This is a genomic window from Streptomyces roseicoloratus (assembly GCF_004117935.1).
Lineage (GTDB): Bacteria > Actinomycetota > Actinomycetes > Streptomycetales > Streptomycetaceae > Streptomyces > Streptomyces roseicoloratus.
In genome coordinates this window covers 1-56,067 of sequence record NZ_SDOY01000154.1, presented here as the reverse complement: position 1 = coordinate 56,067, position 56,067 = coordinate 1, and the positions used below count along the sequence as shown (strand labels likewise).

Here is a 56,067-nt window from a genome sequence, read left to right as displayed (position 1 = left end):
GGCGAGATGTGCCTCTCGCCGGTCGGCCTGTCGCTGTCGACGAAGCTGGCCCCGAAGCAGTTCGTCGGCCAGATCATGGGTCTGTGGTTCCTCGCCACCGCGACGGGCAACGCCCTCAACGGCTGGACCACCAAGCTCAACGAGCCGCTGGGCGACGCCCTCTACTACTCGCTCTGGGCGGTCGTGGCCATCGTCGCGGGCCTGGCCTTCATGACCGCGGGCAAGAAGATCCGCGCGCTCATGGGCGACACGCGCTGACGCGTCGTACGACCTGACGACAGGGCCTGGCCCGGCACCCCGCACGGGTGCCGGGCCAGGCCCTTTCCGTTCCCCGGCGCGTCCGGGCGCCGTCAGCGCGGCTGGGCGCCGTCAGCGCGTACGGACGCCGTCAGCGCGGCTGGGCGCTGAAGCCGCGGAGGCGCTTCTTCGTGCCGCACCGGACGCCGGACTTCCGGCGGCGCTCACCTGGCTACCTGCGCAGCCGCGCCCACGGGGTGAACGTGAAGACCGCGCCGCCGAGCAGGATCACCGTGCCCGCCACCAGGGCGAGGGCGCGCAGGGCGCCGCCGTCCTCGGCACCGGTGTCGGCGAGGCCGCCGCCCGGGCCGCCGCCGGACGTGGACGTCGACGAGCCGCCGGCGGCGCCGCCCGCCTGCTTCTCGGTGTCGAGCGTGAGCGAGGCCTGTACGGAGCCCTTCACCTCGCACGGGATGACGATCGGCGAGCCGCCGAGCGACACGCTGATGGTCAGCTTGCCCGGGCTCAACGTGGCCTTGCCGGACGCGCCCGGCTTGTACGTGCCGGTCATGTCGGTCAGGTCGACCGGCTTGCCCGCCTCCAGCGGCTCGGGATTCGCCGCGCCGGTGACGGTGACGGTGCCGCTGTCCGCCCCGCCGATCCTCACCGCCATGGACGGCTTGAGCGCGCCCTTGGGGAGGGCGGCCGGGCTGTTCATGACGCCCTTGGCGGTCCTGACCGTGAGGGCGTAGGAGCCGCCGTTCTTCCGGGCGTTGACGGTCACCTTGGAGGAGATGGACGCGGGACCGGGGGCCTGGCAGGCGAAGCTCACGGCGACTTCCTTGCCGGGGAAGTCGGTCTGGCCACCGCCGCCGCCGGATGTGGTGCCGCCGCCCGTGGCGGTACCGCCGGAGGTGCTCGTGGTGCCGCCGCTGGTGGTACCACCGGAGGCGGTGGTCGTGCCCCCGGATGTGGTGGTACCGCCGGTCGTCGTACCCCCGGCCGTCGTGGTGCCGCCGCTCGTCGTCGTACCGCCGCCGGAGGAGCCGCCGCCGTCCGTCACCTTGATGGTGGCGCCGACCGCCGGCGTCTCCTTCGGCGAGCACTTCGTGTCCGTCGACATCGGCTTGGACACGTTGATCGTGTACGTGTCCGGCGTCAGCGTGATCTCGCCCGCCTTCTCCAGCTTCAGTCTGCCCTTCATGTCCGGCAGGACCATCGGGCTGTTCTTCGGGATCGGCGGGTTCTGGCGCGGGCCCTCCATCGTGAGCGTGCCGCTCGCCCCGCCGCCCAGCTTCACGACGCCCGTCGGCTTCACGGTGTCCTTCTGCAGGTCGAGGATGTCCGGGTTCCTGGACGCGGCCTGGACCGTCTTCCACACCACCTCGACCTCGTCGCCGACCTTGGCCTCGGCGGGCGCCGAGATCAGCACCCGGGTGGTGCCCTGCACCGGCGGGAGGCCGGAGATGGGGGGCGGGATGCACTCGGTGGCGTACGAGACCTCCGCGGCCGTCGCGGGGCCGGCGGCCAGCAGGATTCCCGCGCCGCCGAGCATCAGCGCGACGCCGGCCGCGCTGATCCTCCGTGTCGTGCGTGTCGTCCTCACGACTGTCCCTTCGTCGTCGGGCTGTTCTCTGACGGTGCGGAATCGGGGGTGAACCACGGCAGGACCGCGGTCGGTTCGCCGGCGGGCGCCGCCGGTACGGACGCGGACCCGGATGCGGCTCCGCCCGTCCGGGCGGGCGTCCGGCCGGGCGCACGGCGGGGGATGCGGCGCACCGGCCCGCGCGAGGTGCGGCCGGGGCGGCTCGGGCCGGGGGCCCCGCCCCGCGGGCGGACCCGGTCCACGACCGCCATGCCGATGCGGAACACCGCGGCCGGGACGACCAGCGCGAGCAGCACCCAGAAGAGCGTGACGCCGTACGGGCGCCCGACGCCCCAGGGCTGCTCGACGACGACCTTCCCGCCGTGGCGCACGGACACCTGGTAGTCGCCGTGGGCGCCCGCCGGCAGCTCGACCTCCAGCCGCACCAGCGCCTTGCGGCCGGGCTCGATCGTGCCGCGCCACTGGCGCTCCTCGTACTGCGGCGCGAACACCCCGTGGCTGGTGCCGACGTCGAAGACCGGGTCCTTGACCGCGGTCTGCCCGAGGTTGCCGAGGGTGAAGACGATCTCGCGGCGGGCGGGCGCGCCGAACCACACGAGGACGCCGCTCGAACCCTCCAGCCGTGCGGAGGTGAGCACGACGAGCCGGCCGCTGCCGGAGTCCTCGGGCAGTGGCGCGGTGGGATGCCCGGCGACGGTGAACTCGACGTCCACCGTGTCCTGTTGGCCGGTCACCCCGGCCACGTGGACGACGCAGGGGCAGGGCTCGGGCGGTTCAGCGACCGGCAGTTTCCGGCTGAACGCGCCCTTGGCGTCGACGGTGGCGGCGCGGCCGTCGGCGTTGGCGCAGGAGTTGGTGCCGCCGATGACGCCCTTGCCGGGCGCGGCCTTTCCGCAGATCAGCAGCATGAGCAGCGCGCCGGGCTTCCACCCGGAGCCGCTGACGGTGATCTCGCCGCCCTTGCCGCCCTCCGCCTGCGAGAGCGCCACGGTGGGGCCCGCGGCCCGGGCCGCGGCGGGGGCGGCGGGCAGCAGGGCGAGGAGCAGCGCGGCGAGCAGCACGCCGAGGGCTGTGGTGGCGGTGCCCGTGGCGGCAGTGAACGCCGGGCGCCTGTCCGCACGTGGCGCGAGGCGTCGTGCCGTACGCGGTGCTGCCGTACGCGGGTACGTCATCGTCTCCTCCGTATCGCGTACGTGGCCGTTCCCGCCGCCACGAGCAGTGCGGCCGCCAGGGCGCCGAGGCCCTCCGGGGAGGCGAAGGCGGCGTCCGCGCGGGCGCTCGCGGGGGTGGCGCCGGCGGCCGCGGCCGTCAGGTGCACGGTGACCGAGTCGAGCGCGGGCGGGTCGGGCCAGGATTCGGTGCGGGTGACGCGTTCGCCGGGGCGCAGGACGAGCGGAAGGGCGCGCTCGGGGCGGTCGAGCACGGTGCCGAACAGGCCCTCGGCGCGTACGGCGAGGCGCGGGGCGAGCTCGGTGCTGCCGCGGTTGACCAGCGTGTAGCGCAGGGTGCCCGAGCGGTCGACGGCGACGTCCTCGACGGTGAGCGCGGCGAGCCGCGGCCCGCTGACCCGCAGGTGGAGCGGGATGGTGGTCTCGTGTCCGCCGGCGCTCGCCCGTACTTCGCCGCGGTGGTCCCCGGGCGGGGTGTCGGCGGTGACGGTCACCGCGAACGGCACGTCGGCCCGCGTCCTGGCGGGCACGACCACCGTCCGCACGGCGAAGGCGACGGCCGCGCCCTGCCCGGTGAGCCGCACGGCGAGCGGTTCGGCGCCGGGATTGGTGACGGACAGGGTGTCCTGGAGCACGCTGCCGACCGCCCCCTCCAGATAGACGTACGGCCGCCCGGCGGCGGGCGCGGCGGTCCAGGGAGGCGGGGCGGCCGGGCCGGCGATCCGCTGGGTGCGGGGTGGGGGCGCGGCGGGTGGTGCGGCGGGAGTGGCTGGGGCGGCCGGGGCGGCTGGGGCGGCTGGGGCGGCTGGGGCGGCTGGGGTTGCCGGGGCGGCTGGAGTGGCCGGAGTGGCGATCTCCTGGGTCCGGGGCAGGGGCTGAGCCGGAGGGGCGGCCGGGGCCGGCGGAGCCGCGGCGAGCAGCGCGGCCGGAAGCAGGACGAGGAGCGCGGCGCCGGCCGGGCCGCCGCGCGGGCGCCCAGGTTCAGGCCCGTGGCGGCGTCCCCGGCCACGCCCGCGCCCGGCCCGGTCGCGGGCCCGGTCCCCGGACCGGACCCTGGCCTCCCGCCCGTACCCGGTCTCGCTCTCCCGCCCGGGCTCGCTCTCCCGCCCGGTTTCCTTCCCGCGCCCGGTTTCCTTCCCGCGCCCGGCCTCCCTTCCGTACCCGGTCCGCGAGGCCACCCGCGCCCGCATCAGCGGGCCGGGTGTCGGGGGGTGCGCCGGGTGAGCCAGAGGACGCCGGCCGTTCCGGTGAGCAGCACGGTGCCGCCGAGGGTGCCGAGGGCGGCGGCCGAGTCCAGCGGGCCCGTCTTGGGCAGTTCGCCGGCGCCCGACTGCGTCGTACCGCCCGGGGAGTCGTCGGAACCGCCGGAACCGCCGCCCGCGGGGGCGGTCACGTCGAGTTCGAGGGAGGGCTTGGGGTTGTTGGACGGCTTGCAGACGGCCGCGTCCATCCCCAGCGCGTGGACGGTGAGCGTGCCTGCCGTGAAGGTGACCCTGCCGCTCTTCTTCGGCGTGTACGTACCCGTCAACTTGCCGATCTTGATGGGGGTGTTGGGTGGGATGGCCGCCGTGTTGGGCACGCCCTTGACCTGGACCCTGCCGCTGTCGGCGCCACCGACGACGAGTTCGGCGCGGGGCGTCATGACGCCCTTGGGGAGCTCGACGGGGCTGTCGGAGACGCCCTTGTCGAAGGACATCGTGATCGTGTACGAGCCGCCGTTCTTCTCCGCCGTGATGTCGACGGGCGAGACGGCGCCCTTGGGGCCGATCTTGGTCTCGCAGGCGTAGTTCACGTCGACGACCGCGGCGTGGGCGGCGGGCGCGGAGAGCAGGACGGCCGAGCCCGCCACCGCCATCGCCGCCGTCAGCACACGGGCCGTTCTCCTCGGATCCGGCACCTCGAACACCCCTCACCGCAAGCTTGCTGACGGTCTATCAGATTGGCGGTCAAGGTACGCCGGGGGCCCTGAGGAGGGAAGAGAGAAGGATGTGAAAGTCCTCCGCGAACGCTTCGGGCGCCCTACGCCGGCGCGGCGAGTTCCGCCCAGACCGTCTTGCCGGGGGCGCCGGGCACGCGGTCGATGCCCCAGTCGCGGCAGAGCCGCTGGACGATGAACATGCCGTGGCCGCCCGGGCGTCCGGCGCGGTGCGGGGTGCGCGGGGCGGGCTGGCCGGCGCCGCGGTCGGCGACTTCCAGGCGCAACACCCCGGCGAGGCGCAGCACGCGCAGGCTCTCGGGGCCCTCGGCGTGCAGGCAGGCGTTCGTGACGAGTTCGGAGACGACGAGCAGGACGTCCTCGGCGGCGGCCCGGCGGTCGGCGGTCGCGGCGGGCAGCCAGCCCCAGTCGTACAGCGCCTGCCGGGTGAAGTCGCGCGCGAGCGGAACGGTGCCACTGGCCGCCCCGAGGGCGAGGGTGCGGACCTCGGGGTCGCCGGAGGCGGTCTCCTTCAACGCTTCACCTCACCGATTCAGCCGGATCAACCGTTAGACGAGTTTGACGAGTTCAGGACAGATGGTGGCGGGGGCCGGAGCGGGGCCGGATCCCGGGTCGGACCGGGAGTCCGCCGTCGGGACGGGTCCCGCCGGCCGGGGCGCCGGACGGAGGGGCCGGCACCGGGGGCCTCGCTCAGCCGCTCAGCCGCTCAACCCGGAAGGGCGGAGTCGAGCGAGTCATGGAGGGTGAAGACGGAGTCGGCCCCGGTGATCTCGAAGACCCTGGCCACCGGGGGCCGCATCGCCGCCAGATGGATCCCGCCGCCGGCGGCGTCCGCTCTCAGCCGGGCGCCGAGCAAAACGTTGAGCCCGGTCGAATCGCAGAACTCGAGCCGTGAGCAGTCGAGTACGACGCGTGTCCGGCCCTCGTCGAGGGCGCGGTCGAGTGGCGCACGCAACAGTTCGGCGGTGTGGTGATCGAGCTCACCCACGGGGGCGAGCAGCTCACTCGCCCCCACGGTCCGGACCTCGACCCGGAACCGCCCGGGCGCGCTGCCGATGTGTTGGCGGTACATGCGTCGAACCATACAAGCGCATCCGCGTGCACCGCACACAAGCTCCACCCCAAACCATGACGAAGCGGACAATTGCCACTTGCAACCATCGGGGTCGAACCGGTAGGGCTAGAAGGACACCTTCCCCTTGGCCGGCTTTGGAGGCGCCGCAAACCGCAGCGAGACAACGATGGAGGAGACCATGTCCCCCCGGCTCGACGTACCGGCCCCTGCGGTCCCGGACCACGCGGCCCTGGACCACCCGGTCCGGGACCACGCGGCCTTGGACCACACGACCCCGGACCACACAGCCCCTGCCCACATGGCCCCGGACCACACAGTCCAGGCCCACACAGCGGCAGACCACACAGCAGCAGACCACACAGCGGCGGACCACACGGTCCCAGACCACACGGTCGCGGACCACACGGTCGCGGAACTCCCGCGGATCCCGCCCGTCGACGAGATCGCGCCGCACGACGCGCGCGCCCTGTCGAAGACCCTCTTCGCCCGCCTCGGCGACCTGGAGGAGGGCACCCACGAGTACGCGTACGTCCGCAACACCCTGATCGAACTCAACCTGGCCCTGGTCAAGTTCGCCGCCTCGCGGTTCCGCACCCGCAGCGAACCGATGGAGGACATCGTCCAGGTCGGCACGATCGGCCTCATCAAGGCGATCGACCGCTTCGAACTGGCCCGCGGCGTCGAGTTCCCCACCTTCGCGATGCCGACGATCATCGGCGAGATCAAGCGCTTCTTCCGCGACACCTCGTGGTCGGTGCACGTCCCGCGCAGGCTCCAGGAGCTCCGCCTCGACCTGGCCAAGGCCGGCGACGAACTCGCCCAGCGCCTCGACCGGGCGCCCACCGTCGAGGAACTCGCCCGCGAGCTGGGCATCCGTACGGACGAGGTCGTCGAGGGCATGGCGGCCGCGAACGCGTACACCGCGAGCTCGCTCGACGCCCCGCCCGACGAGACCGACGCCGACGGCGCGACCCTCGCCGACCGGCTCGGCTACGAGGACCACGGCATCGAGGGCATCGAGTACGTCGAGTCGCTCAAGCCGATGATCGCCTCGCTCCCGGCCCGCGAACGCCGCATCCTGTCGCTGCGCTTCACGGCCGGCCTCACGCAGTCGGAGATCGGCGAGGAACTGGGCATCTCCCAGATGCACGTCTCCCGCCTCCTCTCCCGCACGCTGGCCCGCCTGCGCAGGGGTCTGACGGCCGAGGAGTGACGCCGGCGGAGGTGCCGCGGCCCCGGCCGAGACCCGGAGGACACGGCCTACAGGCCGAGCCGCGGCCCCTCCAGCACCTCGCACCCGCCCAGGGCCGCGAGCTCCCGTACCCGCTCGACCGGGCAGCGGCTGTGGACGTGCAGGAAGACGGTGTGTGCCGGGGCGGCCCGCTCCAGCTCGACGTCGTCGCTGTGGAACGTCACCTGCACGCCGTCCCGGTGCCCGGCCCCGTCGGGCCCCGGCCAGGTCCCGCGCCACACCACGGACGCCGGATCCTCCCCCACCGCGCGCAGGAACGGCAGCTCCGCCTCGCGGGGCGCCTCCTCGGCGCAGACCCACACCGGGAAGGACACCTCACCGGGCTCGCCCCAGGGGTCGTACGTCCGCTGCCGGGCGTCCTCGAACCACGCCCCCGGTACGGCCGCCGCCACCCGTCGCAGCCGCTCCGGGTCCGAGACCAGCGCCTCCACCAGGAGCGTGTCCTCCGGCTCCGTGAGCAGCTCGCGGAACCGCCGGGCACACGCGTGCGCCTCGGCTGCGTCGGCGGTCCGGTGGACGACATAGGCCCGTGCGTGTCCCATGGCGCGATCCGACCAGCTCGCCGCCGTCGGCACCAGCCCTTTTCCGACCGCCCGTTCGGGGTCGGAATCGACCCCATGGACACGAGGAAGCGCCGGTCCACCGGGCCCACGGGCTTCCGGTAGCCCGCCAGGAGGGACCTGGCGGGCTACCGGAGGAGTTTCCCGTGTCGCGCACCGCTCATCACCGCCCGCCCGCGCACTGCCACGCCGCCGACGGCAGTCGGCCCGGCGCGCCTTGGCATGCGCACGTGCTGTACGACGTCCGCCACGACGCCCACGGCGGCGTCCGCAAGATCCGGCGCGTGGTGGCGGTCTACACGTTCGCCCGTCACCACCGGGACCGCTCGGTCGGTCGGGGCGCGCGCGTGGAGTGGCGTCGCGCGCGCTGCCGTACCCGGGTCGCCCTCGCCACGGCCGTACGGCTGGCGAACACCGCGCCCGGAGCGGTGGACACGATCGACATCCTGCCGACCCGCCACCGCCGTTCGGAGATCTGGCTCGCCTGAGCGGCGGCGTCAGATCGTGCGGAGGCCCTTGCGCCAGACCTCCGTCACCAGGGGGACGCCCGGGCGGTAGGCCAGGTGGACGTGGGACGGGGCGTCGAGGAGGGTGAGGTCGGCGCGGGCGCCGGGGGTGAGGCGGCCCACGTCGGTGCGGCGGAGGGCCGCCGCGCCGCCCGCGGTGGCGGACCAGAGGGCCTCGTCGGGGGTCATGCGCATGTCGCGGACGGCCAGCGCGATGCAGAAGGGCATCGACGAGGTGAACGACGAACCCGGGTTGCAGTCCGTGGAGAGGGCGACGGTGACGCCGGCGTCCAGAAGGCGGCGGGCGTCCGGCCACGGGGCGCGGGTGGAGAACTCCGCGCCCGGGAGGAGGGTGGCCACCGTGGACGAGTGGGCCAGGGCGTCGACGTCCGCGTCCGTCAGGTGCGTGCAGTGGTCCGCGCTCGCCGCGTCCAGCTCGACCGCCAGTTGCACACCGGGGCCGTACGAGAGCTGGTTGGCGTGGACGCGGGCCTGGAGGCCCTTCGCCTGGCCGGCGGTGAGGACCGCGCGGGCCTGGTCGCCGTCGAACGCGCCCTTCTCGCAGAAGACGTCGACCCAACGGGCGTACGGGGCGCAGGCGTCCAGCATCGGACCGGTGACCAGGTCCACGTAGCCGGCCGGGTCGTCGGCGTAGTCCGGGGACACGATGTGCGCGCCGAGGTAGGTGACCTCGTCCGTGTGCTCGCCGGCGATGCGGAGCGCGCGGGCCTCGTCCTCGACCGTCAGGCCGTAGCCGGACTTGGTCTCGAAGGTGGTCGTGCCCTGGCGCAGGGCCTCGTACATGTGGCGGGCGACGTTGGCGGAGAGTTCGGCGTCGGTCGCGGCGCGCGTGGCGGCGACCGTGGTGCGGATGCCGCCCGCCTCGTACGGCCGGCCGGACATCCGGGCGTTGAACTCGGCGGTCCGGTCTCCCGCGAAGACCAGGTGCGAGTGGGAGTCGACGAAGCCGGGGATCACGGCCCGGCCGCCGGCGTCGACCCGGTTGTCAGTGCCGGGTGCTTTGCTTGATTCACCGACCCAGACGACGCGGTCGCCCTCGATGACGACGGCCGCGTCCTGGATCAGTCCGAGAGGGGTTCCGTCACCGAGGGAGGGGTCGTTCGTGACGAGGCTGGCGATGTTGACGATGGCGGTGGCGGTCGCCGCCACCGCGCTGTTCGCGCTGGTGGGGGCGGAGGTCGCCGCGGGGTTGTTCCTCGCCGCCGGGCTCGTGTTCATGGTGAGAGATCTCCTCCTCAGCCGCGCAGGGCGGCGATCGAGTCCGCGAGGGCCTGGGCCGCGTCCGGTACGGCGGAGTGGACCCCGTCCCGTACGACGTGACGCCCGCCCACGACCGTGTGCCGCACGTCCGCGGCCGACGCTGCGAATACCGCCGTCTCGGCTGCCAGACGCGGTGCCGGCCCCGCTGTCCTGACGGAGTCCAGGGCGATCGTCGTGAAGTCGGCGAGCGCGCCGGGCTCCAGGACGCCCGCGTCCTGCCAGCCGAGGGCCGCGTGGCCGTCGGCGGTCGCCGCGCGCAGCAGCGCCGCCGCGGTCCAGTGGCCGCGGGTGCGGGTGCGTAGGCGCTCGTCGAGTTCCATCGCGCGGGCCTCCTCCAGGAGGTCGATGACCGCGTGGCTGTCGCTGCCGAGGGAGAGGGGGGAGCCGGCGCGCTGGAGGGCCACGGCCGGGCCGATGCCGTCCGCCAGGTCCCGCTCGGTCGTCGGGCACATGCAGGTGCCGGTGGTCGTCGAGCCGATCAGCGCGATGTCGGCGTCCGTCATGTGGGTGTTGTGGACGCCCGTGGTCCGCGCGCCCAGGACGCCGTGGTCGGCGAGGAGCTGGGTCGGCGTGCGGCCGTGGGCGGCGAGGCAGGCCTCGTTCTCGGCGGTCTGCTCGGAGAGGTGGACGTGCAGCGGGGCCTGACGGCCCTGCGCCCAGCCGGCCACCGTCGACAGCTGGTCGGCCGGGACGGCCCGGACGGAGTGGACGGCCGCGCCGATCCGGACGCCGTCGCGCTCCTTGAGGAGCGACACCCGCTCGGCCCAGGCGTCGGCGGTGCCGTCGCTGAAGCGCAGTTGGTGCGGTTCGGGGGCCGCGCCGAAGCCGGAGGAGAGGTACGCGGTGTCGAGGAGGGTGATGCGGATGCCCGCCTCCCCCGCCGCCGCGATCAGGGCCTCGCCCATGGCGTTGGGGTCGGCGTAGGGGGTGCCGCCGGGCGCGTGGTGGAGGTAGTGGAACTCGCCGACGGAGGTGATGCCGGCCAGGGCCATCTCGGCGTACACGGCGCGGGCGAGCGCGAAGTAGCTGTCCGGGGTGAGGCGCTGGGCGACGGTGTACATGACCTCGCGCCAGGTCCAGAAGGTGCCGGACCCGACCTGGACCGTGCCGCGCAGGGCTCGGTGGAAGGCGTGCGAGTGCGCGTTCGCCAGGCCGGGGAGGGTGAAGCCGCGCAGCACCCGGGCGCCGGGCGGCGGGGTGTCCACGCCGGTGCGGACGGCGGTGATGCGGCCGTCGGCCACGTCCAGGGCGACGCCCGGCTCGGCGTTGGTGCCGAGCCAGGCGTGCTCCAGCCAGTACGTCGTCGACGGCGGCGTCGGCGGCGTTGTCGGCGTCGGCGTTGTCGGCGTTGTCGGCGTCATCGGCACGCCAGGCCCTCCAGTACGTCGGCGAGTGCGCGGACGCCCGCCACGCAGTCGTCCTCGGCCGCGAACTCGGCCGGGGAGTGCGAGACGCCCGTGGGGTTGCGTACGAACAGCATGGCGGTCGGGATGGACGCGGACAGGATGCCCGCGTCGTGTCCCGCGCCGGTGCCGAGGACCGGGATCTTGTCGCCGGTCGTCTCGCCCAGGATCCGCGCCATCTCCTCGCGCAGGGCGTGTCCGAACTCCACGACGGGCGTGAAGGACTCGCGGACGACGGCGAGGTCGACGCCCTGGCGTACGGCGTGGTCGCGGGCCGCGGTCTCTATGCCGGCGACGACGGCGTCCAGGGACTCCTGGTCGGCGGCGCGGGCGTCGAGCCAGCCGCGGACGAGCGAGGGGATGGCGTTGACGCCGTTGGGCTCGACGGCGATCTTGCCGAAGGTGGCGACGGCGCCCGCGAGTTCGGCCTCGCGGCGGGCGGCGAGCACGGTCTCGGCGTACGGCAGCATCGGGTCGCGCCGGTCGACGAGCCGGGTGGTGCCGGCGTGGTTGGCCTCGCCGTGGAAGTCGTACCGCCAGCGGCCGTGCGGCCAGATGGCGGAGGCGATGCCGACCGGGTCGCCGGACAGGTCCAGGGCACGGCCCTGCTCGACGTGGAGTTCGACGAAGGCGCCGATGCGGGCGAGCCGCTCCGGGTCGGGGCCGATGGCCTCGGGGTCGTGTCCGGCGGCCTCCATGGCCTGCGGGAGGCTGATGCCGTCGGCGTCGCGCAGTGCGAAGGCCTTCTCCTTGGTCAGCTGTCCGGAGGTGAGCCGGGAGCCGACGCAGGCGAGGCCGAAGCGGGCGCCTTCCTCGTCGCCGAAGTTGACGATGGCGAGGGGTCGCCTGAAGGAGACGCCGCGGGCCCGGAGTTCGTCGAGGGCGGCGAAGGCGGAGACGACGCCGAGCGGGCCGTCGAAGGCGCCGCCGTCGGGGACGGAGTCCAGGTGGGAGCCGGTGACGACGGCGTCGCCGGCCGTCGGGTCGCCGAGCCAGGCCCACTGGTTGCCGTTGCGGTCGGTCTCGACGTCGAGCCGGCGGGCCTCGGCCTGCATGCGGAACCAGAGCCGGCAGTCGGCGTCGGCGGCGGTCCAGGCGTAGCGGCGGTAGCCGCCCGAGGCGTCGCTGCGGCCGATGGGCCGCAGCGACGTCCACATGGCGTGGAAACTCTGGCTCACGCGGAGGCTCCGGTGCCGGGGGCGGTCGTGTCGTCGCCTTCGCGCATGGGGATGCGGACGCCCTTCTCGTCGGCGACCCGCTCGGCGATGTCGTAGCCGGCGTCGACGTGGCGGATGACGCCCATGCCCGGGTCGTTGGTGAGGACGCGGCGGATCTTCTCGCCGGCGAGCTTGGTGCCGTCGGCGACGGAGACCTGGCCGGCGTGGATGGAGCGGCCCATGCCGACGCCGCCGCCATGGTGGAGGGAGACCCAGGAGGCGCCGGAGGCGACGTTGACCATGGCGTTGAGCAGCGGCCAGTCGGCGATGGCGTCGGAGCCGTCGAGCATGGCCTCGGTCTCGCGGTACGGGGAGGCGACGGAGCCGCAGTCGAGGTGGTCGCGGCCGATGGCGAGCGGGGCGGCGAGGGTGCCGTCGGCGACCATGTCGTTGAACATTGCGCCGGCCTTGTCGCGCTCGCCCTGGCCGAGCCAGCAGATGCGGGCGGGCAGGCCCTGGAAGTGGACGCGTTCGCCGGCCATCGTGATCCAGCGGGCGAGGGACTCGTTCTCCGGGAAGAGGTCGAGGATCGCCTTGTCGGTCTTGTGGATGTCGCTCGCCTCGCCGGACAGGGCGGCCCAGCGGAACGGGCCCTTGCCCTCGCAGAACAGCGGGCGGATGTAGGCGGGGACGAAGCCGGGGAAGGCGAAGGCGCGGTCGTAGCCGGCCAGCTGGGCCTCGCCGCGGATGGAGTTGCCGTAGTCGAAGACCTCGGCGCCGGCGTCCATGAAGCCGACCATGGCCTCGACGTGCCGGGCCATGGACTCGCGGGCGCGGGTGGTGAAGCCGGCCGGGTCCTTGGCGGCGGCGTCGGCCATGTCCTCGAAGGCGATGCCGACGGGCAGGTAGGACAGCGGGTCGTGGGCGGAGGTCTGGTCCGTCACGATGTCGATGGGAGCGCCCTCGGCGAGCATCTGCGGGAGCAGTTCGGCCGCGTTGCCGAGGAGGCCGATGGAGAGGGGGCGGCGGGCGTCGCGGGCCTCGGTGGCCAGCCGGAGGGCGTGGGCGAGGTCGTCGGCCTTGACGTCGAGGTAGCGGTGCTCGATGCGGCGCTCGATGGCGCGCGGGTCGACGTCGATGCAGATGGCGACGCCGTCGTTCATGGTGACGGCGAGCGGCTGGGCGCCGCCCATGCCGCCGAGGCCGGCGGTGAGGGTGATGGTGCCGGCCAGGGTGCCGCCGAACTTCTTCGCGGCGACGGCGGCGAAGGTCTCGTAGGTGCCCTGGAGGATGCCCTGGGTGCCGATGTAGATCCAGGATCCCGCGGTCATCTGGCCGTACATGGTGAGGCCGAGGGCCTCAAGACGCCGGAACTCCTCCCAGTTGGCCCAGTCGCCGACGAGGTTGGAGTTGGCGATGAGGACGCGCGGGGCCCACTCGTGGGTCTGCATGACGCCGACCGGGCGGCCGGACTGGACCAGCATGGTCTCGTCCTGCTTGAGGGTGCGCAGGGTGCGGACCATGGCGTCGAAGGAGCGCCAGTCGCGGGCGGCCTTGCCGGTGCCGCCGTAGACGACGAGCTTGTCGGGGTGCTCGGCGACCTCGGGGTCGAGGTTGTTCTGCAGCATGCGGAGGGCGGCTTCCTGCTGCCATCCCAGGGCGCTCAGTTCCGTACCGCGCGGGGCCCGTACGGGGCGGGGTCCTGACATGGCGATGCCTCCTCGGCTGCTCGGCTATTCATTCAGGTATTCACATCCTGAGTGACTGAATAGTCTTAGTCAACAGCTGCGGGGTGTCCCCCTCCGGTGGTGGGATGGAACGCATGACGTCGATCCGCCGGGAGCACGCTCGCGACCAGGCCGTCCGCGCCGCCGTCGAGCAAGGCCTCCTGTCCGCCGCCGAACCCGTCACCGCCCTCCTCGACACCACCGGCATCCGCGCCTCCGCCGCCGCCCTGACCAGTGCTTTCGCCGCCGTCACCGACGCGCCCGTGCTGCACGCCTTCGCCGTGAAGGCCTGCCCGCTCGTGCCCGTGCTCCGACTGCTGCACGAGGCGGGCCTCGGCGTCGAGGTCGCCAGCCCCGGCGAGCTGGCGCTGGCCCGCGCGGCCGGCGTGCCGCCCTGCCGCACCGTCCTCGACTCCCCCGCCAAGACGCCCGCCGAGCTGCGCCGGGCCCTCGCCCTCGGCATCGCGGTCAACGCCGACAACCTCCAGGAACTGGCCAGGCTCGACGCCCTCGTCGCCGCCGCGCCCACCGCCTCGCCGCTCGGCCTCCGGGTGAACCCGCAGGTCGGCGCCGGAACCATCGGCGCGCTGTCGACCGCGACCGCCACCTCCAAGTTCGGCGTGGCGCTGCGCGACGCGGGCGCCCGCGAGGCGGTCGTCCAGGCCTACCTGGACCGCCCCTGGCTCACCCGCCTGCACACCCACACCGGCTCGCAGGGCGTCCCGCTCGCCCTGATGGCCCAGGGCGTGGGAGAGGCGTACGAGCTCGCCGAGGAGATCAACGCCAAGGCCGGCCGGCAGCAGATCGACACCCTCGACATCGGCGGCGGACTGCCGGTCGACTTCGCCTCCGACGAGGAGACCCCGACCCACGCCGAGTACGCGGCGCTGCTCGCCGGGACCGTCCCCGGCCTGCTCGACGGGCGGTACGCGCTGGTCACCGAGTTCGGCCGCTCGCTGCTCGCCAAGCACGGCACCGTCCTGGCCCGGGTCGAGTACACCAAGACCTCCGGCGGCCGCCCCATCGCCGTCACCCACGCGGGCGTCCAGGTCGCCACCCGCACCGTCTACGCCCCCGAGTCCTGGCCGCTGCGGATCCTCGCGTACGACGCCGAGGGCCGGCCCCGCACCGGCGAGCCCGTCGTCCAGGACGTGGCGGGCCCCGCCTGCTTCGCCGGCGACCTGCTCTGCACCGGCCGGGCCCTGCCGCTGCTCCGCCCGGGTGACGTCGTGGCCGTCCCGGACACCGGCGCGTACTACTTCGCCCACCACTACGCGTACAACAGCCTGCCCCGTCCCGCCGTGCACGGATTCACCCCGACGGACGCGGGCGGCATCGCCTTCGCGACCGTCCGGCGGGCCCAGACGCTCGACGAGATCGTGGCCGAATCGGGCGGAGCGCACCCCGACGCCCTCGTACGGCAGCCGCTGCGGGAGTCCGCCCGGGGTGTTCCCATGGAGCCATGACGGGAACCACCGTGGTCGTCGAGCGCCGGGTCGCCGCCTCCCCCGGCCGGGTCTGGGAGTCGATCACCGACCTGCGGAACATGCCGCGGGTGCTCTCCGGCGTCGAGAAGGTCGAGGTGCTCACCGAGGGCGGCTTCGCGGTGGGCACCCGCTGGCGCGAGACCCGCCGGATGATGGGCAAGGCGGCCACGGAGGAGATGACCGTGACCGTCTGCGAGCCCACCGAGCGGTACGTCACCGTCGCCGACTCCCACGGGATGCACTACGTCTCCGAGCTCACCCTGGTCCCGGAAGGCCCCGCCGCCTCCGCCACCGCGACCGTCCTCCGCATGACCTTCTCCGCCCGCCCGGCACACGACCGCCGACCGGGCCTGCTCATGCGGCTGTTCAGCCGGCTGGGCGGCCGGGCGGTGGCGAAGGCCCTGAGCAAGGACCTGGACGAGATCACCCGGGCGATCGAGAGCAGCGGCTGAGCGGGACCGGGCACGGGTCGATCACGGCCGGAGGGCGAAACCGAGCCGTCCTGACAAATTCCTTTGGAAAATGCCAGAACCCCCGCCGAGGCCCACGACGTTGAGTAGCGTCACCGTTACTGCCGTACGTCCGCACGCCGCATCGGGAGGGGATCACGCGTGCCCGGAATCGACGAGTGCCTGCTGGAGGCCATGAGCCTGCCCGGGGCACGCGGGGCCTGGCTGGTCGACTGGACCAGCGGTCTGGCCCTCGGGTCGGCGGGCGAGTCCCCGGTCGGCGACCACGAGACGACCGCCGCCGAGAGCGCCGAACTGGCGCGTGCCGCAGCCGAGTTCGAGTCCCCTACGGCCGATTCCCCGGCTTCCGGAGCCTCCGCCGCCGACGCGGTCCTGCCGGAACCCGCCGCCGCGCCCGTGGAGGACCTGATCGTCACGACCCGCGCCGGCTACCACGTGTTCCGTTTCGTCGAGACCGCCTTCGACAGCAGCGTCTGCCTCCACCTCTGGCTCGACCGGAGCACCGGCAACCTCGCCCTCGCCCGCATCCGGCTCGGCGACCTCGCCCGGCGGCTGGTGCTCGGATGACCGCCACCGCGACGGCCACGCCCGTCTCCCCCATGCTCACCCGCCTCGCCGCCGAGCGCGCCACCGGCGCCCTGCTCCGCGACCACGGCACGCTCTACCTCGTCGACGGCCGCGTCGTGCACGCCGAGAGCCCCGAGTCCCCCGGTGTCGACGTCCTCCTCACGGCCGCCGGGCGGCTGCCGCGCGAGGGCTGGGACGAGGCCGTGGACCGGGCCGGAGCCCTCGGCGCCGTCGGCCGGTTCCTCGTCGACAGCGGCCGGCTGCACGACGGCGAGCTGGAGATATGCCACCTCGGCGCCGTGTTCGACGCGGCCTTCTTCGCCCTCGCGCCGGCCGGCGGACCCACCCGCTTCCGGTACGGGGTGGGGCACTGGTTCGGGACCGTACGGCCGGTCGACACCGGGGCCGTCGAACGCGAGACGCTGCGCCGCCGCGAGCTCCTCGACAGCGTGTGGCCCTACCCCGCCGTCGACCGCGCGCCCGTCGTGCCGCGGCCCGCCGCCCCCGGGCAGCCGGTCGGCGCCCGGCAGCGGACGCTGCTCGCGGCGGCCGACGGGTTCCGTACGCCGGCGGACCTGGCCCGGCTGCTCGGCAGACCCGCGTTCCACACCTTTCTCGACGTCCGGCGGCTCGCCGCGGCCGGCCTGGTCGAGACCCCGTACGAGGCGCCGCCTCCCCCGCCGCCGCCCGTCCCCGCGTGGATCGGCGAGGCGGTCGCCACCACCCCCGACCCCGACATCGCCCTGCTTCGCCGGCTCCGCGACGCCCTGGAGGCAGCTCTGTGATGAGGCGTGCCCTGCGCCTGCGCGCCGAGAGGAGACAGATGATGACCGCAGAAGCCGAGGTGCTCGTCGAGCTGAGACGGTTGCGCGCCCGGCTGCCCCAGCTCACCGGAGCCCTGACCGCCAGCGCCGACGGCCTGGTCCTGGCCCAGGACGCGGTGGACGGGGAGGCGGAGAGCGTGGCCGCGCTGACGGCCGCCGCGCTCGGCGTCGGGCAGCGGCTCGCCGACACGACCGGGCAGGGCGGCTTCCGCGAGCTCCTGGTCCGCGGCGAGCACGGCTACGTGGCGACGTACGCGGCGGGCGGCTCGGCCGTCCTGACCCTGCTCGCCGAACCCCGCATCAACGTCGGCCGGCTCCACCTGGAGGCCCGCCGGTCCAGCGCACGGATAGGCGAACTCGTCGACGGCGCCCTGGAACGCAGAGACCCGAACTGACCGGAATCCCACTCCCAGCGAAGGAAGCAGCATGGCGAACACCGAGACCGCCCTGAAGGAAGCCGCACAGATCGAAGGCGCGATCGGCGCCGCCCTCGTCGACTACACGAGCGGCATGGCGCTCGGCACGATCGGCGGCGGCAAGGAGCTCGACCTGAACGTGGCCGCGGCCGGCAACACGGACGTCGTCCGGGCCAAGGTCCGCACGATGGAGATGCTGGGCCTCAACGACGAGATCGAGGACATCCTCATCACCCTGGGCGGCCAGTACCACCTGCTCCGCCTGCTCAAGGCCCGCGGCTCGGCGGGCCTCTTCCTCTACGTGGCCCTGGACAAGAACCGGGCCAACCTGGCGATGGCCCGCCACCAGCTGAAGAAGATCGAGGCGGACCTCGAGATCTAGGCGGGTGCCGAAAGTCCCGCCTGCCCTTCGGGCGGACCACGCTCCTTTCGACACACGCCCCAGCCGCGCGGGCGCGGCCCCGGACCTCCGGGCCCGGGCCCGGGCCCGGAGGTCCGGGGTCCGTTCAGTCCACGAACAGGCCCCGTGCGGCCGCCTTCACGTCGAACTCCTCCAGGCGGGCCTGCGCGTCCGGCAGTTCGTCCGCCATCGCCTCCAGGAGCACCCGGCCGAGCAGCATCGGCGCGCAGGCCGTGTCGAAGGCGAGGCCGGTGCCGACGGCGGCCGGGATGAGCAGGTCGCTGTGGGCGGCGACGGGCGCGAACGCGGACTCGGCGACGGTCACCACCGTGAGGCCGGCCGCGCTCGCGTACGCCAGGGCGTCGACGACCTCGCGCGGGTGCCGGGGCAGCGCGAAGCACAGCAGCGCGGAGGCCCCGGCCCGTACGGCCGCGTCGATGCGGTCGTCGAGCATCGAGCCGCCCTCGTCGAGCAGCCGTACGTCGGGGTGGACCTTGCCCGCGAAGTACGCGAAGCCCCTGGCCTGCGACGAGGCGGCCCGCAGCCCGAGCACGGGCAGCGGGCGCGAGGCGGCGAGCAGCCGCCCGGCGCGCTCGACGGGCGCGGGGTCGGCGAGCAGTTCGGCGAGGTGCTTCAGGTTCTCGATCTCGCCGAGCACGGCCTGCTGGTACTCGTTGTGCGCGGCGTGCTCCTCGGCGACCGCGGGCACGCTGTCCCGCAGGTGCTTGCGGAGGGCCGGGTAGCCGTCGAAACCGAGGGCCACGGCGAAGCGGGTGACGGACGGCTGGCTCACTCCGGCGAGCTCGGCGAGCTCGACGCTGGAGAGGAACGGCACGTCGGCGGCCCGGCGCACCATGCAGTGCGCGATCCGCCGCTGGGTCGGGGTGAGCCGGTGCCCTTCGAAGAGCGCCTGCAGCCGTCCGGCCGGGCTGTCGCTCATGCCTGCCGTCCCCCTTTCACCCGTCCGCCTATTCAGTCACCTGGAACTCTGCATGAGGATATGCAGACAGGCAAGCGAGGGAAACGGGCGGGCGGAAGGGGAGCCGAACCGTCCTCCCCTTCCGGCCTCACCACGTCAGGTCGGTCACCTCAGGGTTGCGGTACCGACGACGATGCGGTGGTCCGAGCAGCGTCCGTCCGGCGACGCCGTCGTACGGTCGCAGGCAGTGGAGATCGCCAGCGAGTCCCCGCTGTAGCTGCCGGGCGCGGCCAGCGAGGCCTCCGAGACGAAGATCATGTCGATCTTCCGCGGCGTGCCGCACGGCGAGGGGCCGACGTTCGGGTCGTCGGCCGTCCACTCGCCGTAGCCGAGGCAGTTGCCGGAGTCGTTGTCGTCGACCTCCCGGAAGAGGCCCGAGTTGTTCCGGTTGACCGTCGTGTTCAGCGTGGCGGAGTAGAACGTGTCGAGCGAGGGGTAGTGCGGCTGGACGTTCAGGTCACCCGCGAGGACGACCGTCTGGCCGGCCTTGACCCACCCGTCCAGCTTTCCCTGGACGGCGGCGAGCTGCCGGAGCTTGTCGGCGTCGGACGCCACGGTGATGTGCGTCGTGCAGAAGCGGGTACCGGAATCGGCCTGGAGCGGCGCGCAGAGCATGTTCCGCTTCTCCGCGGTGCCGTCGTCCGGGAGCTGGATCCGGTCGGCCGTGCCGAGCGGGCGCTTGCTGAAGATCGCGTTGCCGAACTCCTCGCCCCCGCAGACACCGCTGTTCGCCTGCCGACTGGGCTCGAAACGACCGAAGTTGGCCGAGTCGGCCGGCCAGCCGGCGGCCCGCAGCTGGGTGACGAGCGCACGCCACTGGTTCCCGCACAGCTCGTTGAACGCGGCGAAGTCCACGTTCCGCCCCACGATCGAGGCGACGGCGCCCTCCACCATGCCGGTGGTGGCGGACCCTCTGTTGACCTTGTGACCGGCCACGTTCCACTGCCACACGGTGTAGGTGGTGGTGGCCGCAGCCGTCCCGGCCTGAGCCGTCCCCGCCTGGGCCGCCCCCGCGGGCAGCAGCGCCGCGCACAGCGCGCCGACCACGGCGAGCCGCGTCCGAGCGGCCCGTACTCTGCCGACGATTCCCCTCATGGTGTGCCTCCCTGCAGCACCGGCCCTTTCCCCGCGAGGGCCGGGGGCCGCCCGGGGCGGCACAAGTGATCGCGTGTACTGTCCCCGACGAGCCGGTGTCGGCCCAGACGAACCGCCCGGAGGCCGAGGACAGGCATGACGCTATCCGTCCCGGCGCGGAGCACCCCAGGTCCCGACACGCCGGGCACGGGACCTCTCGCGCCACCCACCCCACCCGTGCACCACGGCACGACCCCTTCCGCCTTCACCCGCCTCAACGTCGGCAGCGCCGCGCTGCTGGGCATCCGGCCGGACGCGTACGCGGGTCTGCCCGGCCTGGCCCCGCCCTACCTCGACGACGACCGGTACCGGACTCCCGCCGCCACGAACGTACGGCTGTGGGAGCTGATGGTCGCCCACACGCCGTGGCCGGCGGTGGCCGAGCTGATGGCGGACCGGTCCCACCTGGGCCGCCTCGGCGTGTGGGACTACCTGCTCACATCGGCGCCCACGCCCCTCGACGGGATCCGGGACGCCGTCCACCACCTGGCGGCGGCCGCCGACGCCGGGACCGAGGCCCTCACGATCACCGACGACGGGCAGCACATCACCCTCAGCCATCTCAACACCGCCGAGCTGACCTACGAGGCGGCGTCGGCGATCCGGTCCTACGCCCTCGGACTGCTGCGCCGGCGGATCGGCGAGGCGGCGGGCCGGCCGATCGTGCCCGTCCGCGTCACCCTGGCTGCCGAGGCCCCCCGCCGGCACGGCGCCCTGACCGGCCTGTACGGCACCCGAGCCGTCGACTTCGAGAGCGCCGCCGACTCGATCACCTTCCGCGCGGCCGACCTGCGCCGCCCGGCACCGCACGCCCAGCCGGGCCTGTCCGAGCTCCTGCGTCGGCACGCCGAGCAGGCGCTCGCCACGGCGGTCCCGCTCCACACCTGGATCGACCTGTTCCGGGCCGCGCTCAGGACCGCTCTGGAGCAGGACGGGGACGTCCCCACGCTGGCCTCGACCAGCCGGCGCCTCTCCGTCGGCAGTCGCACCCTGCAGCGCCGCCTCGAGGAGCACGGCACCAGCTGGCGGGCCGAGCTGGACGCCGCGCGCCGCGCGCACGTCACCCGTCTGCTGACCGCGACGGACCAGACCCTGGACGCGATCGCCGCCCGCAACGGCTACGCCGACGCCCGCACGCTGCGCCGCGCCGTGCGCCGCTGGACCGGTCGGACCCCGTCCGCCCTGCGCAAGGGCGCGGCGGGCTGATCTCGAAGCCCGGTCAAGGAGCCGGGACCGGAGCCGGGGAGGATTGCGCGGGGACCGCCGCACCCCCGTTTCCGGGGGGCGGGACGACGGCGGTCCCCGCGAGGGACACGGGCCCGGGTCAGGGTCGGTCCGCGTCCGCGGCGTACGAGGAGGTCCGGGAGCCGCTCCGGAGGTTCGTGACGCCGACGAGGACCACTGTGCCGGTGCCGTGTTAAGCGGGTGCTGCGGGTACGTGTCGCGTTCGTACCGATCGTGCGAACACGCACCCGCCGCCGCCCCGAAGGGACCTGACCGGGCGTCAGTGCTGCTTCGGGGCGCCGCTCGCGGCCAGGAAGGCCAGCAGGTCCTGGCGGCTGACGACGCCCGTGGGCTTGCCCTCGACGAGCACGATCGCCGCGTCCGCGTCGCCGAGCACGGCCATCAGGTCCGCGACCGGCTCACCCGAGCCGACCTGCGGCAGCGGGGAGGACATGTGGTCCTCCAGCGGGTCCTCCAGGGACGCCTTCTGGGTGAACAGCGCGCTCAGCAGCTCGCGCTCGACGACCGAGCCGATGACCTCGGCGGCCATCACGTCGGGGTGGCCGGCGCCCGGCTTCACGATCGGCATCTGGGAGACGCCGTACTCGCGCAGCACCTCGATGGCCTGGCCGACGGTCTCGTCCGGGTGCATGTGGACGAGCGACGGCATGCCGCCCGACTTGTGGCGGAGCACGTCGGCGACGGTCGCGGAGGAGGTGTCCTCCAGGAAGCCGTAGTCGGCCATCCACTCGTCGTTGAAGATCTTGGAGAGGTAGCCGCGGCCGGAGTCCGGCAGCAGCACGACGACGACGTCGTCCGGGCCGAGCTCCTTGGCGACCTCGAGCGCGGCGACGACCGCCATGCCGCAGGAGCCGCCGACGAGCAGGCCCTCCTCCTTGGCGAGGCGGCGGGTCATCTGGAAGGAGTCCTTGTCGGAGACCGCGACGATGCGGTCGGCGACGTCGCGGTCGTAGGCGGTCGGCCAGAAGTCCTCGCCGACGCCCTCGACCAGGTACGGACGGCCCGAGCCGCCGGAGTAGACCGAGCCCTCCGGGTCCGCGCCGATGACCTGGACCTTGCCCTGGGAGGCGCCCTTCAGGTAGTTGCCGGTGCCCGAGATCGTGCCGCCGGTGCCGACGCCCGCGACGAAGTGGGTGATCTTCCCCTCCGTCTGCTCCCACAGCTCGGGACCGGTGGTCTCGTAGTGCGAGCGCGGGTTGTTCGGGTTCGAGTACTGGTCGGGCTTCCAGGCGCCCGGCGTCTCACGGACGAGGCGGTCCGACACGTTGTAGTACGAGTCCGGGTGCTCCGGGTCGACGGCCGTCGGGCAGACGACGACCTCGGCGCCGTACGCGCGCAGGACGTTGATCTTGTCCGTGGACACCTTGTCGGGGCACACGAAAATGCACTTGTAGCCCTTCTGCTGGGCCACGATCGCCAGGCCGACGCCGGTGTTGCCGGACGTGGGCTCGACGATCGTGCCGCCGGGCTTGAGCGCGCCGCTCTCCTCGGCCGCCTCGATCATGCGCAGGGCGATGCGGTCCTTGACCGAACCGCCGGGGTTGAAGTACTCGACCTTGGCCAGCACGGTCGCCTGAATGCCGGCCGTGACGCTGTTGAGCTTCACCAGCGGGGTGTTGCCGACGAGGCTGATCATCGAGTCGTGGAATTGCACCGTAAGTCTCCGGGGTCTCCGTAATGGTGCTGCCAGCGTATTCCGTGGGATGCGTAGGCGGAGCCGCTTACGGGGCAGGAGTAACCGAGACGGCTCGGATACGGCGTGAAGGAGGTGGCGGCGCGGATGTCCAGGGCGAGGGTGGCGCGGCGGATCGCGGCGGGAGCGGCGTACGGCGGCGGGAGCATCGGACTCCTCGGCGTGGCGGCCGTCGGGGTGCTCCTCGCCGAGGTCGCGCTGGCCAAGAAGTCGGTGGGCGGCGGCGTGGCCCCGCTGCCGCCGGGCGCGGACGGCCGCTACGGGCGGGTCTACGAGTCCGGGGCCGCGTCCGGGCACGCCGGTGGGGCCGGTGGTGCCGGTGGTGCGAGCGGCTCCGGTGGTGCGAGCGGCTCCGGTGGCTCCGGTGGCCGGCGCGGCTCTGGTGGCCGGCGCGACGTGCGGGGCTCCGGTGGCGCCGGGCGGGGCGGTGCCGAGCCGCCGATCCGGCTGGCCCTTCTGGGTGATTCCACGGCGGCCGGGCAGGGTGTGCGCCGCGCCGGGCAGACGCCGGGCGCGCTGATCGCCTCCGGGCTGGCGGCGGTGGCCGAGCGGCCGGTGGACCTGCGGAACGTGGCACTGTCCGGGGCCCGCTCGGACGACCTGGATCGGCAGGTCTCGCTGCTGCTCGCCTCGCCGACGGGGCCGCCGGACGTCTGCGTGATCATGATCGGCGCGAACGACGTCACCCACCGGATGCCCGCGACCCAGTCGGTCCGCTGCCTCGCGGCGGCGGTGCGGCGGCTGCGGACGGCCGGCGCGGAGGTGGTCGTCGGCACCTGCCCCGACCTGGGCACCATCGAGCCCGTCTACCAGCCGCTGCGCTGGCTGGCCCGGCGGGCCTCGCGGCAGCTCGCGGCGGCGCAGACGATCGTGGTGGTCGAGCAGGGCGGGCGGACGGTGTCGCTGGGCGACCTGCTGGGGCCGGAGTTCGCGGCGAACCCGCGCGAGATGTTCGGGGTGGACAACTTCCACCCCTCGGCGGAGGGGTACGCGACGGCCGCGATGGCGGTGCTGCCGACCGTCTGCGCGGCGCTCGGGGTGTGGCCGGAGGCCGACCGGATCGACGTGGGCCGGCGGGAGAACGTGCTGCCGGTGGCGAAGGCGGCGGCCGAGGCGGCCCGGGAGGCCGGTACGGAGGTCACGGGAGCGCGGGCGCCGTGGGCGCTGCTGAAGCACCGGCGGCGGAGGCGGCTGCCGGTGCCGGACGCCGGGGCGGCGGAGGGTGCGGACGCGGGGCAGCGCGAGGCGGGCGCGGAGGGCGGTGGCGCCGCGGAGCCGCTGTCCCGCGAGCCCTGAGCCCCGCGGGTGGGGGCGGGGGATCGCGGGGTGCCCGCCGTCCCCGACATTCCGGGGTGGTGCCCTCTCCCGCCGGCGGCCGTCCCGGTCGCACACTGGGAGTGCGGGCCACTCACTGAGCGGGCGCTTAGAAAAGAGGCCCGCGTCACACCGTCCGAGCGGTGACCCGCGCGGTACGTGCAGGTAACTTCCCTTTCTGTCCGTCCACCCAGCACCTTCTGGAGCCGTGATGCCCGAAGCAGTCATCGTCTCGACCGCCCGTTCGCCGATCGGCCGGGCCTTCAAGGGCTCCCTGAAGGACCTGCGTCCCGACGACCTGACCGCCACGATCATCCAGGCCGCCCTGGCCAAGGTGCCCGAGCTGGACCCGCGCGACATCGACGACCTGATGCTCGGCTGCGGTCTGCCCGGCGGCGAGCAGGGCAACAACCTGGGCCGGATCGTGGCCGTGCAGATGGGCATGGACCACCTGCCGGGCTGCACCGTCACGCGGTACTGCTCGTCGTCGCTGCAGACCTCGCGGATGGCGATGCACGCGATCAAGGCCGGCGAGGGCGACGTCTTCATCTCGGCCGGTGTCGAGATGGTCTCCCGGTTCGTGAAGGGCAACTCCGACTCGCTGCCCGACACGCACAACCCGTTCTTCGCCGAGGCCGAGGCCCGCACCCAGGCCGTCGCCGAGTCCGAGGGCTCCACCTGGCACGACCCGCGCGAGGACGGCCTGGTCCCCGACGCGTACATCGCCATGGGCCAGACCGCCGAGAACCTGGCGCGCTGGAAGGGCGTCACCCGCGAGGACATGGACGAGTTCGGCGTGCGTTCGCAGAACCTCGCCGAGCAGGCCATCAAGAACGGCTTCTGGGAGCGGGAGATCACCCCGGTGACGCTGCCGGACGGCACGGTCGTCTCCCAGGACGACGGTCCGCGCGCGGGCGTGACCATGGAGGGCGTCTCCGGGCTCAAGCCGGTCTTCCGCCCCGACGGTCTCGTGACCGCCGCCAACTGCTGCCCGCTGAACGACGGCGCCGCCGCGCTCGTCATCATGTCGGACACCAAGGCGCGCGAGCTGGGCCTGACCCCGCTGGCCCGGATCGTGTCCACCGGCGTCTCCGGCCTGTCGCCGGAGATCATGGGCCTCGGGCCGGTCGAGGCGTCGCAGCAGGCGCTGCGCCGGGCCGGTCTCACCACGAGCGACATCGACCTGGTCGAGATCAACGAGGCCTTCGCCGCGCAGGTGATCCCGTCCTACCGCGACCTGGGCTTCGACCTGGACAAGGTCAACGTCAACGGCGGCGCCATCGCCGTCGGCCACCCCTTCGGCATGACCGGCGCCCGCATCACCGGCACCCTCATCAACAGCCTCCAGTTCCACGACAAGCAGTTCGGCCTGGAGACCATGTGCGTGGGCGGCGGCCAGGGCATGGCCATGGTCATCGAGCGGCTGAGCTGAGCCGCAGCGGAGGGTAGGGGTCGGCCGAGGGACGAGGCCGGCACCTGCCCGCAGCGGAGGCGCAGTTCAGCGCGACCGGACAAGAGGCGCGGCTGAGCTGAGCCGCAGCGGAGGGTAGGGGTCGGCCGAGGAACGAGGGCGGCACCTGCCCGCAGCGGAGGCGAAGTTCAGCGCGACCAGGGAAGAGGCGCGGCTGAGCTGAGCCGCAGCGGAGGGTAGGGGTCGGCCGAGGGACGAGGGCGGCACCTGCCCGCAGCGGAGGGTGGAAGCGCGCCCCTCCCGCTCCCACTCGGCGCCCGCGTCAACCGCGTCGCGTCCAAGCCGTGACCGAATCTCCCCCAGGATGTGACATACATCCCGGGGGAGTGTTCTTTTCCCAGGTCACAGGGGTTTCGGGACTAAACGCCAGGCACAAATACCTGTCCATTTCGTGACGTAATGCACTGACAGGCAGCGCCACCCCAGGACACTCTGATGTAGGAAGTCGGGGGATCGACTCGGAATCGGGAGTACGTCAGTGAGCGCACTGTCTCTTGCCCTGCTGGTGACCACCGCCGCTGCCACGGCCGTGGGAGCCGCCGCCCTGCACTCCGCCCACGCTCTCCGTAAGCAGATCATCGCACTGCGTGGCGAGATCGCAACCGCACAGGGCGTGACCGTTCCCCCGGCCCGGCAGACGCCCGCCGCCGAGATACGGGCCGCGGTCGCCGAGGCGCTGGCGGAGGAGCGCGAGCGGGAGCTCGCCGAGGCGCGGGCCTTCTGGGCCGCGCAGGAGGCCCGGGACGCCGCCGACGCCCCGTCGCTGCTCGGCGGTACGGCCGAGGAGGGCCCGTACTTCGTCCCGCGCCAGGCCGACTTCGTGGGCCTGGAGGCGATGGCCCTGGAGGCCATGGAGGCGGAGGCCGCCGCGCTCGACGGCCGCGAGACGGCCGCGCAGGACCCGCTCGACGTCTTCGACACCTTCGACGACTACCCGGAGCTCACCGCCGCCGGCGAGTACGCCGAGGACTCCCCCGAGCTGGCCGCGGCGCGCCGCCGCCACCCCTCGCACCCGGACTTCGTGCCGGTCCGTACGCCCGTGGTCACCGACCACGAGCGCACCGTGGCCCGGCTCGAGGAGCTCGCCGACACCGGCACCGCGCTGACCGACGTCCGCCCCGGCCCGCTGGGCACGCTGGACGTGTACGTGTTCGCCGACGGCACCACGCTGTGCATGACCCCGGGCCACCGGGAGACGGCCGAGCGCCTCGCCGAGGCGCTGCGCTCCGGCCACACCCCGGTCCTGCTCGGCGGCTCCGGCGTGTCCGGCGCCTACGCGCTGACCTTCTCGTGCGGCGACGCGGCCGAGGACAACGTGTACATCCTCGCCGACCGTGTGATCGCCAGCCTGTAGGGCCTGTCCGGCGGCTCAGGGCCCCTGGGGCGGGTTCACAGGCCCGAGCGGGCCTCCGCCTCCCGTACCAGTCTCACGGCCTCGTCCAGGTCGCCCTCCGGGGCGTCTGCCGGGGCCGTTCGCATGCTTTCGGCCAGATCCGCGGCGGCGACCGCGAGTTGGTCGGCGACCGCGAAGACGCCGGCGTCCGGCATGGTCCGCGGCTCCCGGCCGGGGGACTCGAGGCGCTGCGCGCGGGCGGCCAACTCCCTGGCCAGGGCCAGGCCCTCGGCGGCGGCGCCGCGCTGGAGGCGGCTCTGCGGGGCGGCCCGCAGCCGGTCGGCGAAGCGCTCGGCGGCGGCGGTCAGTTCGGTCGTATCGCGCACTCCGCGACCCTACGCGCCGTCCGGGGACCATTGCCAACGGGCGAACGCTCGGGCACGGTGACGTGAAGGAGCACAGGCACAACGCGTCCGGAGGCGCCGATGTCCCACGCATTCTCCGAAGAGACCCATCGCAACCTGCTCGCCCGCATCCCCCGATGCACCGGCCGTGAGATCTCCGACTGGCTGAAGGCCGTCGAGGAGGGCCCGTCCCTCGTCCGCTTCGAGGAGAAGGTCAGCTGGCTGCGCGGCCAGCACGGTCTCGCCTACGGCCACGCCAAGGCGATCATCCACGAGTACGACCTGCGGAGGGCCGCCCGCCGCATGCTCTGACCGCGGCGTCGGGGCCACGGGCGGACCGGGCCCCCGGAGCACGCGGAAGGGCCCGCCCGGCTGGTGCCGGACGGGCCCTTCCCGTGTCACGCGGTGCGTCAGTCGTCGCCCTGGAGGATCGACAGCAGGCGCAGGAACTCCATGTAGATCCACACGAGGGTCAGGGTGAGGCCGAAGGCCGCCAGCCAGGCCTCCTCGCGCGGGGCGCCGTACGTGATGCCGTCCTCGACCTGCTTGAAGTCGAGGGCCAGGAAGCACGCGCCCAGGATAATGCCGATGACGCCGAACATGATGCCGAGGCCGCCGCTGCGGAAGCCCAGGCCGTCACCGCCGCCGAAGACGGCGAACAGCAGGTTGACCGCCATCAGCAGCACGAAACCGATCGCGGCCGCCATCACGAAGCCGTAGAAGCGGCGGGTGACGCGGATCCAGCGCATCTTGTACGCGATCAGCACGCCGGCGAAGACCGCCATGGTGCCGAGCACGGCCTGCGCGACGACGCCGTCGGCGATGTACGTCGAGACGGCCGCCGAGATCACGCCGAGGAAGACGCCCTCGAAGGCCGCGTAGCCCAGGATCAGCGCCGGCGACGGCTTGCGCTTGAAGGACTGGACGAGCGACAGGACCAGGGCCACGAGACCCGCGCCGATGGCGATGCCGTAGGACGTGCCCAGGTTCGCCGGGTCGACCGGCAGCAGCAGCCAGGCCAGGACGGCGGTGACCACGACGGTGCCGAGGGTCATCGCCGTACGGCTGACCACGTCGTCCATCGTCATCACGTTGCCGCGGACCTGCTGCGGCGCGCCGAGCTGGGTGTCCTGCGGCGCGTAGGGGTTGGTCGCGTACGGGTTGGCCTCACCCTGCGCGTACGGGTTACCGGTCGCGTACGGGTTGGTTCCGACGGCGGGGCCCCCGGCCTGCGGCTGCTGCGCGTTGAAGCCGGCGTAGCCGTTGTCGCGGCTGAACCCCCGTCGCGAGAAGACCGGGTTGCTGCTCCTCATCTCACTCCTCCATGGCCGCACTGCGCGGCCTTGCGTCAAGAGTAATGCGAGGGCAAAAGAAACCCCCTCGTGCTGGGGGAGGATCTTTATACGATCGTGTCGGGGGCGTGGGGTCGAGAGTGCGTCGAGGAGTGCCCGGAACCGGATTCGAACCGGTACGGCCTGAGGCCAGCGAGGTTTAAGCTCGCCGTGTCTGCATTCCACCATCCGGGCTGGCGCGAACCTCCGCGTTGGCACAGGAGCCTATCGGGGCACGTCGCCCGTTCAGCGGAACGCCCGCCCGATGTTGTCTTATTTTATTGACACCTGAGGGTGCGTCAGTGCAGGTGAGAGGCACCGGAGCAAAGGGTTGCCGGGCTCGCGGCCGCAAAGACGCCGGGGTCGGATTGACGAAAACTCGCCGCAGGTTCGTACGGACTTCGTCACCTTCGCCCCACCCGGCCGCGCGGGCCCCCGCGCGGCGGCCGCGGGACCCCGGACCGCTTCCCCGGCTCAGGGTCGGCCGTCATACCCAAGGAGGAGAGCGGGCCCGGGCCGTCCGACTCCAGGCTGCCCCGGGAACGGGTACGTGGACGGACGATCCGCGGCGGAACGAACGACACGATGGAGTGGTTCCCGATCAGCCGCAGTGACAGGAGTCGCCGTCGTGACCACCTCCCCCACCGTGCACCGCGCCACCGCGGTGGCCGCCCACGCCACGGACCTGACGAAGGTCTACGGACAGGGCGAGACCCAGGTGGTCGCGCTCGACCGGGTCACCGTGGGCTTCGGCCGCGGCGAGTTCACCGCGATCATGGGCCCCTCCGGCTCCGGCAAGTCGACCCTGATGCACTGCGTCGCCGGCCTCGACTCCTTCTCCGCCGGCTCCGTCCGGATCGGTGACACCGAGCTCGGCGCCCTGAAGGACAAGCAGCTCACCCAGCTCCGCCGGGACAAGATCGGCTTCATCTTCCAGGCCTTCAACCTGCTGCCGACGCTCACCGCGCTCGAGAACATCACGCTGCCGATGGACATCGCGGGCCGCAAGCCCGACAAGCAGTGGGTGCAGCAGGTCATCGACATGATCGGCCTCTCCGGCCGGCTCGGCCACCGCCCCAACCAGCTCTCCGGCGGCCAGCAGCAGCGCGTGGCCGTGGCCCGCGCCCTGGCGTCCAAGCCGGAGATCATCTTCGGTGACGAGCCGACCGGCAACCTCGACTCGCGCTCCGGCGCCGAGGTCCTCGGCTTCCTGCGCAACTCGGTGCGCGAACTCGGCCAGACCGTGGTGATGGTGACCCACGACCCGGTCGCCGCCTCCTACGCGGACCGCGTGATCTTCCTGGCGGACGGCCGGATCGTCGACGAGATGCTCCGCCCGACGGCGGACGGCGTGCTCGACCGCATGAAGGCCTTCGACGCGAAGGGCCGCACGAGCTGAGGCCCCGGGACCCGCCCGGCAGCCCGCCGACGGTCCCGGTCCGCCTCACCTCCTCCCCCGGGGCTCCGCCCCGGCCCTCCCGGCCCGGGCCGACCCGCCCCCTTCCTCCACAGGACTCCCGCCATGCTCCGTACCGCCCTGCGCAATGTGCTCGCGCACAAGGCCAGGCTGCTGATGACCGTCCTCGCCGTGATGCTCGGCGTGGCCTTCGTGTCCGGCACCCTCGTCTTCACCGACACCCTCTCCCAGGCCTTCCGCAGCCAGTCCGCCAAGAGCTACGACGACATCGCCGTCGCCGTCAGCGCGGCGCCGAACCAGAACGACCCCAACGCCACGCCCGGCCTCTCCGAGGAGACCCGGCGGAAGATCGAGGCCCTCGACGGCGTCACCGAGGCCACCGGCCGCGTGCACGGCTTCGCCGGCGTCCCGGACAAGGACGGCAAGCTGATCGGCGCCGGCTGGTCCAACAAGGGCACCAACTTCGCGCCCGGCAAGGACGGCAAGGACTCCGCGTACGCCTTCGTCAGCGGCGCGGGCCCCGTCGAGGACGACCAGATCGCGCTCGACAAGGAGACCGCCGACAAGGGCGGATACAAGGTCGGCGACAAGGTCCGCGTGGCCACCAACGGCCCCGTCGAGACCTACACCCTCGCCGGTGTCTTCACCACCGAGGACGGCGCCGTGAACGCCGGCGGCAGCCTCGTGCTGTTCGACACCGACGTCGCCCAGAAGCTGTTCCTGCGGCCCGGCCACTTCATGGACGTCAACGTCAGCGCCGAGCCGGGCGCGGACGCCGACAGGATCCTCGCGGCCGTGAAGCCGGTCGTCGGCGACCAGGCCGACGCCCGGACCGGCCAGGAGCTCGCCGACCAGCAGGCCAAGGACATCGAGGCGGGCCTCGGCGCGCTCAACCAGATGCTGCTCGGCTTCGCCGCCATCGCGCTCTTCGTCGGCGTCTTCCTGATCTCCAACACCTTCACCATGCTGGTCGCCCAGCGCACCAAGGAGCTCGCGCTGATGCGCGCCGTGGGCGCCTCGCGCAAGCAGATCACCCGTTCCGTGCTCGCGGAGGCCGGTCTGGTCGGCCTGGTGGCCTCGCTCGTCGGCTTCGGGCTCGGCATCGGCCTCGCCGCGGCTCTGCGCGGCGCCATGAACGCCTTCGGGCTCAAGGTCCCGGCCGGTGACCTGGTCATCGGCACGACCCCGCTGGTGTCGGCGCTCGCCGTCGGCGTCCTCGTCACCATGCTGGCGGCGTTCCTGCCGGGCCGCCGGGCCGCGAAGATCCCGCCGGTCGCCGCGATGAGCAGCGTCCACGCGGTGGCCACCACGAAGTCCCTGGTCGTGCGGAACACCATCGGCGCGATCGTCACCGCCCTCGGCGTCGGCGCCATCGCCTTCGGTGCCTCTAAGGGCGGCGAGGACGGCCGGATGATGATCGCCGGCGGCGCGTTCCTCGCCCTCATCGGCGTGATCGTGCTGATCCCGCTGCTGTCCCGTCCGGTGATCGCGCTGGCCCGCCCGGTCCTGAAGGCCTTCGGCGTGGCGGGCACCCTGGCCGGCCAGAACGCGGTCCGCAACCCGCGCCGCACCGGCGCCACCGCCTCCGCGCTGGCCATCGGCCTCACCCTGGTCACCGGTCTGTCGGTGCTCGGCGCCACGGTCGGCTCGGCCGTGGACCGGATGACGACCGACCAGATCAAGGCCGACTACATGATCACCATGGCGAGCGGCGAGGGCCTGAACCAGGCCGCGCTGGACGCCGTGAAGAAGACCCCGGGCGCCACGGCGGTCTCGCCGCAGCAGGCCGGCTGGGTCCAGGTGAAGGGCGACTTCAAGTCCGTCTCCGGCGTCACGCCGGGCGACGTCGAGAAGGTGCTCAACCTCCACGTCGTGGACGGCTCGCTCGGCACGCTCGCCGAGGGCCGGGTCGCGGTCGACGACAAGACGGCCGAGAAGCGGGGCTGGAAGGTCGGCACGACGCTGCCGGTCGAGTTCTCCGACAAGAAGAAGGGCGCGCTGACGGTCGGCGCGGTCTACGAGGCCAGCGAGTTCGTCTCGCCGCTGGTCCTGGACGTGAAGGTCCTCAACGCCCACGACCCCAAGCCGTACATCCCGCAGATCTTCGTGAAGATGGACGGCGGCCCGTCGGCCGCGGCCGAGAAGGCCGTGATGAAGGCGCTCGGCGACAACCCGGCGATGACCGTCATGGACAAGAAGGACATGCGGGACGCGTTCGGCGGCGTCATCAACATGATGCTGAACATCATGTACGGCCTGCTGGCGATGGCCCTGATCATCGCGGTGCTCGGTGTCGTCAACACCCTGGCGATGTCGGTCTTCGAGCGGCAGCAGGAGATCGGCATGCTGCGGGCGATCGGTCTCGACCGGCGCCGGGTGAAGCGGATGGTCCGTCTGGAGGCCGTGGTCATCTCGCTGTTCGGCGCGGTGGTCGGCATCGCCCTCGGCTCCTTCCTCGGCTGGGCGATCGGCGAGACGCTGAGGAACAGCCTGCCGGACTACGCGCTGGTCCTGCCGTGGGGCCGGATCGGGATCTTCCTGCTCCTCGCCGGACTGGTCGGCGTCCTGGCCGCGATGTGGCCGGCGCGCAGCGCGGCGAAGCTGAACATGCTGGCCGCGATCAAGGCCGAGTAGGTCTCCGCGGCCCGGGCGGGTCGCGGTACGGCACACGGAGGGCCGGGTTCCCCGAGGGGAGCCCGGCCCTCCGGCGTTCCCGCGGGTCAGCTGCCCGCGCAGTACGTCATCAGGTACTGGTGGTTGGCCTTGTACTGGCCGTAGAGAGTGGCGTGGTCGATCTTCAGGAGCGTCTCGTCGTTGGCCCGCAGTGCCGGGTTGGTGTAGTTGTGGCTGCCGGTCCAGACGAGCTTCCGGCCGGTCACGCCGTCGTAGGTGCCCTCGATCAGCAGGTACTTGGAGTGCAGGCCCGCCTTGGCGACGCCCGTGCCGCGGTCCTCGTGGCACTGGACGCGCTGGGTGAGCTTGCCGGAGATCACCGACTCGACGCCCGCGCCCATCGAGCCGGGTGCGCCGTCGTGGGCGAGGATCACCGAGCAGCCGGCGTTCTTCAGGGAGACGAGCTTGCTCGCGACCTCGTCGCGGGTGAAGAGGTTGGCGGCCATGCGGATCTGGGTGGCGCCGCCGGCGCAGCCGACGTTGTCGAGGATCAGCTTGACCGTGTCGGTGGAGGCGTCGTTGTCGTACGAGGTGCCCGAGGCCTCCTTGCGCGGGAAGAAGTACGCCTTGTAGGGGCCGGTGCCGCTGGCCGGGGTCCGGTAGTAGTGGCTCAGGCCGGAGGTCGAGGAGCCGTGGTGCAGCAGGTCGGCGAAGTAGGCCTGGTAGATGCCGTAGAGGCCGCTGTCGACGATGGTGACGGCGTTGTTGAAGAGGTCGGTGCGCTGGACGCCGGTCATGTTGGCGGAGGTCTGGACGACGACGTCGTCGGCGCCGCCGGTGCTGGAGAACAGCCAGAACTTGTTGTGGTTGATGGCGCCGTCGGCGTCGCCGGGGAGCTGCCGGGAGCCGATGCAGCCGCGGCCGGCCGGGCAGGCGAAGACCCAGGAGCCCTGGGTGCGGTCGGTGCCGAGGCGGGCGGCGAGCCGGTCGTATTCGCCGCCGCTCATGGTGACGGAGGTGTGGTCGACGATCACCCGGACGTCGACGCCGCGGGTCTTCGCGGCGCCGAGGGCGTCGGTCACGGTGTCGTCGGTGATGGTGTAGAGCCCGGCGGTGATGGTGGAGCCGGCCGGGGCGCGGCCGATGAGGTCGACGATGTGGTCCCGGACCCGGTTCTGGGCGGTGGCGTCACCGGACGGGTCGTTGAAGGTGGCGGTCGTGGTGACCGGGGCCTCGGCGGCGCCCGCGGGTGACGGGACGGCGAGCAGGCCGACGGCGGCGGCGAGCGCGAGCAGCAGACGGCTCGGGCGGCCGGGGCGGCTGGGACGGCGCAAGTGTTCCCCCTCGGAACGAGCAGAACGACATAGGCATGACAATCCGGACCCGAGAAGGCGGGGTGCCGGTCCACACCGGCACCCCGCCTACCCGGAGCGTGAAGTTCCGAACGTACCAACGCCGTTGGGAACCGGCCTTTCCGGGGCCGTCAGCCCTCCTGGCCCTCGCTCCACACCCGCGACCGCAGCGGCAGCCCGCTCGTGCCCGCGTCCGGGGTGCGGACCGCGAGGAACTGGTTGACGCCGATGCGGTTGCGTTCGAAGGACACCGCCGATGCCGCCATGTAGAGGCGCCAGATCCGTGACCGGCCCGGCGAGGTCAGCCGGACCGCCGTGTCCCACTCCCGCTCCAGGTTCGCCACCCAGTGGCGCAGCGTCAGCGCGTAGTGCTCGCGGATCGCCTCCACGTCGCGCACCTCGAAGCCGGCGTCCTCCAGGGTCGTCAGGGTGCGGCCCATCGGGGCCAGTTCGCCGTCCGGGAAGACGTACGCGTCGATGAAGGCGTCCACCCGGTACGCCTCCTCGTCGGGCTCCGGGCGGCGCGCGATCTGGTGGTTGAGCAGCCGCCCGCCCGGCTTGAGCAGCCGGTACAGCACGTCCGCGTACTCCCGGTAGCGCTCCGCGCCGACGTGCTCGGCCATGCCGATGGAGGAGATCGCGTCGAACGGGCCGTCGTCCACGTCCCGGTAGTCCTGGACCCGGATCTCGATCCGGTCGGTCAGGCCCTCGTCCGCGATCCGCTTGCGGGCGAAGGCCGCCTGCTCCCGCGAGAGGGTGATGCCGACGACCTGGGCCCCGTACTCCCGGGCCGCGTGGATCGCCATGGAGCCCCAGCCGCAGCCCACGTCGAGCAGCCGGTCCCCCTCCCTCAGGCGCAGCTTGCGGGCGATCAGGTCCAGCTTGTCGCGCTGGGCCTCCTCCAGAGTGCCGCCGTCGGTCCAGTACGCGCACGAGTAGACCATCGAGGGGCCGAGCACCAGCTCGTAGAAGTCGTTGCCCACGTCGTAGTGGTGACTGATGGCCTGCTTGTCCCGGCGCTTGCTGTGCCGGGTGCCGCTGCGGCGGCGCATCTCCTCCGCCGGCGGCTTCGGCGGCGGGAACGGGCCGGCCAGCCTGAGCAGCGCCGTGGCCGCCGCCCGCACCTTCGGGTCGCGCACGGTCTCCAGGGCGCCGCGCGACTCCTCGCCGCGCTCCCAGACGAACCCGGCGAGCCGGTCCAGGACCTCGTAGAGATCGCCCTCGACGTCGATCTCGCCCGCGACCCAGGCGCGCGCGAGGCCCAGCTCACCCGGCTTCCACAGCAGTCGGCGCAGGGCGCGGCGGTCGCGCACGATCAGTACGGGGCCGTCGGCTGGGCCGGCTTCGCTGCCGTCCCAGGCGCGCAGCCGCACCGGGAGCCCGGCTCCCAGGACGTCCTCGGCCAGGGCGGTCAGCCGCGAGGCGGCGTCGGCCATGGTGCAACACCTCCGTGATCTCGTGCCCCAGAAATGCCTGTCACCAGGAGAACACCGTCCGTCGCCGAAGCCATGTCAGCGCGTGGGTAAACGGCGGGAAAAACACGCGAAGGGCCGTCCGCACCACGGATGGCGGACGGCCCTTTTACGGCCTTGCGTGTCGTACGGCCCGTACGACGGGTACTGCGGGTGTTACGAGGCCTTGGCCTTCTCCTGCGCCGGGGCGGCCGGCGCCGGGGCGGGCTTGGCCGCCTCGTAGAACTCCTCGCGCGGCGACTCGATGGCACCGAGGGAGACGACCTCGCGCTTGAGGAACATGCCCAGGGTCCAGTCGGCGAAGACGCGGATCTTGCGGTTCCAGGTCGGCATCGCCATGCCGTGGTAGCCACGGTGCATGTACCAGGCGAGGCGGCCCTTGAGCTTGATCTTCATCTTGCCCATGACGATCATCGCGACGCCCTTGTGGAGGCCCAGGCCCGCGACGGCACCCTTGTTGGCGTGCTCGTAGTCCTTCTGCGGGAAGCCGCGCATGCCGGCCACCACGTTGTCGCCGAGGATCCTGGCCTGGCGCAGCGCGTGCTGGGCGTTCGGCGGGCACCAGGCGCGCTCGCGCGGGGTACCGGCCTTGATCGCGGCCAGGTCCGGGACCTGGGCGTTGTCGCCCGCGGCCCACACGTGGTCGAGGCCGTTGACCTGGAGCTTCTCGTTGCAGTCCACGTGGCCGCGGGGGCCGAGCGGCAGACCGAAGCGGGCGAGCGCCGGGTTCGGCTTCACGCCGGCGGTCCACACGATCGTGTTGGAGTCGACCTCGAGGCCGTTCTTCAGCACGACGTGGCCGTCGACGCAGGAGTCCATGGAGGTCTGCAGGTAGATCTCGATGCCGCGGCTCTCGAGGTGCTCCTTGCCGTACTGGCCGAGCTTCGGGCCGACCTCGGGAAGGATCTTGTCGGCGGCGTCGACCAGGATGAAGCGCATGTCCTCGCGCTTCACGTTCTGGTAGTACTTCGCCGCGTCGCGGGCCATGTCCTCGACCTCGCCGATGGTCTCCGCGCCGGCGAAGCCGCCGCCCACGAAGACGAAGGTCAGCGCCTTGCGGCGGACCTCCTCGTCGGTCGTCGAGTCGGCCTTGTCGAGCTGCTCGAGGACGTGGTTGCGCAGGCCGATGGCCTCCTCGATGCCCTTCATGCCGATGCCCTGCTCGGCGAGGCCGGGGATCGGGAAGGTGCGGGAGACGGCACCCATCGCGATGACCAGGTAGTCGAACGGCAGCTCGTACGCCTCGCCGACGAGCGGCGCGATCGTGGCGACCTTGCGGTCCTGGTCGATGGTGGTGACCCGGCCGGTGAGCACCTCCGCTCCGCGCACGACGCGTCGCAGCGGGACGACGACGTGGCGCGGCGAGATGCTGCCGGCGGCGGCTTCGGGGAGGAAGGGCTGGTAGGTCATGTACGACCGCGGGTCGACGACCGTGACGGTCGCCTCCGCGTAGCGCATCTTCTTGAGGATGCGCCGAGCTGCGTACAGGCCTACGTACCCGCCGCCTACTACGAGGATCCTGGGACGCTCCGTGGTGCTCATGCATCCGAGTATCCACCCCTCTCAGGGGGGTCGCTCGTGCGCCCCTTCACAAGGATGCGAGGGACCTCTGCTACACTCCGCGGCCCACGTGACCCAGGTCATGGTCCAGCAAAGGAACCGGAGGGCGTGGACGAACGTTGTTCACCCCTTGTGAACTGGCCCGGAGAGCTTTCCTTCACGCTGAACCGCAGGGCGCGTTCACACGATGGAAACAACGAGCGAATCGGCCTCCGCGCCTGCGAAACGGCCCCGACGGGTCCCTCGGAAGGACCAAAGTCCCTCCATCGGCGCCATCAGGGCCCTTTCTCTTGTGAAGAACTTCACGAACCTTTTCGACAGACCCCTCCAGGAGGCCCGTCACAGGCCCCTCAGGGACCCTTCAGGGGCCGCTCACAGGGGCTTATAGGCACCCGCTATGCGACGGATAGCGCGACCCCATGGAGGGTCGCGCATGATCCCGACGGAGGGCGCCGGCGGACGAGCGGTGCCGTCGAGGTCGCGCGCACAGGCGGGCGACCAGCGGGACGTCCACCGCAACCCGGCTCCCGCGTGTACACAGAACCGCGTACACTGGCGTCATGACCGAGAACACGGTGACCGTACGAGAAGCCCGCGCGCACCTCGCGGACCACATCAATCGGGCCGAACAAGGCGTTCCGACGGTCATCACGCGCAACGGCGCTCCGGTCGCGGCCGTGGTGCCGATCGCGGACTTCGAAGCGCTGGAGGAAGCGGCTGACGTGATGTTGGCGCGCGAAGCCGAAGCAGTGCTGGCCGAGGGCGGTCCCACTGTGTCGATGGCGGAGCTACTGGCGGATCTGTTCACCGAGCGTGACGGCGAGGCGGCGTGAAGTACGCCTTCCGGTTCACTACGGCGGCGCAGCGACAGCTCCGGGCCATCAGCCGGCCCGACGCCATGCGCATCCTGACCGCGCTCACCGCACTCGGCGACGACCCGTACCGCGAGGACGCCGACATCAAGAAACTCACCGGCCCGTCGGGGCTCTACCGGCTCCGGGTGGGAAGCTACCGGGTCGCCTACCAGATCAACGACGGCGAACTCGTCGTCCTCGTCGTCAAGGTGGGCGATCGACGGGACGTCTACCGCAGCCTGTAGTACGCGGCGAACGCCACCGCCGTCACCCACCCGGACTGTCGCTGAACGCTATGGGGCATCCTCTGCCGTTTTGATCGCGATGCCGTCGAGGATGTCGTGCTCGCTGACGACGACCTCGGCGGCCCCGGTGCGCTCCATGATCTCGGCCAGGACCAGCGCCCCGGCGATGATCACGTCGACCCGGCCGGGGTGGACGACCGGGATCGCGGCGCGCTCGTCGTGGGTGGACGCGAGCAGCCGGGCCACCACCTCGTCGACGCGCGCGCGGGAGATCCGCGCGTGGTGGATCTTCGTGGAGTCGTACTCCTCCAGACCCAGCGCGATGGCGGCGACGGTCGTGACCGAGCCGGCCAGGCCGACCAGGGTCTCGGTCTCGGTGATCGGCACGGTCTCGGCGGCCAGGTCGATCGCCGCCCGGACGTCGGCGCGGATCGCGGCGACCTCCTCGGCGGTCGGCGGGTCGTGCCGGACGTGCCGCTCGGTGAGCCGTACGCAGCCGATGTCGACGGAGCGGGCGGCCTCGACGTGCTTGGTGCCGACGACGAACTCGGTCGAGCCGCCGCCGATGTCCACGACCAGGCGGCGGTCGTCGCCGTGCAGCTCGCCGGTGGCGCCGGTGAAGGAGAACTCGGCCTCCTGGTCGCCGGTGATCACCTCGGGCTCGACGCCCAGGATCGCCACGACCCCGTCCACGAAGTCCTGGCGGTTCTCGGCGTCGCGGGAGGCGGAGGTGGCGACGAAGCGCACCGTGTGCGCGCCGAGCTCCTCGATGACCTCGGCGTACGCGCGGCAGGCGGCGAAGGTCCGCTCCAGTGCCTCGGGCGCGAGCCGGCCGGTCCTGTCCACGCCCTGGCCGAGCCGGACGATCGTCATCCGCCGGTCGAGCTCGACCAGTTCGCCGGTGTCCGGGTGGACGTCGGCGACGAGGAGGCGGATGGAGTTCGTACCGCAGTCGATTCCCGCGACCCGGGTCATTCCGCGGACCCCTTCCCGTCGGACTCCCGCGCGCCGGACTCCTTCGCACCCGGCGCCTTCTCGTCCGCGCACGGCGTGACGCACGGGCCCTTCGCCCACCACTCCGGCAGCATCGCGAGGGCCTCGTCGCCGAACGGGTTCACGCCCGGGCCCGCGGCCAGCGAGTGGCCGACGAGCACGTGCAGGCACTTGACCCGGTCCGGCATGCCGCCGGCGCTGGGGAAGCCCTCCAAGACCTCGATGGCGTCGCGGCGCGCGATGTAGTCCTCGTGCGCGGCGCGGTAGGCGGCGGCGAGCTCGGGGTCGGTCGCGAGCCGGGCCTGCATCTCCTTCATGACCCCGTTGGCCTCCAGCGTGCCGATCGCGGAGGCGGCGCGCGGGCAGGTCAGGTAGTACGTGGTCGGGAACGGCGTGCCGTCGGGAAGCCGGGGCGCGGTCTCGACGACGTCCGGGTTGCCGCACGGGCAGCGGTGCGCGATGGCGCGCAGGCCGCGCGGCGGCCGGCCGAGCTGCGCCTCGAACGCGGCGACGTCCGCGGCGGTGGGCTCGGTGCGTTCGGTCTGCGGAGGGGGCGTTTCCATGTCTGCCTTGCTGAGGAGTGGAGGGCTGGTGAGTAGGTGGAGGGCGTGCCGGCGGGGTTACGGGCGGTCGGCGCGGTCCACGCCGTCCCACAGGTTGTCGTACCAGGGCCGGTCCGACGCGCCCTGCTCGGTGCGCGGCCGCCGATCGGCCTCGGGGTCGTTCACGGTGAAGCCGGTCTCGCCGGGCATCACGTAGTGCAGGTGCTCGCGGGCGAGGCGGCGGACGTAGGCCGGGTCCTGGAGGCGGGCCTTCTCGTCCCGCAGCTCCTCGACCCGCTGTGCCGCCTCGGCGGCCTTGCGTTCCTGGTCGGCGATCTCGCCCTGCTGGGAGACGTACTGCCGCATGGGGTAGGCGAGCGCCACCACGAGCGAGCAGACGACGAGCGCGAGGAAGGCCGCGCGGCCGGTGAGCCGGGAGCGCCGGGCCTGGCGGCGGGTCTGGGAGCGGTAGACACGGGCGGCGGTCTGCTCGCCGAGCAGCCTGATCCGGGTCGCGGTCGAGAACCGGTCCCGGTCCTTCACGGCCATGTCCAGTGCCTCCCCTGATCACACGTGCGTCCCCGCACACGGTACGGGACCGGGTGCGGGGACGTACGGAAGAGCCTTGCGGCAGAGGTGTCAGCCCTTGAAGCGCGGGAAGGCGCTGCGGCCGGCGTAGACCGCGGCGTCGTCGAGGATCTCCTCGATGCGCAGCAGCTGGTTGTACTTGGCGACGCGCTCGGAGCGGGCCGGGGCGCCGGTCTTGATCTGGCCGCAGTTGGTGGCGACGGCCAGGTCGGCGATGGTGACGTCCTCGGTCTCGCCGGAGCGGTGGGACATCATGCACTTGAAGCCGTTGCGCTGGGCGAGCTCGACGGCGTCCAGGGTCTCGGTCAGCGAGCCGATCTGGTTGACCTTGACCAGGAGGGCGTTGGCGGAGCCCTCCTCGATGCCGCGGGCGAGGCGCTCCGGGTTGGTGACGAACAGGTCGTCGCCGACCAGCTGGACCTTGGAGCCGAGCTTCTCGGTGATGACCTTCCAGCCGGCCCAGTCGTCCTCGAACAGCGGGTCCTCGATGGAGACGAGCGGGTACGCGGAGACGAGCTCCTCGTAGTACTCGGTCATCTCGGCGGCCGAGCGGGACTTGCCCTCGAACTCGTACGAGCCGTCCTTGTAGAACTCGGAGGCGGCGCAGTCGAGCGCGAGCGCGATGTCCTTGCCCGGGACGTAGCCGGCCTGCTTGATGGCCTCGACGATGAGGTCGAGCGCGGCGCGGTTGGAGTCCAGGTTCGGGGCGAAGCCGCCCTCGTCGCCGAGGCCGGTGGACAGGCCCTTGGTCTTCAGGACGGACTTGAGGGTGTGGTAGACCTCGGTGCCCCAGCGCAGCGCCTCGGAGAAGGACTCCGCGCCGATCGGGGCGATCATGAACTCCTGGATGTCCACGTTGGAGTCGGCGTGCGAGCCGCCGTTCAGGATGTTCATCATCGGAACGGGCAGCAGGTGCGCGTTCGGGCCGCCGAGGTAGCGGAAGAGCGGCAGGTCGGAGGCCTCGGACGCGGCGTGCGCGACGGCGAGGGAGACGCCGAGGATGGCGTTGGCGCCGAGCGAGGACTTGTCCGGGGTGGCGTCCAGGTCGAACATCGCCTGGTCGATCAGGCGCTGCTCGGTGGCGTCGTAGCCGACGAGCTCCGGGCCGATCTGCTCGATGACGGCGAGGACGGCCTTCTCGACACCCTTGCCCTGGTAACGGTTGGGGTCACCGTCGCGGAGCTCGAGGGCCTCGAACGCACCGGTGGAGGCACCGGACGGAACGGCAGCACGGCCGGTGCTGCCGTCGTCGAGGCCGACCTCGACCTCGACCGTGGGGTTGCCTCGGGAGTCCAGGATTTCCCGGGCTACGACGACGTCGATGGACGGCACGAGCATCTCCTTCTGGGATGTGACGCTGGTTGTGACGCATGCGGCAAGGTCTCGTACGCCTTGCGGCACGAGCCTAACCGGCCCGGGGGCTCCGGTCGGCCGGGCGCCCGCCCCCTGGGACGAAAAAGGACCCAAGGGCATGCATCTCGGGACGAAAGACCTCTTACCTACTCACGGGTAGGCGGCCGGGGCGGGGAGACCGCGGCCCGGGACGGGGAAACCCCGGCCCGGAGCGCACGGGGGAAGGGCACTCCGGACCGGGGTGGTCACTCACCGCGGGTGGGTCGGCAGGCTCACTTGAGGTGGAGCTGCTGGCCCGGGTAGATCAGGTCGGCGTCCTCGACGACGTCCTTGTTCAGCTCGAAGAGCGTGGCCCAGCCGCCCTTGACGCCGTGCGCCTGGGCGATCTTGCTGAGGGTGTCGCCGGCGACGACCTTGTACTCGCCGTCACCCTTCTCGACCTTCTTGCCGGCCGGGGTGGTGACGGTCTTCTTGGCGTCGGCCTTCTTCGGCGCGGCCTTGGGCGCGGCCGGCTTCGGAGCCTGGCGCTGCTCGCTGCGCGTCGTCGGCTGCTGGGCGGTGCGCTGGGGAGCGGTGGTGGTGCTCTCGGCGGAGCCGCCGGTGTACGCGGCGCCGGACAGGCCCACGCCGCAGCTCGGCCACGCACCCTTGCCCTGGCCCGCGAGGACCTTCTCGGCGATGGTGATCTGCTGCGCCTTGGAGGCCTGGTCGGCGGTCGCGGCGTAGGCGGTGCCGCCGTAGGCGGCCCAGGTGGAGGCCGAGAACTGCAGGCCGCCGTAGTAGCCGTTGCCGGTGTTGATGGACCAGTTGCCGCCGGACTCGCACTGGGCGACGCGGTCCCACTCGTCGGCGGTGGCGGCGGAGGCGGTGCCGGCGGCCATCAGCGGGGCCGCGACGGCGACGCCGGCGGCACCGGCGAGCGCGATGGCGCGGGTGGCCTTGGAGGAACGGCGGTGTTTGCCCTTACCGGAAAGCAGCATGGAAGTTCTCCTCACCGACGCCTGCGAGGTGAGCTGTCGGGTTCGGGCGAGTGAGCTGCCCGGCCGTGCGTCCCAGCGCACGGCTTCACCCCAAGCCGGTCACCGGCCGTCTGTCTCAACGGCCGGGGACGGCACAAACCTTGGGTCCCCCGCTCCTGCCTTCGGCGCTTGCGCGACGACTGTTCCCTCCGTCCGGCGGCAGGATTCGGCGTACCGGTCGGCGGGGCCCGCGGTGGCGAGCGGTCCCGACCGTAGACACACACCCGGGAGAAGTTCAAAGGGCATCAACCCGGGAAAATCGCCCCTACTTGCACTCCGTCAGGTGGTGTTCGTGCAGGTGAGGGGCGATTTCCGCAAAGTTTGCGACCGTGACACGCCCGTTCGGCAAGAGAGACCCATGTCTCACTTGCACAGAACGGACATTCAGCCCCGAACTACCCCTGGTTCGCGAGCTCGCCGAGCTCCAACTCGAGGCTCTGGCCAGGGAGGATGAGGTCGGGGTCGGAGCCGACCGTGTTCTTGTTGGCGTCGTAGAGGGCGGCCCAGCCGCCGGTGACGCCGTTCTCCTGTGCAATGCCCGACAGACTGTCACCCGGCTTGACGGTGTATTCGTCCGGCTTGCCCGCCTTGTCCGTCCCGCCCACGCCGCCGGCTCCCGCCGAGCCCTCGGTGGCGCCTTCCGCCTCGCCGGCCCCGTCGGCCGGGGTCTCACCCGGGGCCGCGTGGCGCCCGGATTCGGACGTGCCGTCCGTCATGCCCGGTTCCTCTGGCGCGGCGTCACCTCGGTGCTTGCCGGTGCCGGGAGCGGTGGTCGAGTCCGGCGTTCCGGGCGTACCCGGCATACCCGGCGTCCCCGACGGGTCGGACGTACCGGGCGTACCGGGCGTCGTGGGCGTGGCCGGGGTGCCGGTCGTCGGGGTGCCGGCGGAGGGGGTGCCGGCCGACGGGCTCGCCGGAGTGGTGGGAGCGGCCGGGGTGGTGGCCGAGGCGGAGGGCTCGGGAGCGGTCGTGGCGGAACCGGTCGGCAGGCCGTCGGTGCGGTTCGACTCGGGGCGCGGGCCCGTGGGCTCCTGCACGGGCGTGCCGGGGCCCGGGTCGACGCCGGGCGCCTTGCCGTCGTTGGCCAGACCGGCGATCGGGGCGCAGGTGGCCCACTGGTTGTCGCCCGCCGCGAGCGCCTTGTCGGCGATGTGGATCTGCTGGGCGCGGCTGGCGAGGTCCGCGCTCGGCGCGTAGGCCAGGCCGCCGTGCCGCTCCCAGCTCTCCTGGGTGAACTGGAGTCCGCCGTAGAGACCGTTGCCGAAGTTGGCGCTCCAGGCCCCGCCCGACTCGCACTCGGCGACACGGTCCCACGTGGCGGCGTCGGCGGCGGATGCGGAACCCGTGGCGAGCAGAGGCAGCGCCAGGGCCGAGCCGGTCACACCCGCGGCGACGACGATGGCGGGGGCCTGGCGGGGTCTGCGGTGTCGTCCGTTTCCGGAGCGCATGCGGAATGCCCTTTCGCGTGACAGCTGAGACTGCGGCTGAAAGTAGCCGCATTCGAACGTGAGTCACAAGCTGATGCAGCGCAGATCACGTAAACATCACGGTATTGACGCGATGTCAGTCACCGAACCGGGGTGAATTCCACCGGAAGCGTGCGAAGTCCCCTCATGATGAGCCCGCCGCGCCAGCGCAGTTCCGCCGGATCGGCGCCAAGTCGCAGGTCGGGCAGGCGAGTCAGCAGCGTCGCGAGCGCGGTCTGCCCTTCGAGCCGCGCCAACGGCGCGCCCAGGCAGTAGTGGATGCCGTGCCCGTACCCGAGGTGCTGGTTGTCCCGCCGCGCGAGGTCCAGGGTGTCCGGCTCGTCGAACCGCGCCGGGTCCCGGTCGGCCGCGGCGAGCACCACGAGCACCGGATCGCCGGCCGGGATCCGCTGCCCGCCGATGCTCAGCGCCTCCGTCGCGAAGCGCCAGGTCGCGAGCTCCACCGGCCCGTCGTAGCGCAGCAGCTCCTCGACGCCGGTCTCCAGGAGCCCGGTCTCCCCCGCGGCCAGCGAATCCTGCAGCCGGGCCCGCTGCCCGGGGTTGCGCAGCAGCGCGTACACGCCGTTGCCGATGAGGTTGACGGTGGTCTCGAAGCCGGCGAAGAGAAGGATGAACGCCATGGCGGCGGCCTCGTTCTCGGTGAGGTGCTCGCCGTGGTCGGAGGCCCGGATCAGGCCCGAGATCAGGTCGTCGTCGCCGCCTTCCCCGAGCCCCTCCCGCTTCCTGTGGATGAGCTCGGCGAGATAGCCGCGCATCTTCTTCACCGACCGCGCCACACCGCCGCGCGGCCCGCCGCCGTGCCGGATCATCATCCCGGCCCAGTCCCGGAAGTCGTCCTGGTCCTCGCGCGGCACGCCGAGCAGGTCGCAGATCGCGTAGATCGGCAGCGGGAACGCGAACTCGTGGATCAGGTCCGCACTCCCGCGGCCGGCGAAACCGTCGATGAGCCGGTCGGTCAACTCCTGTACCCGCGGGGCGAATTCCGCCACCCGGCGGGGCGTGAACGCCTTCGACACGAGCCGGCGCAGCCGGGTGTGGTCCGGCGGGTCGATGTTGAGCAGATGCGTCATCAGCTCGGCCTTGCGCTCGCCCGGAATGCCCGTCTTGCCCTTGGCGTGCGCGGGCTCGTCGTGATGCGCCGGATTCTTCGACAGCCGCTGGTCCGCCAGCGCCTGCCGGGCGTCCCCGTACCGCGTCACCAGCCAGGCCTCGACCCCGCTGGGCAGGGTGGCCTTGTGCACGGGCGCGTGCTCCCGCAGCCAGGCGTACGCCGGATACGGGTCGGTCGCGAACTCCCAGGTGAAGAGCTCGGGCGCGGGGGCCACGGACGGGACGGGGGGAATGCCGGGGGTGCTGCTGCTCACCTTCCGACCGTACAAGGGAGGGGCACCCGGCAGCCGTATCGGGTGGTCCGAGCGGGCATCCGACCGGTCAAGGTGACACATGTGGCCGCGCCCGGAGGACGGTGTGCGCAGGTGAAGTGCACATGACGCACTTGCGGTGCCGCCGGCTGGCCTAGATTCGCCGCGTGGATGCCCAGTCGCTCAGGACGCTCAGAAGCACGTTCGCGGTCGTCGAGAGACGGGCCGAGCACGCCGTCGCGTTCTTCTACTCGCACCTGTTCTGGCACAACCCGGCCATCCGCACGCTGTTCCCGCAGGACATGGCGCCGCAGCGGGACCGGCTGTTCGCCGCGCTGACCCATCTCGTGACGCATCTGGACGACCCGGGCCTGCCGGGCTACCTCGGGCAACTGGGCCGGGACCACCGCAAGTTCCTGGCCACGCCCGCGCTCTACAGCGCGGTCGGCGCCAGCCTGCTGGCCGCCTTCTCGCACTGCGCCGGCGCCGCCTGGACGGTCGAGGCGGAGAAGGCGTGGGCCGAGGCGTACGGCTTCGTCGCCGACCGGATGACGGCCGGGGCCGACGAGGCGGCCGCGGCCGGCGAACCGCCCTGGTGGGACGCCGACGTCCTACGCCACGAGCGGTACGGCGACGACCTGACGCTGCTCACCCTGCGGCCGCGCCGCCCCTACCCGTACACCGCCGGGCAGTACGTCAGCGTCGGCACGCCGCACCTGCCGCGGGTGTGGCGCACCTACTCGCTCGCCAACGCGCCGCGCCCCGACGGCACCCTCGACCTGCACGTCAGCCGGGTCGACGGCGGACTGATGAGCACCGTCCTCACCGAGCGCCTCCGGGTGGGCGAGACGCTGCGGCTGTCCGCGCCGGGCGGCGCACTGACCGCCAGGACCCCGCCGGGCAAGCCCCGCACCTACATCGCCGGCGGCACGGGCTGGGCACCGGTACGGGCCCTCCTCGAAGAGGCGGCGGAGGACGAACCGAGGCTGGAAGGACGCCTGTTCGTGGTCGCCCGCACGAAGGAGCACCTGTACGGGCGGGCCGACGCGGAGCGCCTGGCCGGGCTGATACCCGGGCTCCACGTCACGTACATCACGGCCGCGCCCGGCCGCCCCCGGGACCAGGCCACGGACCGCCTGGTCCAGGCACTGCGCGCGGCCCTCCACTGGCCGGCCCACGACGTCTACCTGGCGGGCCCGCCGGCCCTGCTGACCGAGGTCACCGAGGAGCTGACCGCACTCGGCACGGACCCGGACCGCGTCTTCCACGACCGTCTGCCGTCCGCCGCCCCCCACGCCCTCCGCCCCGCCACCCGGGCGGAACGGCTCCTGGCCCCGCCCCCGCTCCACTGGCACAACCCGGCAGCCCGGGAACCCTGACGAATCCGGGGCCGCGCTACGCCTCCCCCACGCCCTCCGCCTCGCGGATCGCGTCGCGGTACAGACGGCCCGCCGCCCGCAGCGCCGCCTCCGGGTCCACGCCCGCCGCCTCCGCGCGCACGGCGAGGGCCAGCAGCTCGTAGCCGATGCCCTCACCGCCCGGCAGGGCCACGTCGAGCCCCGCCGTCCGCACCCGCCCCGCCAGCTTCGCCGCCAGCGCCAGCCCCGGCTGCCCGAGCGGCACGCCGTCCGTCACGGACTCCCGCCGCTTCTCGGCGGCCTTCGTCCGCAGCCAGTGCTCCTTGACCTCCTCCGGCGTCTCGGCGGTCGCCTCGCCGAACACGTGCGGATGCCGGTGGATCAGCTTCTCCACGATCGTCGCGGCCACGTCGTCGACCGAGAACGGCTCCTCCTCGGCCTCCTCCGCGATCCGCGCGTGGAACACCACCTGGAGCAGCACGTCGCCGAGCTCCTCCCGCAGCGCCTCCCGGTCGCCGTCCTCGATGGCCTCGACGAGCTCGTACGCCTCCTCGATGCCGTACTTCGCGAGACCCTCGTGGGTCTGCCGCGACGACCACGGGCACTCGCGCCGGATCCGGTCCATGACCTGCACGAGGTCCAGCAGCCGCGCGCCCGGCAGGTCGTACGAGCCGGGCAGCAGCTCCAGGTCGGGCATCGCGTGACGGCCGGACCCGGCCATCCGCGCCAGCCCGTCGGTGAGCGCCGCGTCCCCCTCGCCGGACGGCAGCACGACGACCGTACGGCCGCCGGCGCACGCCTCGACCAGCTCCTGAGCGCAGGGCCGCAGCACCTCGGCGCCGACCCCGGCCTCCCGCAGATACGGCAGCTGCGGATGGTCCGCGTCCGGGCACAGCACCCGGTCCGCCGCGCGCAACGCCTGCCAGGCGGGCCAGGACAGCAGCCCGGGCGCCACCCGGTGGCTGGCGGTCAGCAGCACGATGCGGCCGGTTCCGGAGGCGTCACCGGTGAGGTCGGAGGGGTGGGAGGTGTCAGCGTTCACCCCTCGAACCTACCCCGGCTCAGGCGCCCGCCTCCGGGGCGGTCCGGCTGATCTGCCGCACCCACGGCGCCGTGTACGTGGCCAGCTGGATCTTCTCGTCGTCCCAGCTGCCGAAGCGCGGGTTCACGTCGATGTCCAGCGCCTTGGACGCCCGGCTGAAGGCGTCCGTGAGCTTCTTCTGGCCCTCGGGGGTGTCGGTGGCGCCCAGCTTCGCGGCGATCTTGTTCATCAGTACGGCCCGGCGGGCGACGTCGTCGACCTGGTCGGGCGCCACGCCCCGCTGCTGGAGCAGCGCCGCCCGCAGCTGCTGCTCGCCGCCGCTCTGGCGGACGAACTCGCCTCTGGCCTGCTGGACCTCGGCGCGGTCCACGGTGACCCCGTGGTCCTCGGCGACCTTCTCGGCCACCCGGTCGAAGATCATGTCGTGCAGCTTCTGGCGGCTGAGGTCGCCGGTCTCCCGGATCAGCTGGGCCGCGTTCGGCGAGGCCTGCTGTGCCGACCGCACGTCCTCGACCTGGGCCTGCAGGCTGGAGACCTCGATCCGCTGCCCGCCGACGACGGCCGCCGCGCCCGGGTGGGCGTCACTGCCGCAGGCGGTGAGCAGCGGGGCCGCGGCGAGCAGGGCGGCGGCGGAGACGGAGAGCGCAGTGCGGCGGTGCAAAAGAGCCTCCCGGCGTGGGTCGTGCGTCAGTGGGACGACCGTGCGGTGATCGATGTTAGGCAGTCGCCGTGGCCTGGGCCACTACTTGGCGACGACTGTCTCGGTTGATTCGGTCAACGACGCACCGGTTCGACTGGTGTCGGCCCACGGCCGGTCCCTGCCGACGACGCGGGAACCACCCCGGACCGGGCCTCCTCGGGCAGCGGGTGAGCGCGTGGCGGAGGTTCCTTCCGCGTGTCAGGGCACGCCCGACCGGTATGTGACCGAGGTCACACCCCGTCGTGTCACAGTCGCTCCGGCCGTCTCGTCATAGGGGTGTAGCGACGATGACAACGGCACCGAAGGAGCCCCTCATGGAACCCCGCCTCAACCCCTTCGCCAGCGCGGTCACCACCAAGCTCGTCAAGCACCTCGCGGCCGCCGGAAAGGCCCTGAACGACACCGGCCTTCCGATGTCCACCCAGGAGCTGGTGAAGATCCGCGCCAGCCAGATCAACGGCTGCGCCTTCTGCCTCGACATGCACACCAAGGAGGCCGAGGCGGCCGGCGAGACCACGCAGCGCCTGCTCATGGTCGGCGCGTGGCGCGAGGCCAACGTGTTCACCGAGGCCGAGCGCGCCGCCCTCGAACTGACCGAGGCCGGCACCCGCCTCGCCGACGGCACCGGCATCCCGGACGACGTCTGGCAGAACGCGGCGAAGTACTACGACGAGGACCAGCTGCTCGCCCTCGTCGGCCTCGTCGCCATCATCAACGCGTTCAACCGCATGAACGTCATGCTCCAGATGCCGGGCGGCGACTACAAGGTCGGCCAGTTCGCCTGACCGGCGCCCCGCCCCCTCCCTCCTGCCCCCTCCCTCCTGCCCCTCCCGTGCTCCCCCCTCGTACTCCTCCGCCGGATGACGGCGGAGGAGCACGTTCGCGTCCGCCTCCCCGCTCCCGTCGTACCGCGGCCACGCCCGGCGCCGCCGGCCCACCAGGCCGCCGCGTTAGCGGAACGAAGGCGAAGCATTAGCGAGGGTCGCGAAGGTGATGTGTCAGCCGGCCGTGCACGCATCCTTGCCCGTCGCGACGCCCACCGTTCCCGCTCCGCATGGGAGAGAGCATCACCGTGTCACCCCTGTTCCGCCTGAGACGCGCCCTCGCCTGCGGCCTGGCCGCAGCCGTCCTGGCCACCGGCCTCAACGTCGGGCTCGCCGCCCCGGCGCAGGCCGCCGTCGACAAGACCTGCGGCACCCCGGCCGCCGTCGGCGGCGGCAACTGCGTGACGGCCCTGATCAACGCCGGCTTCGAAATGATCAAGCTCGCCCGCAAAGCCGCCAACAACAACAAGCTCGACAACGCGCAGTTCACCCAGCACACCGCCACCAAGCTCGCCGAGAAGTTCCCCGGCTTCAACGTCCTGGTGTTCAAGACCAGCGGCACCGACCTGTACGACATCGAGTGGTTCAAGAACAAGTACGAAGCCGACATGAAGGGGGTGTTGCTCGACACCACCTTCAAGCTCAATCACTTCTTGGACAAGGAGCAGCGGGATCCCAGCGGCTACGACAAGTTCCGCATCTGGGTCTTCCAGGGTGAGTCCACCTTCCGTAACCACGGCGACGGTGGGTACATGAACTGGGCGTTCATCGGCAACGACTCCGACACCGTCAAGAACAACGTGCGCACCCTGCACTTCCCCGCCCGTCCCGGCATGAGCCCCCGCACCGGCAGCCTCACCCCCGACTCCGCCGCCCCCGGCTACCACGCCTGCCTCGACGTCAGCGGCAACAACTCCGCCAACGGCACGCCCGTGCAGATGTGGGAGTGCAACGGCGGCGACGCCCAGCGCTGGACCTACAACGGCTACAAGCTCCGCGCCGCCAACGGCAAGTGCCTCGACCTGGCCGGCAACAAGGCCGCCAACGGCACCAAGCTCCAGGTCTGGGACTGCCTCGACATCCCTGGCCAGCGCTGGCACATGTCCCCCAGCGGCGGACTGCGCCACATGACCGACCTCAACGACCGCTCCCGCGACGTCTGCATCGACAACTTCGACGGCCGCACCGCCAACGGCGGCGCCGTCGTCGCCTGGGCCTGCGGCTCCGAGGACCGGCGCGACGCCCCCAACCAGAACTGGGCCTGGGGCGGCACCCCGCCCACCACCGCGCCGGGCAACGGCGCCGACGTCATCCTCAAGCTCGACAACGGCCTCGGCGCCGTCCCCGTCAGCGGCTCCGCCGGCGCGGCCGTCGTCCCCGGCATCCGCGGCGGCAACGAGTCCAAGTGGAAGCTCACCTCCGTGGGCGGCGGGCGCTACCGCATCACCAGCTCCTACGGTCTCGAACTCACCGAGAGCAGCGGCTACATGGCCGAACTCCGGCCGTGGAGCAACTCCTCGAAGCAGAAGTGGGAACTCCACTCCGTCGGCAACGGCCGCGTCCAGATCCGGATCTCCGACGACGACTGCCTCACCCACAACTCCGACTTCAAGCAGCTCGGCGTCTGGACCTGCAAGAGCGGCTGGAAGTTCGAGTGGGTCCTGGAGTCCGCCACCGGCGGCGTGATCGTCCCGGGCGACCCGGCCGGACCGACCACCCCGACCAACCCCTCGACCGGTGGCGGCGGCGGTTCGGGCATCCCGACCGACCGCCCGCTCTTCCTCAAGCTCGCCAACGGCCTGGGCGCCACCGCCCCCAACGAGACCGCGAGCTGGGGCGCCCCCATCCTCGGCGGAATCCTCGGCTACAAGGGCTCCACCTGGACGATCAAGCCCCTCGGCGGGGACCGCTACCGCATCGTCAACGACCTCGGCTACAACCTCACCGAGAACCCCGAGACCTACGTGGCCGAACAGCAGGCATGGGGCAACACCTCCAACCAGAAGTGGCAGTTCAAGAGCGTCGGCAACGGCAAGTACCGCATCCAGATCTCCGACGACGACTGCCTCACCCACGACTCCGACCACAAGCAGCTCGGCGTCTGGACCTGCGAGGGCGGCTGGAAGCAGGAGTGGTCCTTCCAGCTGCACTGACGACGACCACCGAGCCGGACCGCTCCCGGTGCCCCCGCCCCTCGTGGACGAGGGGACGGCGGGAGCGGTCCCCTCGGAGGCGACGGGCCCCCGGAGTTCGTTGACGCTTCCTCGTTTGCCGGGGAAATGGTTGACCGTGCGCCGGTCCCGTCCCGGAATGACCGCCCGCCCCGCTCGGCCGACAATGGAGAGGACAGAGAAGACCTCTCGCGGCGGGAGGCAGGACCGTGAGTACCGACACCGACCTGACCGACGCTCAGAAGCAGGCGCTGAAGGAGAACGCGGACGACCTGGAGCAGTTCCGACAGCAGCTCGACGAGGTGCGGGACAGGGCCCGGTCACGCCTGGAGAGGGTGGGGCTGGTGACCGGCCCGGACGCCCCCAACTGCCTGGTCTGCACCATATGTGAGGGATGGAAGCAGGGGGCCGCGGGCAGCACGTGCGCCAACTGCGCCCACGGGTTCCACGCGCACAACGTCAAATAGGCCCCGGGCGGGCCACCGCCCGACCGATCACGCCACCCTCCCCTCCTCCCCGCTCGCGGCAACCACGGCAGATGCCCGGAGCCGGGGAGCGGAACGCCTGGTCGCAGATATCGCAGTTCTGGAACGGGTCCGGAGCCGGAGGCCGGGCCGGGACGGGCGGCGGGAGCAACCGGGTCAGACGGCGCGAGGAACGTCAACCGGCGCCGCCGCGTCGCCACGGGGAGGCTGGAGGCGCGGAGGTTGGTTGTTCCTCCAGGTTCCTTGGTTCCGACCGGCCGACACACGGAAGGCCGCCCGGCCACGACCCGGTGAAAGCGGCCCGCGACGCGGAAGGGGCCGGTCCGTCGGTGTCCCGACGGGCCGGCCCCTCCTGCGTGCGTACGGCTGCTTACTTGGCCGCGACCTCTTCGAGGCAGAGGACGAACTTGTCCGAGCCGAGCTGCTGCGCGAGGCCCGAGTACTTGGTGCGGTCGCACTTGTTCGGGTCGAAGGTGTCCTCGTGGACCTCGGCGACCTTGTACAGGTCGGCCTTGCCCGAGGAGCAGTCCTGGGTCTCGACCTCCGGAGCGTTGTCCGGGCCGGTCACGATCACGCACTCGCCGACCTTGGCGTGCACCGGCGCGTCGCCGGTCAGGTACGGGACGCCGAACTTCCAGGCGACGGCGACGATCACCAGGACGACGAAACCGCCGACCTTCTTCAGCAGGCCGCCGCCCTTCTTCTGCTGGACGGGCTCGGGCTGCCCGGGCGCGGCGGCGAACGGGTCGGACGGCGGAGGCGTGGTCATGAGTGATCCTTGAACGGCGTGGACATGATCGAACGCGCACATTACACAGTGCAAAATCACCAAATCGGACGAACGTCCACGCTGGCCGAATCCGGTACGGAGTCGTGATCCTGCCGGACCGTCAGAAGCCGCGACCCATCTGCTGCTGCCGCGCCAACGCCCGTCGCAAATCGCCCGCAAGCGGGTGATACGGCCCGTGCGTGCGCTCCACGTCGTACAGCAGCGCGGTCAACTGGGCCGCGGCGCCCGTGTGGTCTCCCGTCGCCAGCAGCAGGAGGCCGATCCGGTGCCGGATGTCGAAGGCCCGGGCGTCCCGCTCGTAGTACGGCAGGAGCGCGCGGAACTCCGTGAGCGCGGCGGCCGGATCGCCCAGCTGCTCCAGGCACAGCGCCGCGTCGTAGCGGTACTGGAGGGTCTGCGGGTCGGCCGGACCGGCCTCCGCCGCACGGTCCTGGGCGAGCCTGCGCAGCTCGGGCAGGGCCCGGCGGTACTGGCCGTCGTCCATCAGCGTCGACGCGTACTGCTTGCGCAGGATCCGGACGACCGGCGAGCCCTCGCCGTGCTCCGCGGCGGCGGCCGGGAGGATGCCGCCGAGGATGTCCACGGCCTGGGTGATGGAACCCTCGCCGAGCAGCCGCTTCACCTCGTCCACGGCCGCGGCCACGTCCGGCCGGGGCGCGGGCGCCGGCGGGACCGGCGGCGGGGGCGGGACCTGGGCGGTCGCCGGAACCCGCGCGGCGCGGTCGGGCCAGGGCGCGTGCGGGCGGCGGAACGGACGGGTCGGGTCGAGCGGACCCTGCACCCCGGCCCCACCGCGCGCGGGCAGCAGCGGCAGCAGCTCCTCGTACACCTCCTGCGCACCGGACGGCCGCGCCTGCGGGTCCTTCGCGAGAAGGCGCAGCACGAGCGCTTCGAGGGCCTCGGGCACCTCGGGCCGCAGCCGGCGGACCGGCGCGGGCGCCTCGTGGAGGTGGCGGTGCAGCACGCCGAGCGCGGTGGAGCCGGCGAAGGGCACGTTGCCGCTGAGCAGTTCGTGCAGGAGCACGCCGAGCGCGTACAGGTCGGTGTACGGGCCGACCGCGCCGCCCATGGCCTGCTCGGGCGCCATGTACGCGGGGCTGCCGATGGGCGAGCCGGTGTGGGTGAGGCGGGTGGTGTCGGAGTCGAGGACGGACGCCACGCCCAGGTCGAGCACGGTGACCGTGCCGTCCGGGCGGACCATCACGTTCCGCGGCTTGAGGTCGCGGTGCACGATCGGCACCGCGTGCACGGCCTCCAGGACCGCGCACAGCTGGGCGGCGACGGAGACCGCCCACGGCCACGGGTAGGGCTCGTGCTCGGCGAGGTGGTCGGCGAGGTCCGCGCCCTCCACGTACTGCATGACGAGATAGAGGTCGTCGCCGTCGCTGCCCGCGTCGTGGACGGTGACCAGGCCGGGGTGGTCGACCTGCGCGGTGACCCGGCACTCGCGCACGAAGCGGCGCCGCAGCTCGTCGGCGGCCGTCGCGGGGCCGCTGATGGAGATGGGGTTCAGCAGCTTCACGGCCACCCGGCGGTCGAGACGGCCGTCGTACGCCGTCCAGACCTGGCCCATGCCGCCCTGTCCGATGAGGGTGGCCAGCTCGTAACGCCCGCCGACGACCCGGCCGTTCACTTCTGCTCGTCTCTGCGCAGCAGGTCACTCAACTCGTCGAGTTCGGCACGCACCTGATCGATGCGGGGGTTCGAGGGAGGGAGGGGCTGGGGCTGCTGGGGCTGGGGCTGCTGTTGAGCCTGGGGCTGCTGCTGGGCCGCGGGCCGGGGCTGCGGCTGCGGCTGCGGGTAGCCGTAGGGCTGGTGGGGACCCTGCTGCGGGACGGTCGCCGCGTACGGGTTGTACGGCGGCGGAACCGGTCCCCGCGTGCGCGCGCCGGGGCGCGCGTGGTCGTGGCGGATGTCCACGACCAGGTAGTACGCCGTGAACGCGATCGCGCTGAGCAGCATCATCCCGATGACCAGGTCCCCCTGGAGGGACTTGGACGTGTCGTTCTCGTCCGGCAGCAGGACGAAGGTGGCGACGATCACCGCCACCGACACGCCCAGCAGGATCCAGTCGACCACGCGGCGGGTCAGCAGGCCGATGCGCAGGGCCGTCACCCAGGTGAGCATGCCGAGGCTGAGCAGCGGCAGCACGGCGAACAGGACCCGCAGCACGATGACCGACGCCGGAACGCCCCGCTGCTGCGGCGGGGCGGCGTGAGGCGGGTACCCCTGGCCGTACATTCCTGCTCCTGGTCATCCGATCAGCCGAGTGTCGGAGATGAGCGTATACATCGGATCGGACACCGACCCAGGAGTTGTACGGAACGGAACCTTTTCGGAACGTCTCAGGTCAGGGTGCGACCGTGCCGTCCGCGAGGCCGTCGTACATGCCCTGCACCAGCTGCTCGCCGAGCCGGCCCGCGAGCCGCAGCGCCTCCTCGAACTCGGCGAGGGCGCGGAACCGGTCTCCGTAGCGCCGCTGTTCGCGGAGCGGCAGCCGGGGCAGCTGGAGCCGGCGCACGTCGAGCCGGGTCGCGGTCGAGGCGTACGAGCTGGCCTGGCGGCTGTTGGCGGTGGCGCGCAGGAAACCGGCCAGGAACCACGGGTCGAGGGCGGCCGGGTCGGGGCGCAGGAGGTGGACGTTGCGGCCGAGGGCGGCGCCCGCCGTGGCGGCGTCGACGACCCGGGCGACCGAGCCGCCGCCGACCACCGGCACGACGACGTCGCCCTCGGCGAGCAGCACGGGCTCCTCGGCGGGGCCGGCGGGCGGGGCCTCGGGGAGGGTGCCGGAGGGCGCCTGGCCGGCCAGGACGTCGGTGTCGGTGAGGACCCGGACGGGCGCGGGCGCGCCGGGGCCGGCGGCT

At 72.6% G+C, this 56,067-nt stretch carries 54 protein-coding genes, 1 tRNA gene and 1 riboswitch (1 of these 56 only partly in view); of the genes, 22 read left to right on the top strand and 33 right to left on the bottom strand.

Features of this window, described 5'->3' with window-relative positions; genetic code table 11:
* Positions 1-258, top strand: partial view of a peptide MFS transporter gene (locus tag ESG85_RS26990; RefSeq protein WP_128983660.1) — the end only. Its footprint begins 1,251 nt before the window's first position; 258 of the gene's 1,509 nt are visible here — the last part of the coding sequence; the start codon falls outside the window, past its left edge; its stop codon occupies positions 256-258.
* 211 nt (positions 259-469) lie between these two features.
* Here ESG85_RS26990 and ESG85_RS26985 read toward each other — a convergent pair whose 3' ends face one another.
* The 6 genes from ESG85_RS26985 to ESG85_RS26960 form a co-directional block, all read right to left on the bottom strand.
* Complete coding sequence (locus tag ESG85_RS26985) at positions 470-1,816, bottom strand: hypothetical protein (protein WP_128983682.1); 1,347 nt, start codon at positions 1,814-1,816, stop codon at positions 470-472.
* A gap of 23 nt (positions 1,817-1,839) precedes the next feature.
* Complete coding sequence (locus tag ESG85_RS26980) at positions 1,840-3,015, bottom strand: hypothetical protein (protein ID WP_128983658.1); 1,176 nt, start codon at positions 3,013-3,015, stop codon at positions 1,840-1,842.
* Positions 3,012-3,647, bottom strand: coding sequence for a COG1361 family protein (locus tag ESG85_RS26975; protein WP_342781407.1), 636 nt, complete (start codon positions 3,645-3,647; stop codon positions 3,012-3,014). Before ESG85_RS26975 ends, ESG85_RS26980 begins: the two co-directional genes overlap by 4 nt.
* A 554-nt stretch (positions 3,648-4,201) precedes the next feature.
* A complete protein-coding gene (locus ESG85_RS26970; RefSeq protein WP_128983656.1) occupies positions 4,202-4,909 on the bottom strand; it encodes a peptidase in 708 nt (235 codons plus the stop codon).
* A gap of 122 nt (positions 4,910-5,031) precedes the next feature.
* Positions 5,032-5,463 carry an ATP-binding protein gene (locus ESG85_RS26965; RefSeq protein WP_128983654.1) on the bottom strand — a complete coding sequence of 144 codons (432 nt, stop codon included), beginning with the start codon at positions 5,461-5,463 and terminating at the stop codon, positions 5,032-5,034.
* A 191-nt stretch (positions 5,464-5,654) separates the two neighbouring features.
* Positions 5,655-6,020, bottom strand: coding sequence for an STAS domain-containing protein (locus ESG85_RS26960; RefSeq protein ID WP_128983652.1), 366 nt, complete (start codon positions 6,018-6,020; stop codon positions 5,655-5,657).
* A 169-nt stretch (positions 6,021-6,189) separates the two neighbouring features.
* Here ESG85_RS26960 and ESG85_RS26955 point away from each other — a divergent pair, with 169 nt between their 5' ends.
* The gene (locus ESG85_RS26955) at positions 6,190-7,236 is read left to right on the top strand and encodes an RNA polymerase sigma factor SigF (RefSeq protein ID WP_374050310.1); all 1,047 of its coding nucleotides are present in this window, start codon (positions 6,190-6,192) and stop codon (positions 7,234-7,236) included.
* Positions 7,237-7,283: 47 nt separating this feature from the next.
* On the opposite strand, the gene ESG85_RS26950 is transcribed toward ESG85_RS26955, so the two are convergent.
* A complete protein-coding gene (locus ESG85_RS26950; protein WP_128983650.1) occupies positions 7,284-7,817 on the bottom strand; it encodes a hypothetical protein in 534 nt (177 codons plus the stop codon).
* Positions 7,818-7,981: 164 nt separating this feature from the next.
* On the opposite strand from ESG85_RS26950, the gene ESG85_RS26945 reads away from it, so the two are divergent.
* Complete coding sequence (locus tag ESG85_RS26945; protein WP_128983648.1) at positions 7,982-8,323, top strand: hypothetical protein; 342 nt, start codon at positions 7,982-7,984, stop codon at positions 8,321-8,323.
* Between the two features lie 9 nt (positions 8,324-8,332).
* Here ESG85_RS26945 and hutI read toward each other — a convergent pair whose 3' ends face one another.
* Genes hutI through hutU form a run of 4 tightly spaced genes read right to left on the bottom strand, consistent with a single transcriptional unit; the run spans position 8,333 to position 13,891 of the window.
* Positions 8,333-9,580 (bottom strand): imidazolonepropionase, encoded by a 1,248-nt coding sequence (gene hutI / locus ESG85_RS26940; RefSeq protein WP_246095302.1) that lies wholly within the window; start codon positions 9,578-9,580, stop codon positions 8,333-8,335.
* 17 nt (positions 9,581-9,597) lie between these two features.
* Positions 9,598-10,983 carry a formimidoylglutamate deiminase gene (locus ESG85_RS26935; RefSeq protein WP_128983646.1) on the bottom strand — a complete coding sequence of 462 codons (1,386 nt, stop codon included), beginning with the start codon at positions 10,981-10,983 and terminating at the stop codon, positions 9,598-9,600.
* Complete coding sequence (locus ESG85_RS26930; protein ID WP_128983676.1) at positions 10,980-12,182, bottom strand: allantoate amidohydrolase; 1,203 nt, start codon at positions 12,180-12,182, stop codon at positions 10,980-10,982. Before ESG85_RS26930 ends, ESG85_RS26935 begins: the two co-directional genes overlap by 4 nt.
* A 17-nt stretch (positions 12,183-12,199) precedes the next feature.
* Positions 12,200-13,891 (bottom strand): urocanate hydratase, encoded by a 1,692-nt coding sequence (gene hutU, locus ESG85_RS26925; protein ID WP_128983644.1) that lies wholly within the window; start codon positions 13,889-13,891, stop codon positions 12,200-12,202.
* Positions 13,892-13,995: 104 nt separating this feature from the next.
* On the opposite strand from hutU, the gene ESG85_RS26920 reads away from it, so the two are divergent.
* The 6 genes from ESG85_RS26920 to ESG85_RS26895 all read left to right on the top strand — a co-directional run bounded on the left by ESG85_RS26920 (position 13,996) and on the right by ESG85_RS26895 (position 18,055).
* Positions 13,996-15,375 (top strand): type III PLP-dependent enzyme domain-containing protein, encoded by a 1,380-nt coding sequence (locus ESG85_RS26920; RefSeq protein ID WP_128983642.1) that lies wholly within the window; start codon positions 13,996-13,998, stop codon positions 15,373-15,375.
* Positions 15,372-15,848, top strand: coding sequence for an SRPBCC family protein (locus ESG85_RS26915; protein WP_128983640.1), 477 nt, complete (start codon positions 15,372-15,374; stop codon positions 15,846-15,848). The genes ESG85_RS26920 and ESG85_RS26915 overlap by 4 nt, the downstream gene beginning before the upstream one ends.
* A gap of 159 nt (positions 15,849-16,007) precedes the next feature.
* Positions 16,008-16,433, top strand: a complete 426-nt coding sequence (locus ESG85_RS26910; RefSeq protein WP_128983638.1) for a hypothetical protein — start codon at positions 16,008-16,010, stop codon at positions 16,431-16,433.
* Positions 16,430-17,218, top strand: a complete 789-nt coding sequence (locus ESG85_RS26905; protein WP_128983636.1) for a transcriptional regulator — start codon at positions 16,430-16,432, stop codon at positions 17,216-17,218. Before ESG85_RS26910 ends, ESG85_RS26905 begins: the two co-directional genes overlap by 4 nt.
* Positions 17,218-17,652, top strand: coding sequence for a roadblock/LC7 domain-containing protein (locus ESG85_RS26900; protein WP_128983634.1), 435 nt, complete (start codon positions 17,218-17,220; stop codon positions 17,650-17,652). The genes ESG85_RS26905 and ESG85_RS26900 overlap by 1 nt, the downstream gene beginning before the upstream one ends.
* Before the next feature lie 31 nt (positions 17,653-17,683).
* Positions 17,684-18,055, top strand: coding sequence for a hypothetical protein (locus ESG85_RS26895; RefSeq protein ID WP_128983632.1), 372 nt, complete (start codon positions 17,684-17,686; stop codon positions 18,053-18,055).
* 124 nt (positions 18,056-18,179) lie between these two features.
* Here ESG85_RS26895 and ESG85_RS26890 read toward each other — a convergent pair whose 3' ends face one another.
* Together ESG85_RS26890 and ESG85_RS26885 are read right to left on the bottom strand one after the other, a co-directional pair.
* Entirely contained in the window at positions 18,180-19,013 is an 834-nt protein-coding gene (locus ESG85_RS26890; RefSeq protein ID WP_128983630.1) for a MurR/RpiR family transcriptional regulator, read from the bottom strand.
* 144 nt (positions 19,014-19,157) lie between these two features.
* Complete coding sequence (locus tag ESG85_RS26885; protein ID WP_219825219.1) at positions 19,158-20,147, bottom strand: endonuclease/exonuclease/phosphatase family protein; 990 nt, start codon at positions 20,145-20,147, stop codon at positions 19,158-19,160.
* Positions 20,148-20,363: 216 nt separating this feature from the next.
* On the opposite strand from ESG85_RS26885, the gene ESG85_RS26880 reads away from it, so the two are divergent.
* Positions 20,364-21,392 (top strand): AraC family transcriptional regulator, encoded by a 1,029-nt coding sequence (locus tag ESG85_RS26880; RefSeq protein ID WP_164986325.1) that lies wholly within the window; start codon positions 20,364-20,366, stop codon positions 21,390-21,392.
* Between the two features lie 298 nt (positions 21,393-21,690).
* Here the strand turns inward: ESG85_RS26880 and ESG85_RS26875 are convergent, their stop codons facing one another.
* The gene (locus ESG85_RS26875; protein WP_128983626.1) at positions 21,691-23,085 is read right to left on the bottom strand and encodes a cystathionine beta-synthase; all 1,395 of its coding nucleotides are present in this window, start codon (positions 23,083-23,085) and stop codon (positions 21,691-21,693) included.
* 126 nt (positions 23,086-23,211) lie between these two features.
* Here ESG85_RS26875 and ESG85_RS26870 point away from each other — a divergent pair, with 126 nt between their 5' ends.
* From ESG85_RS26870 to ESG85_RS26860, 3 genes are all read left to right on the top strand, one after another.
* Positions 23,212-24,420, top strand: coding sequence for an SGNH/GDSL hydrolase family protein (locus ESG85_RS26870; RefSeq protein ID WP_128983624.1), 1,209 nt, complete (start codon positions 23,212-23,214; stop codon positions 24,418-24,420).
* Between the two features lie 229 nt (positions 24,421-24,649).
* Positions 24,650-25,870 carry an acetyl-CoA C-acetyltransferase gene (locus ESG85_RS26865; RefSeq protein WP_128983622.1) on the top strand — a complete coding sequence of 407 codons (1,221 nt, stop codon included), beginning with the start codon at positions 24,650-24,652 and terminating at the stop codon, positions 25,868-25,870.
* Positions 25,871-26,387: 517 nt separating this feature from the next.
* Complete coding sequence (locus tag ESG85_RS26860) at positions 26,388-27,263, top strand: hypothetical protein (protein ID WP_128983620.1); 876 nt, start codon at positions 26,388-26,390, stop codon at positions 27,261-27,263.
* A gap of 35 nt (positions 27,264-27,298) precedes the next feature.
* Here ESG85_RS26860 and ESG85_RS26855 read toward each other — a convergent pair whose 3' ends face one another.
* A complete protein-coding gene (locus ESG85_RS26855; protein ID WP_128983618.1) occupies positions 27,299-27,628 on the bottom strand; it encodes a hypothetical protein in 330 nt (109 codons plus the stop codon).
* Positions 27,629-27,727: 99 nt separating this feature from the next.
* Between ESG85_RS26855 and ESG85_RS26850 the strand changes: the two genes are divergently transcribed.
* A complete protein-coding gene (locus tag ESG85_RS26850; protein WP_128983616.1) occupies positions 27,728-27,958 on the top strand; it encodes a DUF4287 domain-containing protein in 231 nt (76 codons plus the stop codon).
* Between the two features lie 98 nt (positions 27,959-28,056).
* Here ESG85_RS26850 and ESG85_RS26845 read toward each other — a convergent pair whose 3' ends face one another.
* Complete coding sequence (locus ESG85_RS26845; RefSeq protein ID WP_128983614.1) at positions 28,057-28,959, bottom strand: Bax inhibitor-1/YccA family protein; 903 nt, start codon at positions 28,957-28,959, stop codon at positions 28,057-28,059.
* Between the two features lie 132 nt (positions 28,960-29,091).
* A tRNA-Leu gene (locus ESG85_RS26840) sits at positions 29,092-29,172 on the bottom strand.
* 433 nt (positions 29,173-29,605) lie between these two features.
* Between ESG85_RS26840 and ESG85_RS26835 the strand changes: the two genes are divergently transcribed.
* A complete protein-coding gene (locus ESG85_RS26835; RefSeq protein WP_128983612.1) occupies positions 29,606-30,376 on the top strand; it encodes an ABC transporter ATP-binding protein in 771 nt (256 codons plus the stop codon).
* Positions 30,377-30,499: 123 nt separating this feature from the next.
* Positions 30,500-33,028: an ABC transporter permease gene (locus ESG85_RS26830; protein ID WP_128983610.1), complete on the top strand. Its 2,529-nt coding sequence runs from the start codon at positions 30,500-30,502 to the stop codon at positions 33,026-33,028.
* Positions 33,029-33,114: 86 nt separating this feature from the next.
* On the opposite strand, the gene ESG85_RS26825 is transcribed toward ESG85_RS26830, so the two are convergent.
* The 3 genes from ESG85_RS26825 to ESG85_RS26815 all read right to left on the bottom strand — a co-directional run bounded on the left by ESG85_RS26825 (position 33,115) and on the right by ESG85_RS26815 (position 37,373).
* On the bottom strand, positions 33,115-34,341 hold the full coding sequence (locus tag ESG85_RS26825) for a phospholipase D-like domain-containing protein (RefSeq protein WP_128983608.1): 1,227 nt from the start codon (positions 34,339-34,341) through the stop codon (positions 33,115-33,117).
* A 149-nt stretch (positions 34,342-34,490) separates the two neighbouring features.
* Complete coding sequence (locus tag ESG85_RS26820; protein WP_128983606.1) at positions 34,491-35,795, bottom strand: SAM-dependent methyltransferase; 1,305 nt, start codon at positions 35,793-35,795, stop codon at positions 34,491-34,493.
* 192 nt (positions 35,796-35,987) lie between these two features.
* A complete protein-coding gene (locus tag ESG85_RS26815; RefSeq protein ID WP_128983604.1) occupies positions 35,988-37,373 on the bottom strand; it encodes an NAD(P)/FAD-dependent oxidoreductase in 1,386 nt (461 codons plus the stop codon).
* Positions 37,374-37,951: 578 nt separating this feature from the next.
* Between ESG85_RS26815 and ESG85_RS26810 the strand changes: the two genes are divergently transcribed.
* Together ESG85_RS26810 and ESG85_RS26805 are read left to right on the top strand one after the other, a co-directional pair.
* Positions 37,952-38,224, top strand: coding sequence for a type II toxin-antitoxin system Phd/YefM family antitoxin (locus ESG85_RS26810; protein WP_128983602.1), 273 nt, complete (start codon positions 37,952-37,954; stop codon positions 38,222-38,224).
* A complete protein-coding gene (locus ESG85_RS26805; protein WP_128983600.1) occupies positions 38,221-38,490 on the top strand; it encodes a type II toxin-antitoxin system RelE family toxin in 270 nt (89 codons plus the stop codon). Before ESG85_RS26810 ends, ESG85_RS26805 begins: the two co-directional genes overlap by 4 nt.
* A 48-nt stretch (positions 38,491-38,538) precedes the next feature.
* On the opposite strand, the gene ESG85_RS26800 is transcribed toward ESG85_RS26805, so the two are convergent.
* The 7 genes from ESG85_RS26800 to ESG85_RS26770 form a co-directional block, all read right to left on the bottom strand.
* Entirely contained in the window at positions 38,539-39,465 is a 927-nt protein-coding gene (locus tag ESG85_RS26800) for a Ppx/GppA phosphatase family protein (RefSeq protein WP_128983598.1), read from the bottom strand.
* Entirely contained in the window at positions 39,462-40,046 is a 585-nt protein-coding gene (locus tag ESG85_RS26795; protein ID WP_128983596.1) for a DUF501 domain-containing protein, read from the bottom strand. Before ESG85_RS26795 ends, ESG85_RS26800 begins: the two co-directional genes overlap by 4 nt.
* Positions 40,047-40,103: 57 nt before the next feature.
* Positions 40,104-40,574, bottom strand: a complete 471-nt coding sequence (locus tag ESG85_RS26790) for an FtsB family cell division protein (protein ID WP_128983594.1) — start codon at positions 40,572-40,574, stop codon at positions 40,104-40,106.
* A gap of 90 nt (positions 40,575-40,664) precedes the next feature.
* The gene (gene eno, locus ESG85_RS26785; RefSeq protein ID WP_128983592.1) at positions 40,665-41,951 is read right to left on the bottom strand and encodes a phosphopyruvate hydratase; all 1,287 of its coding nucleotides are present in this window, start codon (positions 41,949-41,951) and stop codon (positions 40,665-40,667) included.
* Between the two features lie 287 nt (positions 41,952-42,238).
* Positions 42,239-42,946: a LysM peptidoglycan-binding domain-containing protein gene (locus ESG85_RS26780; protein WP_128983590.1), complete on the bottom strand. Its 708-nt coding sequence runs from the start codon at positions 42,944-42,946 to the stop codon at positions 42,239-42,241.
* 3 nt (positions 42,947-42,949) lie between these two features.
* Positions 42,950-43,123, bottom strand: a riboswitch (cyclic di-AMP (ydaO/yuaA leader).
* Positions 43,124-43,380: 257 nt separating this feature from the next.
* Entirely contained in the window at positions 43,381-44,433 is a 1,053-nt protein-coding gene (locus ESG85_RS26775) for a LysM peptidoglycan-binding domain-containing protein (protein WP_128983588.1), read from the bottom strand.
* A gap of 119 nt (positions 44,434-44,552) precedes the next feature.
* A complete protein-coding gene (locus ESG85_RS26770; protein ID WP_425471283.1) occupies positions 44,553-45,917 on the bottom strand; it encodes a cytochrome P450 family protein in 1,365 nt (454 codons plus the stop codon).
* A gap of 83 nt (positions 45,918-46,000) precedes the next feature.
* Here ESG85_RS26770 and ESG85_RS26765 point away from each other — a divergent pair, with 83 nt between their 5' ends.
* A complete protein-coding gene (locus ESG85_RS26765; RefSeq protein ID WP_128983584.1) occupies positions 46,001-47,212 on the top strand; it encodes a globin domain-containing protein in 1,212 nt (403 codons plus the stop codon).
* Positions 47,213-47,228: 16 nt separating this feature from the next.
* On the opposite strand, the gene ESG85_RS26760 is transcribed toward ESG85_RS26765, so the two are convergent.
* Together ESG85_RS26760 and ESG85_RS26755 are read right to left on the bottom strand one after the other, a co-directional pair.
* Positions 47,229-48,233: a nucleoside triphosphate pyrophosphohydrolase gene (locus ESG85_RS26760; RefSeq protein ID WP_128983582.1), complete on the bottom strand. Its 1,005-nt coding sequence runs from the start codon at positions 48,231-48,233 to the stop codon at positions 47,229-47,231.
* 19 nt (positions 48,234-48,252) lie between these two features.
* Positions 48,253-48,894 (bottom strand): SurA N-terminal domain-containing protein, encoded by a 642-nt coding sequence (locus tag ESG85_RS26755; RefSeq protein WP_128983580.1) that lies wholly within the window; start codon positions 48,892-48,894, stop codon positions 48,253-48,255.
* A gap of 353 nt (positions 48,895-49,247) precedes the next feature.
* Here ESG85_RS26755 and ESG85_RS26750 point away from each other — a divergent pair, with 353 nt between their 5' ends.
* From ESG85_RS26750 to ESG85_RS26740, 3 genes are all read left to right on the top strand, one after another.
* A complete protein-coding gene (locus ESG85_RS26750) occupies positions 49,248-49,718 on the top strand; it encodes a carboxymuconolactone decarboxylase family protein (protein ID WP_128983578.1) in 471 nt (156 codons plus the stop codon).
* 269 nt (positions 49,719-49,987) lie between these two features.
* The gene (locus tag ESG85_RS26745; RefSeq protein ID WP_128983576.1) at positions 49,988-51,910 is read left to right on the top strand and encodes a ricin-type beta-trefoil lectin domain protein; all 1,923 of its coding nucleotides are present in this window, start codon (positions 49,988-49,990) and stop codon (positions 51,908-51,910) included.
* 227 nt (positions 51,911-52,137) lie between these two features.
* Positions 52,138-52,395 (top strand): hypothetical protein, encoded by a 258-nt coding sequence (locus ESG85_RS26740; protein WP_128983574.1) that lies wholly within the window; start codon positions 52,138-52,140, stop codon positions 52,393-52,395.
* A gap of 388 nt (positions 52,396-52,783) precedes the next feature.
* Here ESG85_RS26740 and ESG85_RS26735 read toward each other — a convergent pair whose 3' ends face one another.
* The 4 genes from ESG85_RS26735 to ESG85_RS26720 form a co-directional block, all read right to left on the bottom strand.
* Entirely contained in the window at positions 52,784-53,182 is a 399-nt protein-coding gene (locus ESG85_RS26735; protein WP_181019126.1) for an LppU/SCO3897 family protein, read from the bottom strand.
* Between the two features lie 121 nt (positions 53,183-53,303).
* A complete protein-coding gene (locus ESG85_RS26730; protein WP_128983572.1) occupies positions 53,304-54,836 on the bottom strand; it encodes a protein kinase domain-containing protein in 1,533 nt (510 codons plus the stop codon).
* Positions 54,833-55,444, bottom strand: a complete 612-nt coding sequence (locus ESG85_RS26725) for a hypothetical protein (RefSeq protein ID WP_128983570.1) — start codon at positions 55,442-55,444, stop codon at positions 54,833-54,835. Before ESG85_RS26725 ends, ESG85_RS26730 begins: the two co-directional genes overlap by 4 nt.
* Before the next feature lie 109 nt (positions 55,445-55,553).
* On the bottom strand, positions 55,554-56,067 hold a 514-nt coding region (locus ESG85_RS26720), incomplete at its 5' end, for a restriction endonuclease subunit S domain-containing protein (protein ID WP_484422035.1).

Coding starts and splice junctions, on each gene's coding strand:
- ESG85_RS26750 (WP_128983578.1), top strand. CDS start 49,248: ATGGAACCCCGCCTCAACCCCTTCGCCAGCGCGGTCACCACCAAGCTC.
- ESG85_RS26810 (WP_128983602.1), top strand. CDS start 37,952: ATGACCGAGAACACGGTGACCGTACGAGAAGCCCGCGCGCACCTCGCG.
- ESG85_RS26935 (WP_128983646.1), bottom strand. CDS start 10,983: ATGACGCCGACAACGCCGACAACGCCGACGCCGACAACGCCGCCGACG.
- hutI (WP_246095302.1), bottom strand. CDS start 9,580: ATGAACACGAGCCCGGCGGCGAGGAACAACCCCGCGGCGACCTCCGCC.
- ESG85_RS26775 (WP_128983588.1), bottom strand. CDS start 44,433: ATGCGCTCCGGAAACGGACGACACCGCAGACCCCGCCAGGCCCCCGCC.
- ESG85_RS26900 (WP_128983634.1), top strand. CDS start 17,218: ATGAGGCGTGCCCTGCGCCTGCGCGCCGAGAGGAGACAGATGATGACC.
- hutU (WP_128983644.1), bottom strand. CDS start 13,891: ATGTCAGGACCCCGCCCCGTACGGGCCCCGCGCGGTACGGAACTGAGC.
- ESG85_RS26800 (WP_128983598.1), bottom strand. CDS start 39,465: ATGACCCGGGTCGCGGGAATCGACTGCGGTACGAACTCCATCCGCCTC.
- ESG85_RS26885 (WP_219825219.1), bottom strand. CDS start 20,147: ATGAGGGGAATCGTCGGCAGAGTACGGGCCGCTCGGACGCGGCTCGCC.
- ESG85_RS26980 (WP_128983658.1), bottom strand. CDS start 3,015: ATGACGTACCCGCGTACGGCAGCACCGCGTACGGCACGACGCCTCGCG.
- ESG85_RS26830 (WP_128983610.1), top strand. CDS start 30,500: ATGCTCCGTACCGCCCTGCGCAATGTGCTCGCGCACAAGGCCAGGCTG.
- ESG85_RS26895 (WP_128983632.1), top strand. CDS start 17,684: ATGGCGAACACCGAGACCGCCCTGAAGGAAGCCGCACAGATCGAAGGC.
- ESG85_RS26960 (WP_128983652.1), bottom strand. CDS start 6,020: ATGTACCGCCAACACATCGGCAGCGCGCCCGGGCGGTTCCGGGTCGAG.
- ESG85_RS26770 (WP_425471283.1), bottom strand. CDS start 45,917: ATGTGTCACCTTGACCGGTCGGATGCCCGCTCGGACCACCCGATACGG.
- ESG85_RS26950 (WP_128983650.1), bottom strand. CDS start 7,817: ATGGGACACGCACGGGCCTATGTCGTCCACCGGACCGCCGACGCAGCC.
- ESG85_RS26870 (WP_128983624.1), top strand. CDS start 23,212: ATGTCCAGGGCGAGGGTGGCGCGGCGGATCGCGGCGGGAGCGGCGTAC.
- ESG85_RS26915 (WP_128983640.1), top strand. CDS start 15,372: ATGACGGGAACCACCGTGGTCGTCGAGCGCCGGGTCGCCGCCTCCCCC.
- ESG85_RS26815 (WP_128983604.1), bottom strand. CDS start 37,373: ATGAGCACCACGGAGCGTCCCAGGATCCTCGTAGTAGGCGGCGGGTAC.
- ESG85_RS26920 (WP_128983642.1), top strand. CDS start 13,996: ATGGAACGCATGACGTCGATCCGCCGGGAGCACGCTCGCGACCAGGCC.
- eno (WP_128983592.1), bottom strand. CDS start 41,951: ATGCTCGTGCCGTCCATCGACGTCGTCGTAGCCCGGGAAATCCTGGAC.
- ESG85_RS26850 (WP_128983616.1), top strand. CDS start 27,728: ATGTCCCACGCATTCTCCGAAGAGACCCATCGCAACCTGCTCGCCCGC.
- ESG85_RS26865 (WP_128983622.1), top strand. CDS start 24,650: ATGCCCGAAGCAGTCATCGTCTCGACCGCCCGTTCGCCGATCGGCCGG.
- ESG85_RS26780 (WP_128983590.1), bottom strand. CDS start 42,946: ATGCTGCTTTCCGGTAAGGGCAAACACCGCCGTTCCTCCAAGGCCACC.
- ESG85_RS26795 (WP_128983596.1), bottom strand. CDS start 40,046: ATGGAAACGCCCCCTCCGCAGACCGAACGCACCGAGCCCACCGCCGCG.
- ESG85_RS26890 (WP_128983630.1), bottom strand. CDS start 19,013: ATGAGCGACAGCCCGGCCGGACGGCTGCAGGCGCTCTTCGAAGGGCAC.
- ESG85_RS26905 (WP_128983636.1), top strand. CDS start 16,430: ATGACCGCCACCGCGACGGCCACGCCCGTCTCCCCCATGCTCACCCGC.
- ESG85_RS26725 (WP_128983570.1), bottom strand. CDS start 55,444: ATGTACGGCCAGGGGTACCCGCCTCACGCCGCCCCGCCGCAGCAGCGG.
- ESG85_RS26790 (WP_128983594.1), bottom strand. CDS start 40,574: ATGGCCGTGAAGGACCGGGACCGGTTCTCGACCGCGACCCGGATCAGG.
- ESG85_RS26820 (WP_128983606.1), bottom strand. CDS start 35,795: ATGGCCGACGCCGCCTCGCGGCTGACCGCCCTGGCCGAGGACGTCCTG.
- ESG85_RS26930 (WP_128983676.1), bottom strand. CDS start 12,182: ATGTGGACGTCGCTGCGGCCCATCGGCCGCAGCGACGCCTCGGGCGGC.
- ESG85_RS26735 (WP_181019126.1), bottom strand. CDS start 53,182: ATGACCACGCCTCCGCCGTCCGACCCGTTCGCCGCCGCGCCCGGGCAG.
- ESG85_RS26845 (WP_128983614.1), bottom strand. CDS start 28,959: ATGAGGAGCAGCAACCCGGTCTTCTCGCGACGGGGGTTCAGCCGCGAC.
- ESG85_RS26745 (WP_128983576.1), top strand. CDS start 49,988: ATGGGAGAGAGCATCACCGTGTCACCCCTGTTCCGCCTGAGACGCGCC.
- ESG85_RS26955 (WP_374050310.1), top strand. CDS start 6,190: ATGGAGGAGACCATGTCCCCCCGGCTCGACGTACCGGCCCCTGCGGTC.